The 43,485-nt window shown below is 28.8% G+C and carries 38 protein-coding genes; 36 read left to right on the plus strand and 2 right to left on the minus strand.

The window, feature by feature from the left end:
* The first annotated feature begins 239 nt into the window (after nt 1-239).
* The 29 genes from rimP to ACRC03_RS07520 all read left to right on the plus strand — a co-directional run bounded on the left by rimP (nt 240) and on the right by ACRC03_RS07520 (nt 31,970).
* On the plus strand, nt 240-701 hold the full coding sequence (gene rimP, locus ACRC03_RS07380) for a ribosome maturation factor RimP (RefSeq protein WP_438651920.1): 462 nt from the start codon (nt 240-242) through the stop codon (nt 699-701).
* A gap of 30 nt (nt 702-731) precedes the next feature.
* The gene (nusA, locus tag ACRC03_RS07385) at nt 732-1,787 is read left to right on the plus strand and encodes a transcription termination factor NusA (protein WP_438651921.1); all 1,056 of its coding nucleotides are present in this window, start codon (nt 732-734) and stop codon (nt 1,785-1,787) included.
* A gap of 17 nt (nt 1,788-1,804) precedes the next feature.
* On the plus strand, nt 1,805-2,080 hold the full coding sequence (gene rnpM, locus ACRC03_RS07390) for an RNase P modulator RnpM (RefSeq protein WP_438651922.1): 276 nt from the start codon (nt 1,805-1,807) through the stop codon (nt 2,078-2,080).
* Complete coding sequence (locus ACRC03_RS07395) at nt 2,070-2,390, plus strand: L7Ae/L30e/S12e/Gadd45 family ribosomal protein (protein WP_438651923.1); 321 nt, start codon at nt 2,070-2,072, stop codon at nt 2,388-2,390. Before rnpM ends, ACRC03_RS07395 begins: the two co-directional genes overlap by 11 nt.
* A 14-nt stretch (nt 2,391-2,404) precedes the next feature.
* A complete protein-coding gene (infB, locus tag ACRC03_RS07400) occupies nt 2,405-4,348 on the plus strand; it encodes a translation initiation factor IF-2 (RefSeq protein WP_438651924.1) in 1,944 nt (647 codons plus the stop codon).
* Between the two features lie 24 nt (nt 4,349-4,372).
* Nucleotides 4,373-4,762, plus strand: coding sequence for a 30S ribosome-binding factor RbfA (rbfA, locus tag ACRC03_RS07405; RefSeq protein ID WP_438651925.1), 390 nt, complete (start codon nt 4,373-4,375; stop codon nt 4,760-4,762).
* Entirely contained in the window at nt 4,755-5,726 is a 972-nt protein-coding gene (locus tag ACRC03_RS07410) for a DHH family phosphoesterase (RefSeq protein WP_438651955.1), read from the plus strand. Before rbfA ends, ACRC03_RS07410 begins: the two co-directional genes overlap by 8 nt.
* 10 nt (nt 5,727-5,736) lie before the next feature.
* The gene (truB, locus tag ACRC03_RS07415) at nt 5,737-6,645 is read left to right on the plus strand and encodes a tRNA pseudouridine(55) synthase TruB (protein WP_438651926.1); all 909 of its coding nucleotides are present in this window, start codon (nt 5,737-5,739) and stop codon (nt 6,643-6,645) included.
* 32 nt (nt 6,646-6,677) lie between these two features.
* Nucleotides 6,678-7,622 (plus strand): bifunctional riboflavin kinase/FAD synthetase, encoded by a 945-nt coding sequence (locus tag ACRC03_RS07420; protein WP_438651927.1) that lies wholly within the window; start codon nt 6,678-6,680, stop codon nt 7,620-7,622.
* Between the two features lie 100 nt (nt 7,623-7,722).
* Entirely contained in the window at nt 7,723-7,980 is a 258-nt protein-coding gene (gene rpsO, locus ACRC03_RS07425; protein WP_438651956.1) for a 30S ribosomal protein S15, read from the plus strand.
* Between the two features lie 239 nt (nt 7,981-8,219).
* Nucleotides 8,220-10,334 carry a polyribonucleotide nucleotidyltransferase gene (locus ACRC03_RS07430; protein ID WP_438651928.1) on the plus strand — a complete coding sequence of 705 codons (2,115 nt, stop codon included), beginning with the start codon at nt 8,220-8,222 and terminating at the stop codon, nt 10,332-10,334.
* A 327-nt stretch (nt 10,335-10,661) separates the two neighbouring features.
* Nucleotides 10,662-11,396: a polysaccharide deacetylase family protein gene (locus ACRC03_RS07435; protein ID WP_438651929.1), complete on the plus strand. Its 735-nt coding sequence runs from the start codon at nt 10,662-10,664 to the stop codon at nt 11,394-11,396.
* 144 nt (nt 11,397-11,540) lie between these two features.
* Nucleotides 11,541-12,791, plus strand: a complete 1,251-nt coding sequence (locus ACRC03_RS07440; RefSeq protein ID WP_438651930.1) for a M16 family metallopeptidase — start codon at nt 11,541-11,543, stop codon at nt 12,789-12,791.
* Between the two features lie 17 nt (nt 12,792-12,808).
* A complete protein-coding gene (locus ACRC03_RS07445) occupies nt 12,809-13,054 on the plus strand; it encodes a YlmC/YmxH family sporulation protein (RefSeq protein ID WP_438651931.1) in 246 nt (81 codons plus the stop codon).
* A gap of 11 nt (nt 13,055-13,065) precedes the next feature.
* The gene (gene dapG, locus ACRC03_RS07450; protein ID WP_438651932.1) at nt 13,066-14,280 is read left to right on the plus strand and encodes an aspartate kinase; all 1,215 of its coding nucleotides are present in this window, start codon (nt 13,066-13,068) and stop codon (nt 14,278-14,280) included.
* A gap of 115 nt (nt 14,281-14,395) precedes the next feature.
* Nucleotides 14,396-15,175: a ClpP family protease gene (locus tag ACRC03_RS07455; protein WP_438651933.1), complete on the plus strand. Its 780-nt coding sequence runs from the start codon at nt 14,396-14,398 to the stop codon at nt 15,173-15,175.
* A gap of 179 nt (nt 15,176-15,354) precedes the next feature.
* Entirely contained in the window at nt 15,355-17,715 is a 2,361-nt protein-coding gene (locus ACRC03_RS07460; protein WP_438651934.1) for a DNA translocase FtsK, read from the plus strand.
* A gap of 2 nt (nt 17,716-17,717) precedes the next feature.
* Nucleotides 17,718-18,770: a tRNA 2-selenouridine(34) synthase MnmH gene (mnmH, locus tag ACRC03_RS07465; RefSeq protein WP_438651935.1), complete on the plus strand. Its 1,053-nt coding sequence runs from the start codon at nt 17,718-17,720 to the stop codon at nt 18,768-18,770.
* Complete coding sequence (gene rimO / locus ACRC03_RS07470) at nt 18,770-20,107, plus strand: 30S ribosomal protein S12 methylthiotransferase RimO (RefSeq protein WP_438651936.1); 1,338 nt, start codon at nt 18,770-18,772, stop codon at nt 20,105-20,107. Before mnmH ends, rimO begins: the two co-directional genes overlap by 1 nt.
* Entirely contained in the window at nt 20,091-20,633 is a 543-nt protein-coding gene (gene pgsA, locus ACRC03_RS07475) for a CDP-diacylglycerol--glycerol-3-phosphate 3-phosphatidyltransferase (RefSeq protein WP_438651937.1), read from the plus strand. The genes rimO and pgsA overlap by 17 nt, the downstream gene beginning before the upstream one ends.
* Nucleotides 20,634-20,953: 320 nt before the next feature.
* Nucleotides 20,954-21,988 carry a recombinase RecA gene (recA, locus tag ACRC03_RS07480; RefSeq protein WP_438651938.1) on the plus strand — a complete coding sequence of 345 codons (1,035 nt, stop codon included), beginning with the start codon at nt 20,954-20,956 and terminating at the stop codon, nt 21,986-21,988.
* Nucleotides 21,989-22,247: 259 nt separating this feature from the next.
* Nucleotides 22,248-23,786, plus strand: a complete 1,539-nt coding sequence (gene rny / locus ACRC03_RS07485; protein WP_438651957.1) for a ribonuclease Y — start codon at nt 22,248-22,250, stop codon at nt 23,784-23,786.
* 125 nt (nt 23,787-23,911) lie between these two features.
* Nucleotides 23,912-24,853 (plus strand): YbgA family protein, encoded by a 942-nt coding sequence (locus tag ACRC03_RS07490; RefSeq protein WP_438651939.1) that lies wholly within the window; start codon nt 23,912-23,914, stop codon nt 24,851-24,853.
* Nucleotides 24,854-24,928: 75 nt separating this feature from the next.
* Nucleotides 24,929-25,210 carry a hypothetical protein gene (locus ACRC03_RS07495; RefSeq protein ID WP_438651940.1) on the plus strand — a complete coding sequence of 94 codons (282 nt, stop codon included), beginning with the start codon at nt 24,929-24,931 and terminating at the stop codon, nt 25,208-25,210.
* A 185-nt stretch (nt 25,211-25,395) separates the two neighbouring features.
* Nucleotides 25,396-27,177 carry a UvrD-helicase domain-containing protein gene (locus tag ACRC03_RS07500; RefSeq protein ID WP_438651941.1) on the plus strand — a complete coding sequence of 594 codons (1,782 nt, stop codon included), beginning with the start codon at nt 25,396-25,398 and terminating at the stop codon, nt 27,175-27,177.
* A gap of 63 nt (nt 27,178-27,240) precedes the next feature.
* Nucleotides 27,241-28,149, plus strand: coding sequence for a tyrosine-type recombinase/integrase (locus tag ACRC03_RS07505; RefSeq protein ID WP_438651942.1), 909 nt, complete (start codon nt 27,241-27,243; stop codon nt 28,147-28,149).
* 94 nt (nt 28,150-28,243) lie between these two features.
* On the plus strand, nt 28,244-29,683 hold the full coding sequence (gene purB, locus ACRC03_RS07510; RefSeq protein ID WP_438651943.1) for an adenylosuccinate lyase: 1,440 nt from the start codon (nt 28,244-28,246) through the stop codon (nt 29,681-29,683).
* Between the two features lie 170 nt (nt 29,684-29,853).
* Complete coding sequence (yjeM, locus tag ACRC03_RS07515; protein WP_438651944.1) at nt 29,854-31,365, plus strand: glutamate/gamma-aminobutyrate family transporter YjeM; 1,512 nt, start codon at nt 29,854-29,856, stop codon at nt 31,363-31,365.
* A 152-nt stretch (nt 31,366-31,517) separates the two neighbouring features.
* The gene (locus ACRC03_RS07520; protein WP_438651945.1) at nt 31,518-31,970 is read left to right on the plus strand and encodes a MarR family winged helix-turn-helix transcriptional regulator; all 453 of its coding nucleotides are present in this window, start codon (nt 31,518-31,520) and stop codon (nt 31,968-31,970) included.
* Nucleotides 31,971-32,017: 47 nt separating this feature from the next.
* On the opposite strand, the gene ACRC03_RS07525 is transcribed toward ACRC03_RS07520, so the two are convergent.
* Nucleotides 32,018-33,241 carry a pyridoxal phosphate-dependent aminotransferase gene (locus ACRC03_RS07525; RefSeq protein WP_438651946.1) on the minus strand — a complete coding sequence of 408 codons (1,224 nt, stop codon included), beginning with the start codon at nt 33,239-33,241 and terminating at the stop codon, nt 32,018-32,020.
* Between the two features lie 438 nt (nt 33,242-33,679).
* On the opposite strand from ACRC03_RS07525, the gene galT reads away from it, so the two are divergent.
* From galT to ACRC03_RS07540, 3 genes are all read left to right on the plus strand, one after another.
* Nucleotides 33,680-34,627 carry a galactose-1-phosphate uridylyltransferase gene (galT, locus tag ACRC03_RS07530; RefSeq protein WP_438651947.1) on the plus strand — a complete coding sequence of 316 codons (948 nt, stop codon included), beginning with the start codon at nt 33,680-33,682 and terminating at the stop codon, nt 34,625-34,627.
* A gap of 78 nt (nt 34,628-34,705) precedes the next feature.
* Complete coding sequence (locus ACRC03_RS07535) at nt 34,706-35,458, plus strand: exodeoxyribonuclease III (RefSeq protein WP_438651948.1); 753 nt, start codon at nt 34,706-34,708, stop codon at nt 35,456-35,458.
* Between the two features lie 145 nt (nt 35,459-35,603).
* Complete coding sequence (locus tag ACRC03_RS07540) at nt 35,604-35,930, plus strand: hypothetical protein (RefSeq protein ID WP_438651949.1); 327 nt, start codon at nt 35,604-35,606, stop codon at nt 35,928-35,930.
* Between the two features lie 29 nt (nt 35,931-35,959).
* On the opposite strand, the gene ACRC03_RS07545 is transcribed toward ACRC03_RS07540, so the two are convergent.
* Nucleotides 35,960-36,733 carry an exonuclease domain-containing protein gene (locus ACRC03_RS07545; protein WP_438651950.1) on the minus strand — a complete coding sequence of 258 codons (774 nt, stop codon included), beginning with the start codon at nt 36,731-36,733 and terminating at the stop codon, nt 35,960-35,962.
* Nucleotides 36,734-37,005: 272 nt separating this feature from the next.
* Between ACRC03_RS07545 and ACRC03_RS07550 the strand changes: the two genes are divergently transcribed.
* From ACRC03_RS07550 to mglC, 4 genes are all read left to right on the plus strand, one after another.
* The gene (locus ACRC03_RS07550; RefSeq protein ID WP_438651951.1) at nt 37,006-38,904 is read left to right on the plus strand and encodes a glutamine synthetase; all 1,899 of its coding nucleotides are present in this window, start codon (nt 37,006-37,008) and stop codon (nt 38,902-38,904) included.
* Nucleotides 38,905-39,706: 802 nt separating this feature from the next.
* The gene (gene mglB / locus ACRC03_RS07555) at nt 39,707-40,741 is read left to right on the plus strand and encodes a galactose/glucose ABC transporter substrate-binding protein MglB (protein ID WP_438651952.1); all 1,035 of its coding nucleotides are present in this window, start codon (nt 39,707-39,709) and stop codon (nt 40,739-40,741) included.
* 125 nt (nt 40,742-40,866) lie between these two features.
* Nucleotides 40,867-42,402 (plus strand): galactose/methyl galactoside ABC transporter ATP-binding protein MglA, encoded by a 1,536-nt coding sequence (mglA, locus tag ACRC03_RS07560; RefSeq protein WP_438651953.1) that lies wholly within the window; start codon nt 40,867-40,869, stop codon nt 42,400-42,402.
* On the plus strand, nt 42,386-43,420 hold the full coding sequence (gene mglC / locus ACRC03_RS07565; RefSeq protein WP_438651954.1) for a galactose/methyl galactoside ABC transporter permease MglC: 1,035 nt from the start codon (nt 42,386-42,388) through the stop codon (nt 43,418-43,420). The genes mglA and mglC overlap by 17 nt, the downstream gene beginning before the upstream one ends.
* Nucleotides 43,421-43,485 lie beyond the last annotated feature (65 nt).

Below are 43,485 nucleotides of genomic sequence, written 5' to 3' on the forward strand. Positions count from 1 at the left end.
CAAACATTAATAATGATTACACATAATGAAAATATAGCTAAAAAAGCAGACAGAATAATATCAATAGTAGACGGTGAGCTTTGTGAAAAGAGATAGCTAAGAGCAAAAAATTTGCAACACAAACTATTATATGGTATGATAGTATATAAAATAGTATATTATGCAAAAACTAAGAGTGAGACCGAAGTGCTCACTCTTTTGTTTTAAATTAAACTGACAACTGAATAGGAGGGAAAAAAATGAAAAAGAGTATAGAAGCTACTATTGAAGAAATGGTAGCTAAAATAACAGACCCACGTGGATTTGAGATAGTAGATGTAGAATACGTTAAAGAAGCGGGTGAATACTACTTAAGAATATTCTTAGATAAAGAAGAAGGAATATCTTTAAGTGACTGTGAATCAGTTAGTAGAGAACTAAGTGAAGTATTAGACGCAAAAGACCCAATAAAAGACAATTACTTCTTAGAAGTATCTTCACCAGGACTTGATAGACCAATTAAAAAAGATAAAGACTTTGTAAGATATGCAGGAAGAGAAGTTGAAATAAAATTATATAAGCCTATGGATGGTTCTAAGCAATTTGAAGGAGAACTAGTAGGATTAACTGAAGACAATAATATAAGAGTTATAATAGATGAAAAAGAAGTAGATTTTACTAGAAAAGAAGTTGCACTTATTAGACTTACAATAAAATTCTAGTAGTTATATGAACATTGGAGGAAGAATAAAATGAATTTTGAATTTGCAGACGCACTAGAAGAATTAGAAAAAGATAGAGGCATAGATAAAGAAACACTTATAGATACGATAGAACAAGCATTATTAACTGCATACAAAAAGAACTTCGGGTCAGCTCAAAATGTTAGAGTTGAGTTTGACAGAGAAAGAGGAGATGTAAAAGTATTTTCTCAAAGAGTAGTAGTTGATGAATCGGATTTATATGATACCTTCTTAGAAATAGAGCTTAAGGATGCGAGAGAAATAAGCCCTAACTATGAATTAGGTGATATAATAGAACATGAAGTTACTCCTAGAGATTTCGGAAGAATAGCAGCACAAACAGCTAAGCAAGTTGTTGTTCAAAGAATAAGAGAAGCCGAAAGAGAAATAGTATACAAAGAATTTATAGATAAAGAAAATGAAATCGTTACAGGTGAAGTAGCTAGAGTAAACAAAAACATAGTTTATGTAAACCTAGGAAGAATAGAAGCTGTAATGACTGCACAAGAGCAAATGCAAGGTGAGCACTACAAAGCGGGTCAAAAAATAAAGGTATATATATTAGAAGTAAAGAAAACTAATAAGGGTCCTCAAATAGTTGTATCAAGAAGTCATCCAGGATTAGTGAAGAGATTATTTGAATTTGAAGTACCTGAAATATTTGAAGGTATAGTTCAAATAAAATCTGTAGCAAGAGAAGCTGGTTCTAGAACAAAAATGGCTGTTAAATCAATAGATGAAAAAATAGATCCAATAGGAGCTTGTGTTGGTCCAAAAGGTTCTAGAGTTAAAAACATAGTTGATGAACTTGGCGATGAAAAAATAGATATAATAAAATACAACGAAGATGCAGCAGAATTTATATGTGCTGCACTTAGCCCATCAAAAGTTGTTAAAGTTGAAGTAAAAGAAGAAGAAAGGTCAGCATTAGTAGTTGTACCTGATTACCAATTATCATTAGCAATAGGTAAGGAAGGTCAAAATGCTAGGCTTGCAGCTAAACTTACAAATTGGAAGATAGATATAAAAAGTGAATCACAAGCAAATGCAGAAGATAACGAGTAATAAAGGAGGGGTATTCTTTGGTTAAAGAAAAAAAGATTCCTCAGAGGAAATGTATAGCTTGTCAAGAAAGAGATAGCAAAAAAGGATTAATGAGAATAGTTAAGAGTAAAGAAGGAAAAATATTCTTAGATCCAACAGGAAAAGCTAATGGTAGAGGAGCATATATATGCAAAGATTCAGAATGCCTAAAGAAAGCTATAAAAACAAAAGCTTTAAATAGAGCATTTAAAATAGAAGTCCCGGATACCGTATATGAAAATCTACTAAAGGAGCTAGAAGCTTATGAAGGCTAATGAAGAAAAAGTATACTCTTTTTTAGGTCTTGCAACTAGAGCAGGCAAGTTAGTATCAGGAGATTCGTCTACCTTACTTGAATTAAAAAGAGGAAATGTTAAATTAGTTATAGTAGCTGGTGATGCTTCAGAAAACACTAAAAAATTGTTTAAAGATAAGTCGTCATACAGAAATATACCATACATATATTTCTCAACTAAGTTACAATTAGGACTTTCTATAGGAAAGGCTCCAAGAGCGGCAATAGGTATAAAAGATGCAAATTTTGCTAAGACAATTGCAGAACTAATACAAACACCAAAAATATAATAGGGGGTGATCTTGTGTCAAAAACAAGAGTATACCAAATAGCGAAAGATTTAGGAATGTCAAATGAAGATGTTCTAGTTAAATTAAGAGAATTAGAAATAAATGCAGATAATGAAAATTCGGAATTAGAAGAAGATGAAGTGGAATTAGTTTTAGATATATTAAAAGATGAAATAGCGGCTACAAAAGGAAATGTTATAGCTATAGCAGGAAAAATAACAGTTCAAGAATTAGCTACTAAGTTAGATAAGTCTGCATCTGAAATAATAATGAAGCTTATGAAAATGGGTACAATGGCATCAATAAACCAAGAAATAAGTTTTGAAATAGCATCACTTGTTGCAAGTGAATACGGATTTGAAATAGAAGAAGGTTCAGCTTCAGATGAAGAAGAATTAGAAGCGATAGATGCTTTAATGGATATAGAAGAAGATAAAGAAGAAGATTTAGTAAAAAGACCACCAGTTGTAACAGTAATGGGACACGTTGACCACGGTAAAACTTCTTTACTAGATGCTATAAGACAAACAAATGTAACTTCAAGTGAAGCAGGAGGAATAACTCAACATATAGGTGCTTCTGAAGTTATGGTAAGTGGAGAAAAAGTAGTATTCTTAGATACTCCAGGACATGAAGCCTTCACATCTATGAGAGCTAGAGGAGCGCAAGTTACAGATATGGCAATATTAGTAGTAGCTGCAGATGATGGTATAATGCCTCAAACAGTAGAAGCTATAAATCATGCTAAGGCTGCAGGTGTACCTTTAATAGTTGCTATAAACAAAATAGATAAACAAGGTGCTAACCAAGATAGAGTTAAGCAAGAATTAGCTGATCAAGGATTATTAGTTGAAGACTGGGGTGGAGAAGTAATATCAGTTCCAGTATCAGCTTTAAAAAGAGAAGGAATAGATACTTTACTTGAAATGGTTCTTTTAGTTGCTGAAATGCAAGAATTAAAAGCTAACCCTAACAAGAGAGCTGTTGGTACAGTTATAGAAGCTGAACTTGACAAAGGAAGAGGACCAGTTGCTACAGTACTTGTTCAAGGTGGAACTTTACAAGTTGGAGATCCAATAGTTGCAGGAACTGCTAGTGGTAAAGTAAGAGCAATGATAAACTCTAAAGGAAAAAGAGTTAAAACTGCTGGACCATCTACTGCTGTAGAAATATTAGGATTATCAGAAGTTCCACAAGGTGGAGATCAATTCGTTTCAGTTCCAAATGATAAGTCTGCAAGAATAATAGCTGATAAGAGACAACAAATGGCTAGAGAAGAAATGTTAAAATCTAACCAAAGAATGTCACTTGATGATTTCTTCTCACAAATGGGAGATGCTGAAGTTAAAGAGCTTAACATAATAATAAAGGCAGATGTTCAAGGTTCTGTTCAAGCGGTTAAGCAAAGTTTAGAAAAATTATCAACTGAAGAAGTTGCAGTTAGAGTAATACACGGTGGTGTTGGAGCTATAACTGAATCAGATATAATGTTATCAACTGCATCTAATGCAATAATAATAGGATTCAACGTAAGATCAGTTCCAAGTGCTGAAGTTTTAGCTAAAAAAGAAGGTGTAGATGTAAGAACTTACACAATAATCTACAAAGCTATAGAAGATGTTCAAGCAGCTATGAGTGGAATGTTAGATCCAGAATACAGAGATGAAGATACAGGTAAAGCTGAAGTTAGAGAAATATTCAAATTATCTGGTGTTGGAACAATAGCTGGATGTTATGTATTAAGCGGTAAAATATTCAGAGGTTCTAAGATAAGAGTAGTTAGAGATGGATTTATAATACATGAAGGACAATTAGCAGCATTAAAGAGATTTAAAGATGATGTTAAAGAAGTTAACCATGGATATGAATGTGGTATGACATTTGTAAACTTCAATGATTTAAAAGAAGGCGACATAATAGAAGGTTATATAACTAAAGAAATAGAAAGAAAATTATAATAGATGTAAAAGAGGTCGATATCAATGGCATCATATAACAGAACAAGAAGAATTGCAGAAGAAATAAGAAAAGTAGTAAGTACAATGCTTATAAGTGGAATCAAAGATCCTAGAATAACATCTATGGTTAGTGTAACTGATGTAGAAGTTACTAACGATTTAAGTTACGCATATGTATATGTTAGTATATTAGGTGGAGATGAAGAATCTACACTTAAAGGTTTAAGAAATGCCGTAAGCTATATAAGAAGAGAAGTAAGTAAAAATGTAAAGCTTAGACATACACCACAAATAATATTCAAAGTTGATGATTCAATAAAAAATGGAATGTATATGTCAGACTTAATTAAAAAAGTTAATGAAAAAAGTAATGAACCTTCAGTAGACAATGAGGATACGGACCATGATGAATAATATTGATAATATTATTGAATATATAGAGGGAAGTAACGATTATATCGTTACTTCTCATATTAGTCCTGATGGGGATAATATGGGATCAACTCTTTCAATGTATTATTTTTTAAACAAGCTTAATAAAAACGTTTACTACGTTCTTGATGATAATTCACCTCAAAACTTAAAGTTTTTAGTTGAAGGTATAAAAATTTTAAAGTCTGATGAAGTTGATATTAAGGATTACAGTATAATAGCCCTTGATTGTGGAGATAAAAAAAGAATATGTGTAAGTGAAGAAATATTAGATAATGCAAAAAGTATTATTTGCATAGATCATCATGCAAGTAATGATCATTATGGAGATATAAACTATATAGATATAGATGCTTCATCAACTTGTGAATTAGTATATAATGTACTAAAAAGATATAGTGATTCTAAGAGTTCAAACATTATAGATGAAGAAATTGCTACATGCCTTTATACAGGTCTTGCAACTGATACAGGTAATTTTGCTTACTCTAATACTCATCCTAGTAGCTTTGAAATGGCTAAAAATTTATTGATTCTAGGAGCAAAAAGAGATAATATAATTCAAAATGTATTCCAAAGTAATCCTTATAATTATTACAAATTATTAGGGGAAGCATTAAATACACTAGAAATAGTAGATAATAAAATTGCAAGTATAGAAGTAACTAAAGAAATGTTAAAAAGAAATGTCATAAATTTTAATGACGTTGATGGTATAACTTCATACACTAGAGATATAGAAGGTGTAGAAGTAGGTATACTATTAAAAGAGAAAAAAGAAAATGAAGTCAAGGTTAGCTTAAGATCAAAAAACTATGTTGATGTTAGTGCTATTGCTAAGGAATTTGGTGGAGGCGGCCATATAAGAGCTGCTGGATGTACTGTTTACGATAGTGTACCAAATGTTAAGAAAAAAGTTTTACAAGAAGTACTAAAATCAATTTAAGGTGATGCTGATGAATAAAATTGTAAATATAATAAAGCCTACAGGTATGACATCTCATGATGTTGTAAGTGCTGTAAGAAAAATTGTAAACATGAAAAAAGTAGGACACACAGGTACCCTTGATCCAGATGCATCAGGGGTATTACCTATATGTATAGGAAAAGCTACTAAGGTAAGTGAACTTATCTTGAATAAGGATAAATCATATATATGTGAATTAACTTTAGGGATAATAACAGATACATATGATTCTTCGGGTGAAGTTTTAGAAAAAGTAGATGCTTTTTCATTTACAAAAGAAGAAATTGAAAAAGCTTTTGATTCTCAAAGAGGAGAAATAAATCAGATTCCTCCAATTTACTCAGCACTAAAAGTTAATGGGAAGAGAATGTGTGATTTAGCTAGAAGTGGAAAAGCAGATCAAATCACTATAAAATCACGTCCAGTTAATATAAAAGAACTTGAAATATTAAGTATAGATAAAGAAAAGATAATGTTTTATGTGAAATGTTCTAAAGGAACATACGTAAGAAGTATTTGCTATGATATAGGAAAATACTTAGGGTGTGGTGGTCATATGTCATTTTTACTTAGAACTTCTTCGGGTAGATTTAATCTTGAAAATGGAATAACATTAGAAGAATTAAAAGAGTTTTATGAAAATGGAACACTAGACAAACATTTATATGATATAGATTACGTATTGAATAATTTCAATCATGTAGTAATAAATGATAATGCTCTAAAATACTATATAAATGGTGGAATTATAGACGATAAAAGATTTATAGAAAAAAGTTTTGATAAAAATGATGAATTTGTAAGAGTCTATAGCTCAGATGAATTTTTAGGAATAGGAAAAATAATAAGAAAAGATAACACGACTACCTTAAAAAGTGATAAACTATTTATAGTATAAAGGAAAATTTATAACTTAACGGGGAAATTGCTATGACTACTATAAAATCTATAAACGAGATTGCAAATATAAATAGAAGTGTTGTTACAATAGGTAATTTTGATGGACTTCATAAAGGACATAGTGTTCTTATAAAAAAAGCAGTAGAGTATTCTAGGTTAAATAATATAAAAAGTGTAGTATTTACTTTTAAAAATCATCCAGCCAACTATTTTACTTCGAGTACTATAAAAAATATAATAACTAACGAAGAAAAAATAAATAGATTAAAAGCTATGGGTGTAGACTATATAATAAATGTTCCATTTGATGAATATATGACTAAAATATCAGCCAGTGATTTTATAAAGGATATTTTATTAGATAAACTAAATATACAAAAGATAATAATAGGACATGACTTTAGTTTTGCTAGAAATAAAGAAGGAAATGCCAATTTACTACAAGTGCTTTCTCATAAATATAATTTTGACGTAGAAATAGTTAGCCCTATAAAAATAAATGATGTAAGGGTAAGTAGTACTCATATTAGGAACCTTATAAATGAAGGCAATGTGTGTAAAGTTAAAGACTATTTAGGTTATAATTATGAGATAGAAGGAAAAGTAATACACTCTAAAAAACTAGGGAGAACGATTGGATTTCCAACTGCAAATGTAGAAGTTGATAAAGAAATGAGTATACCTAAAAGAGGAATATATGCCACTATAGTATATGTTGATGGAGAGAAATACTTTGGAGCAACAAATATAGGGTATAATCCTACTGTAAAAGGTCAAAACTTATCTATTGAGACAAATATATTGGAATTTAATGAAGAGATATATGGCAAAGTTATTAAGCTTGAATTTTTAGAAAGAATAAGAGATGAAAAGAAGTTTTCATCTTTAGAAGAACTAAAAAAACAACTTCAAAAAGATACCAAATATATATATGAAAAGTATGTTTGCAAAAAAGAAGAATATATGATAAGATAAGTAAAGTAATAATTACTAACTAACCATTACTCGGCATTAGATAACTCCAATCAATGCTTAGTAATAGGCGATTACAAAATAATGGAGGTAAATCACAATGATGATGAACAAAGCAGAAATAATCAAAGATTTCGGAAGATTTGAAGGAGATACAGGTTCTCCAGAAGTACAAATAGCTTTATTAACAGCTAGAATAAATGAATTAAACGGTCACTTAAAGACTCACAAGAAAGATCACCACTCAAGAAGAGGATTATTAAAGATGGTTGGTAAGAGAAGAAACTTATTAGCTTACTTAAAGGATAGAGACTTAGAAGGATACAGAGCATTAATAGCTAAGTTAGGTTTAAGAAAATAATAATTAACTTAAGCAGCAAAAGAGAAGATTTATATCTTCTCTTTTTTGAATTTTAAATATTTCTATTAGTTGTTGAGAATAGATATGATTAAATTTATAGTAATAAGTAAATAATAAATAAAACTAATTGCAATCAATATAGATAAGTATGTGACTTTTATGTTGTTAATTTATACTATTTTTGATAAGATAGTACATAGAAGATAAAAGCGGTTTAAATAAAGAGGAGGCAAGCATTGATGTTTGAACATAAGATATTTAAAATGGATTTAGCAGGAAGAGAATTTTCTGTTGAAATAGGAAAAATAGCAGAATTAGCTAGCGGAAGTGCAATACTTAGGTACGGAGATACTATGGTTATGGTAAACGTATCAAAATCAGCAAAGCCAAGAGATGGAATAGATTTCTTCCCTCTAAGTGTTGATTATGAAGAAAAATTATATTCAGTAGGTAAGATACCAGGTGGATTTTTAAAGAGAGAAGGAAGACCATCAGAAAAAGCGATACTTACTTCTAGACTTATAGATAGACCAATAAGACCATTATTCCCAAAAGGTTTTAGAAATGATGTACAAGTAGTAGCTACAGTATTATCAGTAGATCAAGATTGTACACCAGATGTAGTGGCTATGATAGGTTCATCAATTGCTTTATCAATATCTGAAATACCATTCAATGGACCAACAGGATCTATAGTGGTAGGACTTGTTGATGGTGCATTTGTAGTTAACCCAACAGCAGAACAAAGAGAAAAGAGTTCTATGCACCTTGTAGTATCTGGAACTAAAGATGCTATAATGATGGTTGAAGCTGGTGGAGATGAAATACCAGATACATTAATGCTTGAAGCAATATTATTTGCTCATGAGCAAATTAAAAAAGTTGTAGCTTTCATAGAAGAAATAGTTGCAACTGTTGGAAAAGAAAAGATAGAAGTATCACTTCATAAAATAGATGAAGATGTAGAAAAAGCAGTTCGTGAGTTTGCTACAGCTGATATGAAAGAAGCTGTAAAAACAATAGAAAAGCTTGAAAGAATGGAAAAAATGGATGCTGTAAAGCAAGCTACTTTTGAAAAGTTTGAAGAAATAGTAGATACATTTGGTTCAGATATAGAAGAAACTTTACATGCTATAATAAAAGAAGAAGTTAGAAAACTTATAGTTCATGAAAACATAAGACCAGATAACAGAAAGCCAGATGAAATAAGACCAATATGGTGTGACAATGGATTTATACCAAGAACTCATGGTTCGGGACTATTTACAAGAGGGCAAACTCAAGTAATGTCAATAACTACATTAGGAGCTCTTGGAGAAGCACAAATATTAGATGGACTAGATGAAGAAGAAAACAAGAGATACATGCATAACTACAACTTCCCAGCTTATAGTGTTGGTGAAGCTAGACCATCAAGAGGTCCAGGAAGAAGAGAAATTGGTCACGGTGCACTTGCTGAGAGAGCATTAGTGCCAGTACTTCCTTCAAAAGAAGAATTCCCATATGCAATAAGAGTAGTTTCTGAAGTATTAAGTTCAAATGGATCAACATCTCAAGGAAGTGTATGTGGATCAACATTATCACTTTTAGATGCTGGTGTACCTATTAAGGATATGGTAGCAGGTATAGCAATGGGTCTTATAAAGCATGATGACAAAGTTGCCGTATTATCTGATATACAAGGTATGGAAGACCACTTAGGAGATATGGACTTTAAAGTTGCAGGAACTGAAAAGGGTATAACTGCTATACAAATGGATATAAAAATAGCTGGTATAGATGAGCAAGTTTTAAGAGATGCATTAACTCAAGCGAAAATTGGTAGAATACACATATTAAACGAAATGAGAAAAACAATAAGTGAGCCAAAGCCAGAGTTATCAAGATATGCACCAAAAATTATAACAATGCACATAAAGCCAGATAAAATAAGAGACGTAATAGGACCAGGTGGGAAGGTTATAACTAAAATAATCGATGAAACTGGGGTTAAGATAGATATAGAACAAGATGGAGAAGTATTCATAGGTGGAATAGATCCAGATATGATAGCACTTGCTCAAAAGATGATAAATGATATAGTTGCAGAAGCTGAAGTTGGTAAAACTTACAAAGGTAAAGTAACTAGAATAATGGCATTCGGAGCATTTGTAGAAATACTTCCAGGAAAAGAAGGATTACTTCATATATCTCATATAGCACACGAAAGAGTAGCTAAAGTAGAAGATGTGTTAAATATTGGAGATGAAGTAGAAGTAAAAGTTACTGAAATAGATGAAAAAGGAAGAGTAAACTTATCTAGAAAAGTACTATTACCTAAGCCTGAAAAAGTTGAGAAAAAAGAAGAAAAGTAAATTTAAATAGACCAAAAGCATAAACTATTAGCCTAGCTAAGTTTATGCTTTTTTTTACGATTAAAGAAACTAGATTACCTTAAAAATTGTGGATAAGTTGATACATTCAAGCAACTTCAACACATTTAGCGGGAGTAAAAAAGTTTTTTAGCAACGCGCAGAGCCGTTGGCGATATGAGCAAAGCGAATTTTTGTGAATAAATAAGTAGACAAACTAATAGTATTTATAAAGGAGTAATTTGTACATACCTTAAATAAATGAAAATCTAGTAATAGGTATTATATTAATAATTTAGGAAGAGAGGTTTAAAAGAAAAATAAATGATAATGATGGTAATTAGTAAAAACAAACTAAAGAAAATTATCATAGGTATAATAGCAATAGTATTAGTTTTGTATGGAATAGTATTTTGTCTAAATAGAATAACAGATAAAACTACATTTGAGCCTATAACCGCAGCTCAAGTACCTTACGACAAAGGTACGAAACTAAATAGTAAATATGTTGCCCTTATTTGTAATGTGGATTTAGGATGGGAAAATGAATATGTAGAAGGAATACTAACAGCACTTAAAAAAGAAAATGTAAAAATAACTTTCAATGTGACTGGAAGGTGGGCAGAGCACAACCAAGATTTATTACTTAAAATGAAAAAACAAGGACATGAAATAGGTAATCATGGACATAGACACTTGGACTATGCAAATTTATCATATGAAGAAAATTTAGAACAAATAAAAACCTCAAAAACAATAATAGAAAATATTATAAAGGAACCAACAAAATTTTTTCAAGCACCATCAGGTTCTTTTGGCGAGAATACGATGAGAGCAGCAAAAGATTTAGGGTATACCTGTATTAAATGGGATATAGATACAATTGATTGGAAAAACAGAAAAGAACCAGAAGTAATAATAGAAAGAGTAAAGAAAAAAGACATAAAAGAAAATAGTATAGTATTAATGCATCCTACATATGCAACTACTCAGTGTATAGATGAGATTATAAAAATTATAAGAGATAAAAATCTAAAACCTGGTAAATTAAGTGACATATTCTAGGAGACGGAATTTAGGTGAGTTATAGAATAAGTTGAATAAATGCTTATAGTAACTTATAATTTAATAAATGCATATATATGTTATAAGTTATAAAAGATGAACAAGAGAATTTGAAATTAATCAAAGTACAATTGGAGGACGAGTATGTATAAAACACATAGATTAGATAATGGATTGACAATAATAGGAGAAGAAATACCGTATTTAAAATCTATAGCATTAGGAGTTTGGATAAATGCAGGTTCTAGAATAGAGGATGAAAACAATAGCGGAGTATCGCACTTTATAGAGCATATGCTATTTAAAGGAACTAAAAATAGAACATCTAAGCAAATTGCTAATGAGATAGACAATTTAGGGGGACAGATAAACGCATTTACTAGTAAAGAATGTACATGTTATTATGTAAAACTTTTAGATTCTCATATAGATACTGGAATAGATATACTAAGTGATATGATATTAAATCCATTGTTTGATACTAAGGACATAGATAAAGAAAGAGCGGTAATACTTGAAGAGTTGAAAATGTATGAAGACTCACCAGAAGATTTAGCTTATGACTTATTATCAGAAGGTATATATGCTAATGATAGTTTAGGTATGAACATAGTAGGAACAGTGGATTCTTTAGAAAGATTAGATAAAGAAATATTGTTAGATTTCCTTGGTAAATACTATGTACCTAATAATGCGGTAATATCTATAAGTGGAAACTTTGATTTTGATGAAATGGTAAAAAAATTAGAAAATAAGTTTTTAAAATGGAATCGCAAAGAATTAAATGTAGAAGTAAAAAAAGCTGAGTTTAACTCATGCTTTATAGCTAAAAATAAAGACATAGAACAAGTAAACCTAGCAGTAAGTTTAGAAGCTATACCTGTTGACAATAGTGAAGAAGTTTATGCTTTAGCTATTATAAATACAATATTTGGAGGAAGTATAAGTTCTAGATTATTCCAAAAGATAAGAGAGGAACAAGGATTAGTTTATTCTATTTATTCATCTCAAACTTTATATAAAAAATGTGGAGAGTTAAGTATTTTTGGGAGTATGAGTAATGAAAATTTACAGGATGTATACGATTCTATTCTGGAAGAGATTAAAGAAATAAGAACAAATTATTTAACTGATATAGAAATACAAAATAGTAAGGAACAACTTAAAGGCAGCTATATGCTAGGCTTAGAGAGCACAAGCAGTAGGATGATGTCTATAGGTAAGGCTATGTTATTAAATGATAAGATTAAAACTACAGATGAGGTACTGCAATGTATAGATAAAGTTGACAGAGAAACTATAAACCAAGTTATAGATAAGATTTTCAATTTAGATAAAATGGGTGTATGTATTGTAGGAAGAGATGTTGAAGAAACTAATTTAATAAGTAGATAACTATTGGGGGGAAAAATATGAATTTATCTGAAATAGCAGGTAAAGAAATAGTTAACTTAGTTACAGGAGAAAGACTAGGAGTAATTGGAGAATGTGACCTTATATTAGATGAAACAACAGGGGAGATACTAGCACTTTTAATACCGAGAGAAAAAGGATTATTTGGATTAAAAAGAGATAAATCAGTACTTGAAGTACCGTGGAGGAGCGTAAGAAAAATTGGAAATGATATGATAATAATTGAGTATGACGGTATATACTAGGGGGATGGGTAATGGGAATTTTAGTTCAAAAATTTGGTGGCACATCTGTTGAATCTTATGAAAAAATGAAAGAAGTATGTAAAATAGTAAAGTCGTATAAAGAAAATGATAAGGATTTAGGAATGGTTGTAGTAGTTTCTGCTATGGGAAGAAAAGGAGCACCATATGCAACAGATACCCTTATAAGTTTATGTAGTCAAATAAATGAAAATCCTCAAAAGAGAGAACTTGATATTTTAATGGCGTGTGGAGAAATAATATCAGGCACTATACTAACTAACATGCTTAATTCACAAGGATTAGAAGCTACATTTTTAACTGGAATACAGGCAGGAGTAATTACTAATAATAATTATTCGAATGCTAGAATAATTAAAATAAATCCACAAAGAATGATAAAGGAAATAGATCAAAAAAAGATAGTAGTGATAGCTGGATTTCAAGGTGGAACAGAAGATGGTGAAATCACAACTTTAGGTAGAGGAGGAAGTGATACATCTGCAGTTGCAATAGGAAAATCACTAGGATGTGATATTGTAGAAATATATACAGATGTAGATGGAATAATGACAGCAGATCCTAGAGTGGAACCAAAAGCTAAAGTGCTAAACTTTATTAACTATGAAGAAGTATTTCAAATGGCAGATAAAGGAGCTAAAGTTATTCATCCAAGAGCAGTACAGCTTGCTAAAAGTGGAAATATTACATTAGCTATAAAAAATACACTTAATCCTAATTATGAAGGTACTAAAATTGGTCTAGAACATAAAAATACTGCTTTTTCCTATGAAAATGAGGGTGGTATTATGACTGCTGTAGCTCATAAAGATAAAATTGCTCAAGTTAAAATCAAGTCGGATGAGGGTTTATTTACAGAAGTTTTAGATAAAATAGAAGAGAATAATGTAAGTATAGATATGATAAACTTCTTTATAGGAGAAAAAGCATTTGTTATAGAAGAGGTAGATGTAAAAAAATTAGAAAGTATACTTAAAAAATTTAATGTAGAATATGAAATAAAGAAAAAATGTGCAAAAATAACTCTCATTGGATCGAAAATAACAGGAACACCAGGGATTATGGCTAGGATAGTAAGAGCTTTATCAAAGTCAGGAATATCATTGCTTCAAACATCTGATTCTAATATGACAATATCATGTTTAGTAAATGAAGAAAACATGAATGATGCAGTTCATGCCATTCATAATGAATTTTATGTAGAATAGATAGTGTAAAATTCACAAGTAACTTTGCTTATTGCAAATTGACTTGTGAATTTTTTTTTTATGCAAGGGAAAGATAAGTAAAAGTAAAAAGTAGATTTAGAGAGGAGTTTTATATATGAATGATGACAAAAAAATATTAGAAAATAGTTACATAGAATTAAGTCTAGATAAAGATAAAAAAAATAAAAAACCTATAAAAAATCAGTGTGATGATAGCCCGGATAATGAAACTGAAGAGATACAAAATATAAAACAAATGGGTGTGCCTAATATTCCACAACCACAAAAAAAAGATATTCAATGCATAACTATAATAGGAGAAATAGAAGGGCACTATATAGGAAATCCTCAAAAAAAGGCAACTAAATATGAACATATAATACCAATGCTTTATTCTATAGAGGAAAGTGACGAAATCAAAGGTGTACTTATAATATTAAATACTGTAGGAGGAGATGTAGAAGCTGGGCTTGCTATGTCAGAACTTATAAATAGTATATCTAAAAAGGTAGTTACATTGGTTTTAGGAGGGAGCCACAGTATAGGTGTTCCTCTTGCTACAGCTGGAGATTATTCGTTTATAGCACCTACAGCTACGATGATAGTTCATCCAATAAGAACAAATGGATTAGTAATAGGAGTAAATGAAACTTTTGAGTACTTCAAAAAAATGCAAGATAGAATAGTTGAATTTATAACTAGAACATCTAAAATAAAAAGAGAAGAGTTAGTAAGATTAATGCATGCTAAAGATGAACTTGTAAGTGATGTAGGAAGTGTACTTATAGGAAAAGAAGCTGTTGCATGTGGTCTTATTGATGAAGTCGGAGGATTAAAAGAAGCTTTAGGTAAGTTAAGAGCATTAATCAAAGAAGATGAGCAAGATAAAAATTAAACAAATGAAGAAAATAAATAAGATTTGTTTAAATAATAAAATATATGATATAATTAAATAATATAGATAGAAGTGTTAGTGTTAATGCATTAACACTTTTTGCTATGATTTAAGATATAATTAAACCAATATAATATACAATAAAAAATAAATGATACAATTAAAAAGAGGTGAGGTTGATGGCTAAGAAGAAAAAAGCTAAAAAGAAAGACAACAAGTTAGGTTTTAATGCGGAGTACCACAATTTAATTACCATATTCATAGGGATATTCTTACTATACAGTTTAAATTCCAATTCTATGGGATTGATAGGTGGCTTTATTCAAAATACTTTTAAGGGACTGTTTGGAGGACTTTCTGTTGGTATACCATTTATAATTATCATTACAGGTATACTTGGATTTTTCGAGGGCAATGAATATATATATAGAATAAAAAATACTAAAGTTTATTATCTAGTAATTGGGTTTATATTTGTATTTTATGGTTTAATGAATGCAAGGAATCTTCCAGTAGATAGCCCATTAAAAGCTGAAATGTTAAAGCCTGTAATGAATATGGGGGTTAATGGAGAAGGTTGTGGTTTAGTCGCTACTACTATAACTTATTATATAAGACAAATATTTGGAATAACTGGTGGATGGTTAATTAGTATATTTACACTAATAATTGCCGTTTTATTTACATTTAATATTTCTGTAAAAGATTTGATATTAAATATTAAAGCTAAGTCTAATAGTGCTAAGAATGGAAACTTAGATATAAAAGATAAAATTTCTAGTATGAAAAAGTCTGCAATAGATATGATGACAGATGAAGTAGATGAAGCTACTATGACTAAAAAAGATGGATTCTTTAAATCTTTAAAATCTAAAAATAAAGAAGATAAAAATATTTCAGAAGATGAAAATAATCTAGAAGATGATGTAGATGATAAGACTATAAAAATCATCGGATTTAATAAATCAGAAGATGAGTATTTAGAAATACTTGAAGGAACGCAAAGTATGTCAGAACTAGATGTACTAAAAGCACTTCAAGAGTCTAAAAAGGAAAATAAAAAAACAGCACCAAAAGTTGAAGAAAAAACTCAACCACTAAATATAAAGGTTGAATCTTCTTATAAAAACTATAAAAAACCTAATACAGAACTTTTAAGCAAAATAGATAAGAAATCAGATGATAATGGTAAAAAGAAAGTACTAAAAAATGCTTCTTTACTAGAAAAGACTTTATCTGATTTTGGAGTAGAAGCAAAAGTAAATCAAGTTACAGTAGGGCCTACTATTACTAGATATGAAATACAACCTAGTCCTGGAGTTAAAGTAAGTAAAATTGTCAACTTAACAGATGATATAGCTCTAAGCTTAGCAGCTAAAAGTATAAGAATGGAAGCTCCAATACCAGGCAAAAGTGCAATAGGAATAGAGGTTCCAAATGAAACATCTCAAATTGTAGGTATAAGAGAAGTTTTAGAAAGTGATGAATTTAAGAAATTTGATTCACCACTAGCTATGGCATTAGGAAAAGATATAAGTGGAAAACCGATAATAGGTGATATAGGAAAGATGCCACATCTTCTTATTGCAGGCTCAACAGGTTCTGGTAAAAGTGTATGTGTAAACACTTTAATAAATAGTATACTGTATAAGGCAAGTCCAGATGAAGTTAAGTTTTTACTTATAGATCCTAAAGTAGTTGAACTTGCAAATTACAATGGTATACCTCATTTATTAATACCAGTTGTAACAGATCCTAAAAAAGCAGCAAATGCTCTTAACTGGGCTGTAGTAGAAATGAATAAAAGATATAAATTATTTGCTGAAAATGGTGTAAAAGATATAACTAGCTACAATGAAAAAGTTGATGAAAAGCTTCCTAAGATAGTAATAATAATAGATGAGCTTGCTGACCTAATGATGGTTAGTGCTAATGATGTAGAAGATTATATCTGTAGATTAGCACAAATGGCAAGAGCAGCAGGAATGCACTTAATAGTTGCAACTCAAAGACCGTCTGTAGACGTAATAACAGGTGTTATAAAGGCGAATATACCATCTAGAATTGCTTTTGCAGTTTCATCTCAAACGGACTCAAGAACAATATTAGATATGGGTGGAGCTGAAAAATTACTGGGTAAAGGAGATATGTTATTCTATCCTCTAGGTGCAGCAAAACCAGTTAGATTACAAGGTGCATTTATATCAGAAAGTGAATCAGAAAAAGTAGTAGATTTTGTAAAGAATCAAGTAAAAGAAGATGTTAAATATGAAGAAAATATAATGGAAACTATATCTAAGTCAAACATAACAAAGCAAAGCGATGAAGATGAACTTTTAAAAGAAGTAATTGAATTTGTAGTAGAAAATGGTCAAGCTTCAGCATCTATGTTGCAAAGAAGATATAAAATAGGATTCAATAGAGCTGCTAGGCTTATTGATTCAATGGAAGAAAGAGGAATAGTTGGACAAAATGAAGGAAGCAAACCAAGAAAAGTGTTAGTCAGCAAACAGGACTTACAAAATATAGAAGGTGAATAAATTTGAAAATAATAAAAATTGAAGAGGCACTAAAATTAGATAATGTATTATTTATAGATGTGAGAACGGAAGCGGAGTATGAGGAAGATAACATACTTAATGCATTAAACATGCCTTTATTTAAAGATGATGAGCATAAAGAAGTAGGTACTATATACAAGGTGCAAGGTAAACATGAAGCTATACAAAAAGGATTTGATTATGTATCTTATAAATTAAAAGATATATATGTACAAGCAATGTCACTAGTTGAGGAATATGATAATGTTGTTGTATACTGTGCTAGAGGTGGAATGAGAAGTGGTTCAATAGTGAACTTATTAGCATCACTAGGATTAAGAGTATATCAGCTTGAAGGTGGATATAAAGCATATAGAAAGTTTGTATTAGATTATTTAGAACACATAATGGAAATTAAAAACTTCATTGTAGTTCATGGTTTAACTGGAGTAGGAAAAACAGACTTATTAAAAATGCTAGAAGAAAAAGAAATAGATAATATAGATTTAGAAGGTATGGCTAGAAATAGTGGCTCAACTTTTGGATTTATAACATTTGATGAAAAGCCACCATCTCAAAAAAAGTTTGAAACAAGAATATTCGAAAAATTATTTTTCTCAAAAACTGACTATTTATTTATAGAAAGTGAAAGTAGAAGAGTAGGTCATGTTTCAATACCTGAAAAAATTTATGAAGGAATAGTTAGAGAAGGTTACCATATCTTATTAGATTGTAGCTTAGAAAATAGAGTAAAAAGACTTTGTAAAGATTATATATATGACAGAGATAAAAGTAATATAGAAGTATTAAAAGGTTGTATAAATAAGTTTAGAAAAAGACTTGGAAATAAAACAGTAGATGAATATATACAGTTGTTAGATGAAGGGAAACATGAGACTTTAGTAGAAAAATATTTAATAGAGTACTATGATGCTTTATATATGCACTCAGTAGACAAATATAAATATAATCAAGTTATAAATTTTGATAATATGGAGAATGCTTTAGAAGAAGCTACAAAATTCCATAAGACAGCAACGGAAGGAGCAATATAATGTTGAAAATAGCGTTAGAATCACTAGGTTGTTCTAAAAACTTAGTAGATGCAGAAATAATGATGGGTATCTTAAATAAAAAAGGATATAAATTAGTAGGAGACTTTGAAGAAGCTGATATAATAATAGTTAATACATGCGGATTTATAGAATCAGCAAAGCAAGAATCTATACAAACTATATTAGAATTAGCGGAGTTTAAAGAGAATGGTAACTTAAAAATACTTATAGTTACAGGGTGTTTAGCTCAAAGATATTCAGAAGAACTAAAAGCAGAAATACCAGAAATAGATGCAATAGTTGGAACAGGAAGTTATCAAAACATAGATGATATAATAGCGGGTCTAAAAGAAGAAAAACATATAATAAGCCTTAATGATATAGAATTTGCATACAATGAAGAACTTCCAAGATATATATCAACACCAAGTCATATGGCTTATTTAAAAATAGCTGAAGGTTGTGATAATCATTGTACTTACTGTATAATACCTAAATTAAGAGGGAAATACAGAAGTAGAAAGATGGAAGATATTATAAAAGAAGCAAAGGATTTAGCATCAAGAGGAGTTAAAGAAGTTATAGTTATAGCACAAGACACAACTAAATACGGATGTGATATCTACGAAAAAGATAGCCTACCAGAACTATTAGAAGAATTAGCTAATATAGATGGCTTAAAATGGATAAGAGTAATGTACTCATATCCAGAATCAATAACTGAAGAATTAGTAAAGGTAATAAAGAAATACGACAACATATGTAATTATTTTGATATGCCTATACAGCATGCAAGTAACAAAATACTAAAATTAATGAACAGAAGAACAACAAAAGAAGATATATTATCAAAAATAGAAATGATAAGAAGTCATATATCAGATGCAACTATTAGAACAACAATAATAGTAGGTTTCCCTGGTGAAACGGAAGAAGATTTTAAAGAAGTTGTAGAGTTTGCAAAAAAAGTTAAATTTGATAGATTAGGAGCATTTGCTTATTCTAGAGAAGAAGATACTGCAGCAGATAAGTTACCAAATCATTTAGAAGAAGAAGTTAAAAATGAAAGAAAAGATAGATTAATGTTAGTACAACAAGAGATATCTCAAGAACTTAACTCGAACAAAGTTGGAAATGTATACGAAGTATTAATAGAAGAACAAATAGAAGACAACGTATATATAGGAAGAACTCAAGGGGATGCAGAAGAAATAGACAGCATAGTATACGTAAAAAGCAAAGATAAACTTAAGAGTGGTGACTTTGTAGTTGTAAAAATAACTAGTGCCTTAGAATATGATTTGATGGGGGATGTAATGGATGAACTTGCCGAATAAATTGACTTTATTTAGAATATTTCTAATACCAGTGTTTATAGTAGTAATGTTACTGAATATACCAAATAAGTACCTAATAGCATGTATTATTTTTATAGTTGGGTCGATAACAGATGCTATGGATGGACATATAGCTAGAAAATACAACTTAGTTACAGACTTTGGAAAATTTATGGACCCATTAGCAGATAAGTTATTGGTAATATCAGCTTTAACATGTATGATAGAAGCAGGTCTTGTAGCGAGCTGGATGGTTATAATAATAGTTTCTAGAGAACTTACAGTAAGCATACTTAGAGCAATAGCTGCAGCAGATGGAAAAGTAATTGCAGCTAGTAGTGGTGGAAAGTTAAAAACAATTAGCCAAATGGTTTCGATAATAGTTTTATTACTAGGAGCACAATTTGCTAACCAAACACTTCTTCTTATAGGATGGGTTTGTATATTAGTAGCTACTTTATTGACATTATATTCTGGTGGAGAATATTTATATAAAAACAAAGAATTATTCATGAATAGCAAGTAAATTAAAAGCTATAAAAGCATTGTAAAATGACTTTTATAGCTTTTTTTGTAAAAAGTTGTATCAGCAGAATCTTTATGAGAAGAATTTATTATAAACTTTAGTAGTCGAAATTGTTATCAATAAAGTAGGTATAAAAAAATAAATAAAAGTTCATAACTAAAATAAGTATGGTAAAATTTTACTACCATGTATTTTGGAATTATTTTTATATTAAATATAAATATTTTAATAATTGACTATAAATGAAATATAATATATAATCAATATATAGATTATAGAACAAATGTTTGTATTTATATAGATGAAAGGATGGATATAAAATGAGTATACAACAGGATAAATTAAATGCCCTTAATCAAGCATTAGGGAAAATAGAAAAAGAGTTTGGTAAAGGTTCAGTAATGAAATTAGGTGAAGCTACATCTATGGCAATAGATATTATACCTACAGGTTCGATAGGATTAGATATAGCAATAGGTATAGGTGGACTTCCTAAAGGTAGAATAGTAGAAATATATGGGCCAGAATCTTCAGGTAAAACTACTGTTGCACTTCATACAGTAGCTGAAGCTCAAAAAAAAGGTGGAATAGCAGCATTCATAGATGCAGAGCATGCCCTTGATCCAGTTTACGCAAAGGCATTAGGCGTAGATATAGATAACTTAATAATATCTCAACCAGATACAGGGGAACAAGCACTTGAAATAGCAGAAGCACTTATAAGAAGTGGTGCTATAGATATAATAGTAGTGGATTCAGTTGCAGCACTTGTGCCTAGAGCTGAAATAGAAGGAGATATGGGAGATAGCCATATTGGTCTTCAAGCAAGACTTATGTCTCAAGCATTAAGAAAGTTAACTGGTTCTATAAAAAAATCTAACTGTGTTGCTATATTTATAAACCAGTTAAGAGAAAAAGTTGGTATAATGTTTGGAAGTCCTGAGACAACTACTGGTGGTAGAGCATTAAAATTCTATGCTTCAGTAAGACTTGATGTTAGAAAAATAGATACTATAAAACAAGGTGATAAAGTTTTAGGAAGTAGGACAAGAGTTAAAGTAGTTAAAAATAAAGTTGCTCCACCTTTTAAACAAGCTGAATTTGATATAATGTATGGAGAAGGTATATCTAAAGTAGGGGATTTATTAGATATAGCGGCTGATTTGGAGATAGTAAAAAAATCAGGTGCTTGGTATGCTTACAATGAAACAAAGCTTGGACAAGGAAGAGAAAACGTAAAGAATTTCTTATCTGATAATCCAGACTTAATAAATGAAATTGATGATAAGGTAAGAAAACACTATAAATTAGATGAAAATAAAGAAAAAGCACAAGAAGAAGAAGACACATTATAAAATTTAAAATAATAAAACTAATACACACCTCCTATTAACTTGACATGAGTTAGAAAAAATTATAAAATTAAGTAAGGATAAAATATCTAAATTTGATTTTATAGCAATGTATTCTAAAATTTAAATTAAGAATATTTTGTTGATGTTACAAGATAGATTATGAATAGCAATTTTTTATTTGTATATATCATAGTTTAACTTGTGATTATAAAAGAATTAAAGTTTTAATGATGACATTTTGGGATTATTAACAAAGGAGGTGGATGTCATAGACATAGTAAAGATTTTAATAGGCGCAGCTGTGGGTATTATAGTAGGGTATTTTGTAAGAAAAAATATATCTGAAGCGAAAATTGGCCAAGCTGAAAACTTAGCCAAAGAAATAATAGATAAAGCGAATAGAGATTCTGAAACTGTTCAAAAAGAAAAACTATTAGAGGCTAAGGAAGAGATCCATAAGTGGAGAACTGAAGCAGAAAGAGAAAACAAAGAAAGAAGAACTGACTTACAAAAATATGAAAAAAGAGTAATTCAGAAAGAAGAAGTTTTAGACAAGAAGCTACAAAATTTAGAGTCAAAAGAGAATAGCTTAAATGATAGGCTAAAGAATGTAGCTAAAAAAGAAGAAGATGTTGAACTAATAAAAGTACAACAACTAGAAAAGCTAGAGAATATATCAGGTATAACTTCAGAACAAGCAAAGGAAATTATATTAACTAATGCTGAAAGAGAAGTAAGACGTGAAATGTCTATAATGATAAAAGAAATAGAATCTCAAGCTAAAGAAGAGTCAGAAAAGAAGTCAAGGGAAATAATAGGGTACGCTATACAAAAATGTGCAGCTGACCATGTTGCGGAGACAACAGTTACAGTTGTAAATTTACCTAATGATGAAATGAAGGGTAGAATCATAGGTAGAGAAGGTAGAAATATAAGAACTTTAGAAACGTTAACAGGAATAGATCTTATAATAGATGATACACCTGAAGCGGTAATCTTATCAGGATTTGATCCAATAAGAAGAGAAGTTGCAAGAGTTGCTTTAGAAAAGCTAATTGCAGATGGAAGAATACATCCAGCAAGAATTGAAGAAATGGTTGAAAAAGCTAAAAAAGAAGTTGACAACATAATTAAAGAATATGGGGAGCAAGCTGCTTTTGAAACTGGAGTTCATGGATTACATCCAGAATTAGTTAGATTATTAGGAAGACTTAACTATAGAACTAGTTATGGTCAAAACGTATTAAAACACTCTATAGAAGTTGCTCACATAGCAGGAATAATGGCGGGAGAAATAGGAGCTGATATTAGACTAGCTAAAAGAGCAGGTTTATTACATGATATAGGTAAAGCTGTGGATCATGAGATGGAAGGTACGCATGTTGAAATAGGTATGGACTTACTTAAGAGATACAAAGAATCTAAGGACATTATACATGCAATGAGTACTCACCATGGTGATTATGAACCTCAAACAGTAGAAGCTGTTTTAGTTACTGCTGCAGATGCTATATCAGCAGCAAGACCTGGAGCAAGAAGAGAAACTTTAGAGGCTTATATTAAGAGATTAGAAAAGCTAGAAGAAATAGCAAATTCTTATGAAGGTGTAGATAAATCGTTTGCAATACAAGCAGGTAGAGAAATCAGAATAATGGTTAAACCTGAAAATGTTAGCGATGAAGATATCCATTTATTAGCTAGAGATATGACTAAGAAAATCGAAGATGAATTAGAATATCCTGGTCAAATAAAAGTAAGTATAATAAGAGAAACTAGAGCAATTGAATATGCTAAATAAAAAAGAAGAGGCTAAAAGCCTCTTCTTTTTTTTAGGTTTATTATAAGGAAGAAATTGAATAATAATAACTATTAAATTAGATAAAAATAATATCTAAATAATTAAATTGGAGTGAAAAAGTTATTATGAGAAAGCCTAAAATAATAGTTAGTAAATGTTTGAATTTTGAAAAATGCAGATATGATGGTCAAGGATATAACAATAAAGTTATAGAATCTTTGCAAAAATATGTTGATATAAAAGCAGTTTGCCCAGAAGTAGAAATTGGATTATCGATACCAAGAGATCCTATAAGAATAGAAACTAATAAAGAAAAAGAAGAATATAGACTTATACAACACAAGTCTAACTACGACTATACAGAACAAATGAATAAATTTACCAAAAACTTTATTTCAAATATAGAAGATGTTGATGGATTTATTTTAAAAAGTAAATCTCCTTCTTGTGGAATAAAAGATGTAAAAGTTTATCATCAGGGAAATAAATGTAGTGTTCATAGTAATGCAAATGGATTTTTTTCTAAAGAAGTATTAGAAAAATATAACTATTTACCGGTTGAAAATGAAGGGAGATTAAAAAATTATAGTATAAGAGATAACTTTTTTACTAAAGTGTTTACTATTAATAGAATGAAAGAGTGCAATAATATTGTAAATTTTCATAATGAAAATTTATATTTATTAAAATCTTATGATAAAGAAAAAACTAAAGAATTAAATGAAATAATTTTAAGCAAAAACATAAATGAGGAAAATAATAAAAAATACAAAGATATTATTTACAATATAATTCGTGGGAATAGAAATAAAAGAGGAAAACTAGAAATTATAGAAAATATATTTGAAAAATATAGAAATAGACTAAATTATGAAGAGATTAAAATGTTTAATAGTCTTATAGAATCTTATGAACAAAAAAAGATTCCCTTCAGTGCTTTGGCAATAGCAATAAGAATATATGCATTAAGATTTAGTGATAAAGAAGTTATAAACCAAACATTCTTTAATCCATACCCTGAAGAACTTATAAATATAACTGATTCAGGTCAAGGTAGAGATTTATAAATAAATTCCACAAAAAATATATGATAGATTGATAAATTGGCAATAATAAAGATAAAACTAAGGAAGGATGATTATATGTTAAATAAATTAGCAAAGAACCAATATGTAAAAATTGTAAAAAGTGATAATATAGGTAAAGAAGTTGAATATGGAGTAGTACTTAATGAAGCAAATCAAAAATATGACATAATGAGTATAGGCTTTGAAAATAGAAATGGTGCATTTTTAGAGTATCCTACAAATGTAGAAAACTTAGTTCAAACATATACAATAAAGGATGCTATGTTTGATGAAGTAAAAGAAAATGAAGTAAGAAGAAAAATGAACATATGGTTAGAGAAAAATTATAAAATGTAATTAAAAGGGGGGGTATAGTATACTCTCCTTTTTTGAAATTAAAGTAATGGTAAATTTATTTAAATAAAAATAGAAATATTAAAAATATTTCAAAATATATATAAATTTTAGGTATATAAATAACCAAATATAGCAAATTATAAATTAAAATGATATAATTATTATAAAATAAGGGGGAGTGTAAGGTGAATCAGTATATAAACATTAATTCTCAACTAGATGCTTTAAAAATAAAAGATATTGAAAAAATATTTTATGAAAAAGTAAAGGCAAATAGTAGTATAGTACCAAAAGTTACTCCTTTTAAAGGAATTAATACAGATATGTTGTATATACAAGATAATAAAATCTTGTTTATAAAATTTATGGAGACAACAGAAGATTTATTTTGCATTTTAGATGAAGAGTTGTTAGAAGTGATGAATGAAGAAAATGAACTTTTAAAACTTAGAATGCAACAAATGAAAAGTAATATAAGTTTTAATTATATTTTTATAATGCCTTATATTGAAATTAATGAAGAATATGAACTTAATGAATTTATAAATAATCATGTGATAGATAAAAATAAGCTATCAGAAATAATAAACCATGAAGAAAATTTAAATTGTTATTTAAAAGAAAGCAATAATGAAATAGACTTAAATTTATTTATTTTAGATATATGTCCAGAATATTATGTATTAAATGATAAACTGCATTTAAGTGAACAATTTAAAAAGATATCTTTTTATAGTGATGATTATAAGTATAGTGCAACTATGCTAGATGGTAGCCAAATAGCTAATACTATATCTATAAATTATGGAAATGCTTTATTTACGGGAGGATCAGGAACTGGTAAAACTACAATAATGTTAGCTAGAGTTATGAAGTTAGCAAGAGTTTATCCTCATCATAAATTCTTAATACTAACACATTCGAAACAAGAATGTAATGAATTACGAGAAAAAGTCCAATTACTATACAAAGAAAATAATAATATAGATATACATACTTTTAATTCATTTGTAATTAAATTGGCTAAAAAATATTATTTAATAATAGACTATTCGATGCTAAAAAATGATTATGAAAAGGCATTTAATAATTTAGTAAAACAGGCTAAAAATATTATCAAAAATAAGAATATTTTCAAAGGCATATTTGTTGATGAAATAGAGAGTTTTTCTAAAGGGGAAATAAGTTTTATCACAGAATTTTTATATAAAACAAAATTTATTTTCAATGCATTTAAGTGTGAGTCTTTGAATATATCCAATGATTTAAACGTATTTAAAAATAATTTAGAAGAAATAATATTTGAGGAAGAAATAATTTTATCAAAAAATTACAGACAGTCAAATGATTTAGTAAAATTTATAAATAAGTTTTCAGAAAATGCAAATAAATATATAAATTCATTGAGAAGTAATCTGCATAACAATGAGTTTTATTACACAGAGTCTATAAGAGAGGGTAATAAAACTGTAGATATAATGAAAGTAAGTGATTTAGAAGAGCAAATAAGTTCTGTACGTTGGGAGATAGAATATTTAATAAATAAAAAAGGATTAGACTATTCAGATATAGCTATAATTTATCCTTTTAACAAGAAAAAATTAAAAAATGGTAAAACTATATATTTTCAATATATATTAAAAAAAGCTTTAGAAGAAGCAAAGATACCATATATATATGCAGAAGATAACTTAACTAATCTTAGTAAGAAAGTAGGAGTTACAATATCTAATATATACACAATTAAAAACTTAGAATATAAGGCTGTAATAATTTGTGAATTAGAGATGTTATATAATCATACTATACATGACACTACTCAAGATTATCAAATAAATGATTTTATAGGTGATTTGAATAAAATATATTTGGCTATAAATAGAGCGAGTGATTATTTAAGTATAGTAACTACTTTTAATGAACAGAGTAGTGATATAATAAAGCTTCTGATAGAATCAAAAAATTAAGGAAGCACATTTGTGCTTCTTTTATCTTAAACAAGATAAGTCAAATAATAGAAAGGAGATATTATGTATACTACAATAGAATTAGACGAACAAGAATATGAAGTTTTTAAAAAGTTTTCTAACAAATTAAATCCAAATACTAGTCATGATTATCTATCTAAGGTGATTTTATTCAAAGAATTTTTAGATGAAAAGGAACTTGTTTATGCAACAAAAGAAGATTGTGGCATATTTATAGCTGATATTAAGGAAAAATACGCCAAATCTACATGTGAAAAGATATATAGTTATTTGCATAGTTTTTATAATTTTTTAAAGAAAGAAGAGTATATAGATGTAAATCCATTTAGATACGTTGAAAAACCAGTTGTAACTAGAATAAAGACTAAAGATGATGTACTAAGTATATCAGAAATAAATAAGCTAATAGAGGGTCTTCACAAGCTAAATATTAGGGATAGAGCAATAATTGTATTTTTAGTTACAACTGGATGTTTATTAAATGAACTTGTTAACTTAAAATGGAAGGATTTTATAGTAGATGAGGGCAACAATTATTATGCTAGATTAGGCAAAGGTAAAAAAGAGAGAGTAGTAAAACTTCATCCATACTGCTTTAGGTTAATAGAGAATTATAGAAACTATTCTGGTTTATCAGAAGTAATAATGCCTACAAATGACTTTGTATTTACAACTCAAAAAAGTAATTCTATAACAGATAGAAATGTAAGAATAATAGTAAAAAAAGCTTTAGATATAGCAGGTTTATCTCAATATTCATCTAAAGATTTTAGACATTCCTTTGCAGCAATAAGTTTAAGATTAGGTGCAGATGAAGAAGATATAAAGAAGCAACTAGGATGGAGTGACAAATACTATGCGATAAGATACAAGTATGTATTAAACTTTGTTGATAGCGAAAGTATAGATTATATCATTGATAAAGATAATATGGTTATAAATAAAAAATAAGCATATATGAACAAAAATAAAAAAAAACTTGTTATAGTTCGTAATGTTTTATATAATTAGTATATAAAAAGACACAAGGAAGGTGCAAATTACCATGGAAAATAAATATACTACATATACAAATCCATTGACAGATAGATATTGTAGCAAAGACATGAGTTATATATTCTCTCCACAATTTAAATTTTCAACTTGGAGAAAATTATGGGTAGCTCTTGCAGAAGGTGAACAAGAGTTAGGAATAAATATAACTAATGAGCAATTAGAAGAATTAAGAGCTAATATAGAAAATATAAACTTTGATGAAGCTAAAAAAATAGAAAAAGAAGTAAGACATGATGTAATGAGTCATGTAAAAGCTTATGGATTACAATGTGATAAAGCGAAGGGGATAATACATTTAGGAGCAACTTCAGCATATGTTGGTGATAATACAGATGTTATACAAATGACAAAAGGATTAAAGCTTATAAGGGTTAAATTAGTAAATTTAATAAATAACTTAAAAGAATTTGCAATTAAAAACAAAGATATACCAACACTAGGATTTACTCATTTCCAAGCAGCTCAGCTTACAACAGTAGGTAAAAGAGCTACGTTATGGGCACAAGATTTAATAATAGATTTAGAGGACTTAAATTACAGAATTGATAACATGAAGCTTAGAGGAGTTAAGGGTACAACAGGGACTCAAGCTAGTTTTTTAAGTTTATTTGAGGGAGATCATGAAAAAGTAAAAGAACTTGATAAAATAGTTTGTAAAAAAATGGGATATAAATCTTCATATGCCGTAAGTGGACAAACATATACAAGAAAATTAGATTATCAAGTAATTAGTATATTATGTGGAATAGCTCAAAGTATGCATAAAATGACTAATGATATAAGACTTTTACAAAGCTTAAAAGAATTAGAAGAACCCTTTGAAAAAAATCAAATAGGTTCATCAGCTATGGCTTATAAAAGAAATCCAATGAGAAGTGAAAGAATAGCATCATTATCAAAATATATAATAGGTGAAAGTTTAAGTCCAGCTTTAGTTCAAGCTACTCAGTGGTTAGAGAGAACATTAGATGACTCAGCCAACAAAAGATTAGCAATACCACAAGCTTTCATGGCGGCAGATGCAATCCTTGAAATAGGTGTAAATGTTACTGATGGATTAGTAGTTTATGAAAATATGATAAATAAACATGTAAACGAAGAACTTCCTTTTATGGCTACAGAAAACATACTTATGGAAGCTGTAAAAAGAGGCGGAGATAGACAAGATTTACATGAAATAATAAGAGAATACTCTATGAAGGCAGCTTATAGAGTTAAGCATGAAGGAAAAAATAATAATTTAATTGAGCTTATAATGGAAGATTCTACATTCAAAATGAGCAAGGAAGAAATACTATCTATAATGGACCCTAAAAACTTTGTTGGTAGAGCACCAGAGCAAGTGGTTGAGTTTGTAAATGAAGTAATAGAGCCAGCAATAAAAGATTATAAGCAATCAATAGGATTAAAAATAGATTTACATGTGTAAAATAAAAGTGCTGATTTAATCAGCACTTTTTGTGTATAGTTGTATATGCAAATAAAGTCTATCGAATTAAAATTTATTCCAAATATTTCTTTTAAAAAATTACCTTATATATGAATTAAATTGGTTATTATTGCAAAAAGTAATAGCATATTCAGTAAGGAGGAATTATAATGGCAGGAAATACGAATAATAGTAAAAAATTAACTCTTGCATCCTTAATACTTATGATATTTACATCTGTATTTGGATTTGCTAATATGCCTAGAGCATTTTTCTTAATGGGATACGCAGCTATACCTTGGTATGTACTTAGTTCAATTTTATTTTTTATACCATATGCATTTATGATGGCAGAATTTGGAGCTTCATACAAGAAAGAAAGTGGAGGTATATACTCTTGGATGGAGAAATCTGTAGGTTCTAAATATGCATTTATAGGAACTTTTATGTGGTATGCATCTTATATAATATGGATGGTAAATGTATCATCAAGTATATGGATACCTTTATCTAATGCAATATTTGGAAGTGATAGAACTACAGAATTAACATTTATGGGATTAGGATCAACACAAATTTTAGGGATTTTAGGATGCTTATGGATACTTTTAGTTACATATATAGCAACTAAAGGTGTTGAAAAAATAACTAAAATAACTTCTATAGGAGGTTCAGCTGTAGTATTATTAAATATAGTACTATTAGTAGGAGGATTTTTAGTACTAGCTTTAAATGGATTCCAATTTGCAGAGCCGATAACAAATGTAGCTAAAAGCTTTACAATGTCACCAAATCCAGCTTATCAAACACCTATATCTATGTTATCCTTTTTAACATTTGCAATATTTGCATTTGGTGGATTAGAAGTTTTAGGTGGATTAGTTGACCAAACAGAAAATGCAGAAAAAACATTTCCTAAAGGCCTTACAATAGCAGCAATAGTTATTGCAATAGGATATGCGTTCGGTATATTTTCTTGTGGTATGTTTACAAACTGGGAAAAAGTACTATCGGTAGACACTGTTCATATGGGCAATGTAGCATATATAACTATACAAAATCTAGGGTATGAACTAGGTAAAGTATTTGGTATGGCAGATACTTCAGCTATAACAATGGGACTATGGTTTGCTAGATTTGTAGGATTATCAATGTTCTTAGCATTTACAGGTGCATTTTTCACTTTAACTTACTCACCTCTTAAAACGTTGATAGAAGGTTCACCAAAGGAATTATGGCCTGGTAAAATAGGTGAAATAAAAGATGGCATGCCAATAAATGCCATGAAAATACAAGCAATAATAACAATTGTAATAATACTTATAATATCATTTGGAGGGAGTAATGGTAGTGCATTTTTCGACATATTAGCACTTATGACAAATGTTGCAATGACTATACCATATATATTCTTGTCTGCAGCTTTCCCAGCTTTTAAGAAAAAACAATTAGCTGGAGAAGCAGAAAAACCATTTGTTGTTTACAAATCTTATGGTGCTGCATTAACTGCATCAATAATAGTAAGTGTAGTTGTGGGATTTGCTAACGTGTTTACAATAATAGAACCTTCAATAACAAGTATGTCTTTAAATACTAATACAATATTCATGTTAGCAGGACCGATAATATTCACTATAATTGCATTTGTTCTATATAATAGGTATGAGAAAAAAGTTAAATAGATTAAGCTTAGAAAAAAATAAGTACAGTATACAATATTACAGTATACTGTACTTTTAATATATTTAAAAGTAAAAGTATTGTACTAGTAAAGATTTTAATGTAAACTAAAAAGGAATTGAAAAGTTAATAAACTAACAACTGGGGTGATAAAATGAAATGTATAGTATCAGATACAATAAATTTTTTATCTAAGACATTTCCAAAGATATATTCGAGTCTTTACCTAGAATATTTAAAAGAATATTCTAATAGTTACAATGTTAATAAAACACAGTTAAGAGCATTAATGTTCGTAAAGAATAATGGAGCTATAAGTATGACTGATTTATGTGCTAAGCTAAATATAGAAAAAGGAAGCTTAACTAGCATGGTAGATGATTTAACAGAAAAGGGATATGTGTTAAGAGAAAAGGATTTAGCTGATAGGAGAAAGTATTTAATAACTATAACTGAAAATGGAATAGATGTAGCTTCTGATTTTATGAATAAGTTAAATGTTAGATTAGAGGAAAAGCTTTTTAGGTTAACAGAAGAAGACCAAGGAAAATACATAGAGGCAATAAATACTTTACAGTATATTTTAAATAAGGAAGAATTAAATTAAGAATCTTTAAAAGCAACCAATAAAATTGGTTGCTTTTGGATTTATTATTAAGCTTCTGTTGAAGCTAATTCTTTGTTTTTAGCTAATTCTACGTATTTTTCAAGGCCTTCTTTTAGTATAGTAGCAGCCTTGAAAAGATCATCTTCATTTAAAATATAAGCTAATCTTATTTCATCTCTACCAAGACCAGGAGTAGCATAGAATCCTTCAGCTGGACAAACCATAACAGTTTCATTATCCTTATTAAAATCAGTAAGCATCCAAATTACAAAATCTTCTGCATTTTCTACAGGAAGTTTTGCTACTATATAAAATGCTCCAGTAGGTTTTTCACATATAACTCCGTCAACTTTCATTAATTCATTGTATAAAACATCTCTTCTTTTTCTATACTCTTCATTAACATCAGTAAAATAAGCAGCAGGAGTATTGTATAATTCAACAGAACCAACTTGATCTAAAGTAGATACACATAATCTACCTTGACATAATTTAAGAATTTCAGCTATAAGACCTTTATTTTTAGAAGCTATAGAACCTATTCTCGCACCACAAGCACTATATCTCTTAGAAACACTGTCGATTATAATTACTTTATCTTCAACTTCCTTTAAGTTTCCGAAACTAGTATAATCAAGACCTTCATAAACAAACTCTCTATAAACTTCATCTGCTATTATCCATAAATCGTTTTCCTTTGCGATATTAGCAATCATGTCAACTTCTTCTCTTGTATATACTGTACCAGTTGGATTTCCAGGATTAGATAGTAATATACCTTTAGTTTTAGCGTTAATTTTTGATGTTATAATATCTTTTGATGGAAGATGGAATCCATCTTCAGCTTTAGTAGTTACTGGATTGACAAATACATTTGCACATTGACTAAAACCGTTATAATTAGTGTAGAATGGTTCTGCAACTAGTAAATTGTCATTAGGGTCGCAAATTGCCATTATAGTGAAAAGTAAAGCTTCACTACCTCCATTTGTTATTAAGATTTCATCTTCTTCAAAGTGCATATCATATGTAGTATAATATTTTTGAAGTGCAGAAATTAATTCAGGAATACCCTGAGAACCAGCGTATTCTAACACTTCACTATCAAAATTCTTAACTGCGTCAAAAAACCCTTGAGGAGTCTTAATATCTGGCTGACCTATATTTAAATGATAAACTTTAGTTCCGCGAGCCTTTGCTTGAAGAGCGAAAGGAACCAATTTTCTGATGGGAGAAGCCTGCATAGCAGTTATTCTATCTGAATATTTCATTTAAATTACCCCCTATTATTCTGAACATAAAAAACTTATGTTATATATTAGATTTAAGATTATAGTAGCATAGTTAATTACAAAAATCATTACAAAACAGTATGTATACAGACATTAAAAACCTCTATAAAATTACAAAATATTAAGTGAAATATAATAATTTTACATTTTAATACAGATAAAATAAAGATAATATATTAAAAGATGCAAGTAAATACAAAATAACTTAAGATAACAATCGAAATAAAGCAAAATATAGCATATAATCAAAAAATTAAATTTTAATATTTTAAAATAATATTTAAAATTATTATTATAAAAATAACTAATAAAAAGCAAATAAGTTATAATATTAAAGTAACTATAAAAATATATAATTATTTATCAAAGTATCAAAGTATAATAAAATTAAAAGATGGTAACTAAGAGGTGTAGACGGTGAAAGAAGTAAGGATAGATTGGATTAATAATGATATGGTAATAGTTGCTACAGATAGGGCTAAAAGACCTAAAGATAATCATCTAATGGAATACGAAATACAAGTTAATAAAGAGTATGAAGTAGAATGTCCTTTTTGTAGGGGTAATGAAAAGAAAACACCAAAGGATACATTTAAAATAGAAGATGAAAATGGGTGGATTGTAAGATCTACTAATAATAAATTTCCAATTGTAGATGATATTCCTGGTGATATCTACGGCATTCATGAAGTTATGATAGATACATACAGACATAATGGAAGTTTTTATAATATGAGTAAAGTAGAATTTGAAAACTTATTTAAAATGTATAAAGACAGATATGAAAATTTAATAAAAGATACAAAAATAAAGTATGTAAGTGTATTTAAAAACTTTTTAAGTAAGGCTGGGGCATCTTTAGATCATCCTCATTCTCAAATAATATCATTATCAATAATTCCGCCGGAAATAGAAAATGAAATATCTATTGCTAAGGAATATTATGATAAAAATAATAGCTGTATTTATCTTGATGTAATAGATAATGAGATAAAATTTGAAAAACGAATAGTTCATAATAATGATAAATTTTTAGTAATAGTACCTTATGTAACGAAATACACAGGAGAAATACGTGTAATACTTAAAGAAAAAATAAGATTTGAAGAACTGAATGATATACATATAAAAGAATTATCGTCAATGTTTAATAAGTTATTTAAAAACTTATATAAAGTAAATGGATATTCTCCTTTTAATTTATGTATTCATACTCATCCAATAAATATAGAGTCAGAGAAATACTTTAACCTTCATATGCATATATATCCTAGAAAATATAGCTTTGGAGGATTTGAATTAGGGAGTGGAATATATGTATCATCAATAAATCCAGATGAATTTGCACAAAAAATAAGATTTTAATAAATATACTACCAATATGTTAATATGTGTAGATAATTGGGTAAAATAATTGTATAAAGCTTTAAATAGGAGGAAATTATGAAATTTATATCGTGGAATGTTAATGGCATAAGAGCATGTGTTGAAAAAGGTTTTATAGATTTTTTTAAAGAAGTAGATGCGGATATATTTTGTCTACAAGAAACAAAGTTACAAGAAGGACAAATTAATTTAGAGTTAGAAGGTTATCATCAATATTGGAATTATGCTAAGAAAAAAGGATATTCAGGAACAGCAATATTTACAAAACAACAACCGATAGAAGTAACTTATGGAATAGAAATAGAAGAACATGATAACGAAGGACGAGTAATAACTTTAGAATTTGATGAATTTTATTTTATAACAGTATACACACCAAATTCTCAAAATGAATTAAAAAGACTTGACTATAGAATGAAGTGGGAAGAGGACTTTAAAAACTACCTAACAAAACTAGATAGTGTAAAACCTGTAATAGTATGTGGAGATTTAAATGTAGCTCATAAAGAAATAGACTTAAAAAATCCTAAAAATAATAGAAAAAATGCTGGTTTTACAGATGAAGAAAGAAATAAATTAACAGAACTTTTAGATTTAGGATTTATAGATACCTATAGATATTTTTATCCAAATAAAGAGGGCATATATTCTTGGTGGTCGTATAGATTTAATGCAAGAAAAAATAATGCTGGATGGAGAATTGACTATTTTGTTGCATCAAAAAAATTAGAAAACAAATTAGAAAGTGTAGATATACATACTGAAATTTTAGGGTCAGACCATTGTCCTGTAGAATTAGTACTAAAATAATATAATTAATATATTAGATATAATAAAAAATTTAAAATAAGAATTAGTTAATAAATTACATTAGATCTTAATAGAATATATAGTAGCTTAAAATATAATTTATTGTTAAAACTACTTTAAGAAAAATTTTATTAGGGGGATGTATATGAATTTATTAGATCTTAGACATAAATTGGAAAAAGGAAAATCATTAGGAGGAGAAGTTGTATACATAAAAGATGAAAACATCATATGTGGGGTAGGAGCAATATATAAAAATAATGAAGAAAAGAGCATAACATTATTAAAGTCAAAAGAGGAATCTGTAAAAGTTGACATGTTTTTAGATATTTTGAATGAAGTATACGCAACAGTTGGAGATGGAGAAGTATTAGTTGGAAATGATAAACAAGTTAGAGACAGTAGCCGAGAAATTAAAAGTGTAGAATTTGCTCAATATGAAATGATAAAAATGTTATTTATAAATGTTTAAATAAAAGAAAGATAGACTGAAATTTTAGTCTATCTTTTTTTTAGAGGTGGTACATCTAGCAAAAATTGATTGGTCTTGCCCATTTTATAAGCTAAATCAATTATATTTTTGTCCTCATCTGTCAAATCGCGATTTAAAATTTTAGCAAATTCATTAAATAGATTATCATAATCAACTTGTCTTTTTGGATTGCGCTTAACCATAGAAGGTTTAACCATAGTATATATATATATATCAGGTACAATGTTAGGAGTGTAAATTCTCATAAATACCTGAGATGTATAATAGGCATCATTTAGTGCGTTATGATAAGATTTATCTTGTTCTAAATCTAATGATTGTATAGCATTTTGTAGCCCAATACTTTTGCCAGGTGGATTATTAAAGTATATAGAGGCATATTGTTGTACATTTATATAAGATTTGGGTAAAGATTTTGATGGTAAATTATAATAAGTAATATTTCTATATAACTCCTTTAAATCAGCAGTCCCCCATACGCATAAGATTGGGTTTTTAGAAGTAATAAATTTTCTAAACTCCTTATAAACTTGAGTAAAACTAGGTGCATCATAAACATCATTTTTAGTTATACCTGTTATTTTTCCAACAAAAGGGTGAATATCTTTATATATTTCAGGCTTAACATAACTGTTAAATATATCAACTATATTAAAATTTGAATCTAATTTAATTGCTCCTAATTGAATGATCTCAAAAGGGCATCTTTCGTTAGATACAGTTTTATTGAGCGCTTTATCGAATCCTTGATTGAATTCTAAGTCAAAAACTATATATTCCATAATATTTCTCTCCTAAGCTAATTTATAAATTAAAATTAAAAATAATATCTAAATTTAGTATAACCCATATTGATGAAAATGTTAAACTATTGAGTAAAGTAATAAAAAATAAAAATTGCAAAAAAAACACAAATAAAGATATTGCGAACTTTATTTATGTAATATATAATAAGTATAAATAGAAACACGAACAAAAAATATAAAAAACTAAAAAATTAATGCGATTTTACCGATGGAAATATTATATCAAATAAATTAAGGGGAGTTATAGTATGAATAAATTATTATACACAATCGAAAAAGATAAGCATAACAAAGAAGAGCTACATAATATTTTAACTAAACATAGTAATATAAAATTTGTATCGTTAATGGGTGTTGATTTAGGGGGAAATGCTACAGATGAAAAAATACCTGTTAAGCTATTTTTAGATGATATCGATAGATTTTTAGAATCTGCAGTACAAACAGATGGTTCAAGTGTTGAATTATACAATATAGCAACATTAAATAACGCTAAAGTTGACTTAATGCCAGATGTAGATTCTAGATGGTTTATAGATTATAATTTTGAACATATAGATGAAGAACTTAATTTACCGATAGGAACTCTTAGAATTCCTGCCTTTTTAATACATGATAATAAAAAAGTATGTTCAAGAGGAATTCTTAGAAAATCAGAAAAATATTTTAAAAAAACTCTTATGGAATTATTTAAAGAGTATCCTCATGCAATAAATAATATAGGAATAAACCGTGTATCTGAAATAGAAGAGATAATATTAACAACAGCTACAGAATTAGAATTCTGGGTAAATACTCCAGAAGATAAAGCAGATTTAGAAAAATTAGCAGTATCTCAAAGTTTAAAGGAACAATATTGGAAAAGAACTCATGGTATAATAAGAACTTGTTTAGAAAAAAGTTTAATAATACTTGAAGAATTAGGTATAAGTCCAGAAATGGCTCATAAGGAAGTCGGGGGAATAAATAGTTCTATAAGCATAGACGGTAAAACAAAACATGCTATGGAGCAATTAGAAATATCATGGAAGTTCTCAAATCCCTTGCAAGCAGCAGATAATGAATTATTAGCAAGAGAAATAATAGAAGATGTATTTACATCAAATGGTTTAGAAGTAACATTTAAAGCTAAGCCTATACATGGAGTAGCAGGTAGTGGAGAGCATACACATGTTGGTGTAAGTGTAAAGTTAAAGGATGGAAGCATAAAGAATATATTTGCTCCAAATAATATGACAGAAGACTACTTAAGTGAAATTGGGTATGGAGCACTCATGGGAATGTTATACAATTATGAAGTATTAAATCCAATTGTAGCATCTTCAAACGATGCATTTAATAGACTAGTTCCAGGATTTGAAGCTCCAGTTTGTATAGTAACATCATTAGGACATAGTTATGATGTTCCATCAAGAAATAGATCTATACTTGTAGGATTAATAAGAGATATAAAAAACCCTAAAACAGTAAGATTTGAATTAAGATCACCTAACCCACTTTCTAATACATATTTAGTAATAGCTGGATGCTATCAAACAATGTTAGACGGTATAAAAGCGGCTATAAAAAGTAAGCTAACTACTAAATATTTAGAAAAAGAGTTATCTAAAGACATAGGACAAGAAAGTTTCTACTTAGAAAAAGATAGAATGTATAGAGATGAAAATGATGTATTTGAATATTATTCATTAGAAGAAAGAAATTCTAGATTTGGTATGCCACCAGCAACAGTTTATGAAAATATTAAAAACTTAGAAAAATATGAAGATAAATTACAATCACTAAAGCAAGGACACGTATTTAGTGATGCAATAATAGATTCATTTAGAACTGGAGCTACATATAAATGGTCTGCAGAACTTAAGAATAGAATAATAGAAAAACATATGGAAACTATAAGAAATTGTGTAAGATTACACAATAAAGAAAATATGGATGCATTAGATGAAGTTATGTGGAATTCTATTTCAGAAATTAAGTTTAACGTAATGAAAGATACTTTAACTCAAAAATCTTTATTTAGCCAAATAAAAGAAGCAATAGAGCTAAAAGACTATCAAACAGTATCAGACTTACAACTAGAATTAAAGTCAAATATGGAAAAATTACAACAATTATACATACAATATAAGAAAAATATATATTAAAAAGAAGAGGAAATTCCTCTTCTTTTTTTACGCTTAAGGATATTATGTTATGTTAAAAATTGTGGATAAGTTGCTATATTTAAGCAACGTCAACATACTTAGCGAAAGTAAAAAAGATTTTTAGCAGCGCGCAGAGCCGTTGGCTATATGAGCGAAGCGAATTTTTTCATTATTCTATTATACAATGTACTACTAAGCTAGCGAATAGTAAATATATAGGTAAATTTAATTGAAAAGAGTAAGTGTTTTTTTTTGAGGGCATAAAGGTTATTTTAGCTATAAACAATAGTACAAAAAGACATACATAACCTGAGTTTATAATGTAAGTTAAACTACAAATAGTAATTGCGTGTATTAGGCAAGGAATTAAAATTAGTACTATAAGTAAATTATTGTATTTATTAATGAATGAATATAAATTATTTTTTATTTTTCTTAGGAAAGGATTATTAAATATATATGGTAAGTCAATAAATACATACAACAATGTATAAAATAAAATCAAGATGGAACCTAAAAGAGCAAAGAAACTGCTTATATCTTTCACCGCTATATCAACTCCTCTATAGTTATACATTATAAATTACAAAAAACTTATATTGTTCTATTAATATATATTATTAATAAATTGTAAATATGTGCATATAAGACTTTTAAAATAATATTTTTTAAATTTTACTAAAATAATTAGCTAAATTTAGTAAAATTCTTAAAATAATATTTTTTAAATTTATTGAAAAATCAAAAATATTATATTACAATTAACGTGAAAACGTTTCTAGAGAAAAATGGGGGGATTTAGATGAATAAGAGAAGGATTTTAACATTAGCTATGGCTGCAATGATGCTATTTGGTACAGTTGGGTGTAGTTCGTCAGGGGGAGACGATAAAAAAACTTCAGGAGGAGATCTTCCAAAAATAGGTGCTACAATATACAAATATGATGATAACTTTATGTCAGCAGTACGTAGAGAATTAGAGTCAAATGCAAAAGATAAAGCTGATCTAATAATAAATGACTCTCAAAATGACCAGGCTAAGCAATTAGACCAAATAGATACAATGATACAAAAAGGTGTTAAAGTATTAGCAATAAACTTAGTAGATCCTAAAGCTGCAACTACAGTTATAGAAAAAGCTAAAGCCGCTGAATTACCAGTAGTATTCTTTAATAAAGAACCAGATCAAGCTGCTATGGATAGCTACGATAAGTGCTGGTATGTTGGCACAGTTTCTAAAGAATCTGGGGTTATACAAGGTGAAGTTATAGCTCAGCAGTGGGAAGCTAATAAAGCGAAATGGGATAAAAATGGAGACGGAAAAATCCAATACGTATTATTAAAAGGTGAACCAGGACATCCAGATGCAGAAGCGAGAACTAAGTACTCTATAGAATCAATCAATGCAAAAGGAATACAAACAGAGGAGCTAGCTTTAGATACAGGTATGTGGGATGCTGCTAAAGCTACTGAAAAAATGGATGCTTGGACAGCTAAATTTGGAGATAAAATAGAATTTGTAATTTGTAATAATGATGCTATGGCATCTGGTGCAGTAGCTTCTCTTGAAAAAGAAGGATACTTTAGCGGAGATAAATTTATGCCAGTTGTAGGAGTAGATGCTATACCAGAAGTTATAACACTTATAGAAAGTGGTAAAGTTGTAGGAACAGTATTAAATGATGCAAAAGGCCAAGGTAAAGCTACTATAGATTTATCTTTAAATGCTGCTAATGGAAAAGATGTAATTGATGGTACAGATTGGAAATTAGATGGTAAGGCAGTACGTGTTCCATATAAAGCAATAACTAAAGATAATATAGCTGATGCTAAATAAATTGTGTACATTATAAAATTAAATGATTAAGAGATTACACTGCCTAGATGAAATATAATTTTATCTAGGCACTATAATTATTTTTGTATATATTTTTATAATACGTCAAAAGGAGGGGGCAACTTTTGGAAGATGTAAATAGAGAGTTCATATTAGAGATGAGAGATATATCAAAAGAATTTCCAGGAGTAAAAGCACTATCAAACATTACATTGAAAGTAAGACCAGGTACAGTACATGCTTTAATGGGAGAAAATGGAGCAGGAAAATCAACTTTAATGAAATGTTTATTTGGAATATATCAAAAAAATGCAGGACAAATATTTCTAGAAGGAAATGAAGTGAATTTCCAAACGACAAGACAAGCACTTGATAATGGAGTATCTATGGTTCATCAAGAATTAAACCAAGTAAGACAAAGAAATATACTAGATAATATATGGCTTGGAAGATACCCTAAAAAAGGAATATTTATTGATGAATATAAAATGTACGAAGATACTATAAAAATATTTAAAAATCTAGATATTAATATAGACCCAAGAGCAAAAGTTAGCTCTTTATCAGTATCTCAAATGCAAATGGTTGAAATTGCAAAGGCTGTTTCTTATAATTCAAAGGTAATAGTAATGGATGAGCCGACATCATCACTTACAGAAAAAGAAGTAGAACATTTGTTTAAAATAATAAACAAGCTTAGAAAAGATAATGTAGCTATAATATATATATCTCACAAAATGGAAGAAATATTAAAAATATCTGACTATGTAACAGTAATGAGAGATGGTCAATTAATAGATACAAAAGAAGCTAAAGAAATAACAATAGATAATATTATAAGTATGATGGTAGGAAGAGATATGTCTCAAAGATTTCCAAATAAAGAAAATAAACCAGGAGAAATGATACTAGAAGTAGAAGGCTTAACTGAATTATCACAGTCTGGCTTTAAGGATGTTAGTTTCAATTTGAAAAAGGGAGAAATATTGGGAGTAGCAGGTCTTGTTGGAGCAAAGAGAACGGAAATTGTAGAAGCTTTATTTGGTATGAGAAAATTACAAAAAGGTAGTCTTAAATTACATGGAGAAGAAATAATTAACAAAAATCCTAAAACAGCGATGAAAAATGGATTTGCATTAGTTACAGAAGAAAGAAGAAGTACAGGAATATTTCCACAATTAAGTATAGAATTTAACTCTACTATATCAAATTTAAAAGCATATAAGTCAAATATGTTATTTTTATCCGATAAAGAAATGGAAAATGATACGAAATGGGTAATAGACTCTATGAATGTAAAAACACCTTCATCAAAAACTAAAATAGGTAGCTTATCTGGTGGGAATCAACAAAAAGTTATAATTGGAAGATGGCTTTTGACAAATCCAGAAATTCTTATGTTAGATGAACCAACAAGAGGAATAGATGTTGGAGCAAAATACGAAATATATCAACTGATAAATGAACTTGCTAGCAAAGAAAAAGGAATAATAATGATATCATCAGAGATGTCAGAACTTATAGGTGTAACAGATAGAATTTTAGTGATGAGTAACGGAAGAGTTGCAGGAATCGTAGAGTCAAAAAGTACTACACAAGAAGAGATAATGAAATTATCAGCTAAGTTTTTAGAGGGGGATAGCTATGAAGCCACAAGTTAAAGAAAATTTAAGTAATAAGAATTCAATAAAAGAGTTTATTGCAAATAATGCTATTCAATTGGTTTTGGTGGCACTATTTATTATAATAATATTCATAGAACCAGAGTTTCTTTCTATAGGAAACTTTAGAAATATACTTGCACAATCTTCAATACGTGTAATAATAGCTCTTGGCGTAGGTGGAATAATAGTAACACAAGGTACAGACCTTTCTGCGGGGCGTATAATAGGATTAGCTGCAGTTGTATCAGCATCCTTACTACAGGCAACAGACTACGCATATCGTATGTATCCTGACCTTCCAAGATTGCCATTATTCGTACCGATATTAATAGCTATGGCATTATGTGGTATAATTGGTGCAGTAAATGGTTGGGCAGTAGCAAAACTAAAAACACCACCATTTATAGCTACTATGGGTACTATGTTAATTGCTTATGGATTGACATCACTTTATTTTGATAGACCACCATATGGTGCTCAACCTATAGCAGGACTTGATAAAGCGTTTACAAAATTAGTTCAAGGGAATATAGGAACAGGAGATTTTAGAGTACCATATTTGATAATATATGCCATAATAATATCGATAATAATGTGGTTTGTTTGGAATAAAACAAAACTTGGTAAAAATATGTTTGCAATAGGTGGAAATCCAGAAGCAGCAGAAGTTTCAGGAGTTAATGTTGCAAGAAATTTAATTATAATATACGTAATTGCAGGAGCTTTATATGGTCTAGCAGGTTCATTAGAAGCAGCTAGAGTTGGAAGTGCTACAAACAATACAGGGTTTATGTATGAAATGGATGCAATAGCAGCCTGTGTCGTTGGAGGAGTTTCCTTTGCAGGTGGCATAGGTACTATAGGAGGAATTATAACAGGAGTTTTAATATTTCAGGTTATAAACTACGGCTTAGCATTTATAGGTGTTAGCCCTTACCTTCAATTTATAGTAAAAGGTATAATAATAATAGCTGCAGTAGCTTTAGATACAAGAAAATATGCAAAAAAATCTTAAGAGACTTAAATATAGAAAAGCCCTAACTTAGAGGGCTTTTTTTAATGAAATATAACTATAAATTC

Source organism: Romboutsia sp., assembly GCF_051659545.1.
In the GTDB taxonomy this organism is placed as follows: Bacteria; Bacillota; Clostridia; order Peptostreptococcales; family Peptostreptococcaceae; genus JBOFOR01.

Coding starts and splice junctions, on each gene's coding strand:
- rimP (WP_438651920.1), top strand. CDS start 240: ATGAAAAAGAGTATAGAAGCTACTATTGAAGAAATGGTAGCTAAAATA.
- nusA (WP_438651921.1), top strand. CDS start 732: ATGAATTTTGAATTTGCAGACGCACTAGAAGAATTAGAAAAAGATAGA.
- ACRC03_RS07395 (WP_438651923.1), top strand. CDS start 2,070: ATGAAGGCTAATGAAGAAAAAGTATACTCTTTTTTAGGTCTTGCAACT.
- rbfA (WP_438651925.1), top strand. CDS start 4,373: ATGGCATCATATAACAGAACAAGAAGAATTGCAGAAGAAATAAGAAAA.
- ACRC03_RS07410 (WP_438651955.1), top strand. CDS start 4,755: ATGAATAATATTGATAATATTATTGAATATATAGAGGGAAGTAACGAT.
- truB (WP_438651926.1), top strand. CDS start 5,737: ATGAATAAAATTGTAAATATAATAAAGCCTACAGGTATGACATCTCAT.
- ACRC03_RS07420 (WP_438651927.1), top strand. CDS start 6,678: ATGACTACTATAAAATCTATAAACGAGATTGCAAATATAAATAGAAGT.
- rpsO (WP_438651956.1), top strand. CDS start 7,723: ATGATGAACAAAGCAGAAATAATCAAAGATTTCGGAAGATTTGAAGGA.
- ACRC03_RS07430 (WP_438651928.1), top strand. CDS start 8,220: ATGTTTGAACATAAGATATTTAAAATGGATTTAGCAGGAAGAGAATTT.
- ACRC03_RS07435 (WP_438651929.1), top strand. CDS start 10,662: ATGATGGTAATTAGTAAAAACAAACTAAAGAAAATTATCATAGGTATA.
- ACRC03_RS07440 (WP_438651930.1), top strand. CDS start 11,541: ATGTATAAAACACATAGATTAGATAATGGATTGACAATAATAGGAGAA.
- ACRC03_RS07445 (WP_438651931.1), top strand. CDS start 12,809: ATGAATTTATCTGAAATAGCAGGTAAAGAAATAGTTAACTTAGTTACA.
- dapG (WP_438651932.1), top strand. CDS start 13,066: ATGGGAATTTTAGTTCAAAAATTTGGTGGCACATCTGTTGAATCTTAT.
- ACRC03_RS07455 (WP_438651933.1), top strand. CDS start 14,396: ATGAATGATGACAAAAAAATATTAGAAAATAGTTACATAGAATTAAGT.
- ACRC03_RS07460 (WP_438651934.1), top strand. CDS start 15,355: ATGGCTAAGAAGAAAAAAGCTAAAAAGAAAGACAACAAGTTAGGTTTT.
- rimO (WP_438651936.1), top strand. CDS start 18,770: ATGTTGAAAATAGCGTTAGAATCACTAGGTTGTTCTAAAAACTTAGTA.
- pgsA (WP_438651937.1), top strand. CDS start 20,091: ATGAACTTGCCGAATAAATTGACTTTATTTAGAATATTTCTAATACCA.
- recA (WP_438651938.1), top strand. CDS start 20,954: ATGAGTATACAACAGGATAAATTAAATGCCCTTAATCAAGCATTAGGG.
- ACRC03_RS07490 (WP_438651939.1), top strand. CDS start 23,912: ATGAGAAAGCCTAAAATAATAGTTAGTAAATGTTTGAATTTTGAAAAA.
- ACRC03_RS07495 (WP_438651940.1), top strand. CDS start 24,929: ATGTTAAATAAATTAGCAAAGAACCAATATGTAAAAATTGTAAAAAGT.
- ACRC03_RS07505 (WP_438651942.1), top strand. CDS start 27,241: ATGTATACTACAATAGAATTAGACGAACAAGAATATGAAGTTTTTAAA.
- purB (WP_438651943.1), top strand. CDS start 28,244: ATGGAAAATAAATATACTACATATACAAATCCATTGACAGATAGATAT.
- yjeM (WP_438651944.1), top strand. CDS start 29,854: ATGGCAGGAAATACGAATAATAGTAAAAAATTAACTCTTGCATCCTTA.
- ACRC03_RS07520 (WP_438651945.1), top strand. CDS start 31,518: ATGAAATGTATAGTATCAGATACAATAAATTTTTTATCTAAGACATTT.
- ACRC03_RS07525 (WP_438651946.1), bottom strand. CDS start 33,241: ATGAAATATTCAGATAGAATAACTGCTATGCAGGCTTCTCCCATCAGA.
- ACRC03_RS07535 (WP_438651948.1), top strand. CDS start 34,706: ATGAAATTTATATCGTGGAATGTTAATGGCATAAGAGCATGTGTTGAA.
- ACRC03_RS07540 (WP_438651949.1), top strand. CDS start 35,604: ATGAATTTATTAGATCTTAGACATAAATTGGAAAAAGGAAAATCATTA.
- ACRC03_RS07545 (WP_438651950.1), bottom strand. CDS start 36,733: ATGGAATATATAGTTTTTGACTTAGAATTCAATCAAGGATTCGATAAA.
- ACRC03_RS07550 (WP_438651951.1), top strand. CDS start 37,006: ATGAATAAATTATTATACACAATCGAAAAAGATAAGCATAACAAAGAA.
- mglB (WP_438651952.1), top strand. CDS start 39,707: ATGAATAAGAGAAGGATTTTAACATTAGCTATGGCTGCAATGATGCTA.
- mglC (WP_438651954.1), top strand. CDS start 42,386: ATGAAGCCACAAGTTAAAGAAAATTTAAGTAATAAGAATTCAATAAAA.